This window comes from Streptococcus acidominimus (assembly GCF_001921825.1).
Lineage (GTDB): Bacteria > Bacillota > Bacilli > Lactobacillales > Streptococcaceae > Streptococcus > Streptococcus acidominimus.
In genome coordinates, this window is the sequence record NZ_MSJL01000020.1 from 1 (window position 1) to 41,926 (window position 41,926).

40 protein-coding genes and 2 pseudogenes are annotated in these 41,926 nt (G+C 43.0%); 28 read left to right on the top strand and 14 right to left on the bottom strand.

Annotated elements, in window-relative coordinates:
* Positions 1–244: 244 nt before the first annotated feature.
* The 3 genes from dhaM to dhaK are packed head-to-tail and all read right to left on the bottom strand — an operon-like array spanning position 245 to position 2,197.
* Positions 245–622 carry a dihydroxyacetone kinase phosphoryl donor subunit DhaM gene (dhaM, locus tag BU200_RS05345; RefSeq protein WP_075099193.1) on the bottom strand — a complete coding sequence of 126 codons (378 nt, stop codon included), beginning with the start codon at positions 620–622 and terminating at the stop codon, positions 245–247.
* Positions 619–1,197 (bottom strand): dihydroxyacetone kinase subunit DhaL, encoded by a 579-nt coding sequence (gene dhaL / locus BU200_RS05350; RefSeq protein WP_075099194.1) that lies wholly within the window; start codon positions 1,195–1,197, stop codon positions 619–621. The genes dhaM and dhaL overlap by 4 nt, the downstream gene beginning before the upstream one ends.
* A 10-nt stretch (positions 1,198–1,207) precedes the next feature.
* On the bottom strand, positions 1,208–2,197 hold the full coding sequence (gene dhaK / locus BU200_RS05355) for a dihydroxyacetone kinase subunit DhaK (RefSeq protein ID WP_075099195.1): 990 nt from the start codon (positions 2,195–2,197) through the stop codon (positions 1,208–1,210).
* A 256-nt stretch (positions 2,198–2,453) separates the two neighbouring features.
* On the opposite strand from dhaK, the gene dhaS reads away from it, so the two are divergent.
* From dhaS to BU200_RS05380, 4 genes are all read left to right on the top strand, one after another.
* Positions 2,454–3,008 (top strand): dihydroxyacetone kinase transcriptional activator DhaS, encoded by a 555-nt coding sequence (gene dhaS / locus BU200_RS05360; protein WP_075099196.1) that lies wholly within the window; start codon positions 2,454–2,456, stop codon positions 3,006–3,008.
* Complete coding sequence (gene dhaQ / locus BU200_RS05365; RefSeq protein ID WP_075099197.1) at positions 3,009–3,998, top strand: DhaKLM operon coactivator DhaQ; 990 nt, start codon at positions 3,009–3,011, stop codon at positions 3,996–3,998.
* 1,162 nt (positions 3,999–5,160) lie between these two features.
* Entirely contained in the window at positions 5,161–5,511 is a 351-nt protein-coding gene (locus BU200_RS05370) for a hypothetical protein (RefSeq protein WP_075099198.1), read from the top strand.
* An 846-nt stretch (positions 5,512–6,357) separates the two neighbouring features.
* Positions 6,358–10,752, top strand: a complete 4,395-nt coding sequence (locus BU200_RS05380) for a PolC-type DNA polymerase III (protein WP_075099200.1) — start codon at positions 6,358–6,360, stop codon at positions 10,750–10,752.
* 263 nt (positions 10,753–11,015) lie between these two features.
* Here the strand turns inward: BU200_RS05380 and BU200_RS05385 are convergent, their stop codons facing one another.
* From BU200_RS05385 to BU200_RS05395, 3 genes are all read right to left on the bottom strand, one after another.
* Positions 11,016–12,530 carry an ABC transporter permease/substrate-binding protein gene (locus BU200_RS05385; protein ID WP_075099201.1) on the bottom strand — a complete coding sequence of 505 codons (1,515 nt, stop codon included), beginning with the start codon at positions 12,528–12,530 and terminating at the stop codon, positions 11,016–11,018.
* 14 nt (positions 12,531–12,544) lie between these two features.
* Entirely contained in the window at positions 12,545–13,261 is a 717-nt protein-coding gene (locus BU200_RS05390; RefSeq protein WP_075099202.1) for an ABC transporter ATP-binding protein, read from the bottom strand.
* Positions 13,262–13,449: 188 nt separating this feature from the next.
* Entirely contained in the window at positions 13,450–13,899 is a 450-nt protein-coding gene (locus BU200_RS05395) for a MarR family winged helix-turn-helix transcriptional regulator (protein WP_158015107.1), read from the bottom strand.
* A 178-nt stretch (positions 13,900–14,077) separates the two neighbouring features.
* Between BU200_RS05395 and BU200_RS05400 the strand changes: the two genes are divergently transcribed.
* Together BU200_RS05400 and BU200_RS05405 are read left to right on the top strand one after the other, a co-directional pair.
* Positions 14,078–15,319, top strand: a complete 1,242-nt coding sequence (locus tag BU200_RS05400; protein ID WP_075099203.1) for an aminopeptidase — start codon at positions 14,078–14,080, stop codon at positions 15,317–15,319.
* 144 nt (positions 15,320–15,463) lie between these two features.
* Positions 15,464–15,694, top strand: a complete 231-nt coding sequence (locus tag BU200_RS05405; RefSeq protein ID WP_075099204.1) for a GlsB/YeaQ/YmgE family stress response membrane protein — start codon at positions 15,464–15,466, stop codon at positions 15,692–15,694.
* 285 nt (positions 15,695–15,979) lie between these two features.
* Here the strand turns inward: BU200_RS05405 and def are convergent, their stop codons facing one another.
* Positions 15,980–16,594 (bottom strand): peptide deformylase, encoded by a 615-nt coding sequence (gene def, locus BU200_RS05410; RefSeq protein ID WP_075099205.1) that lies wholly within the window; start codon positions 16,592–16,594, stop codon positions 15,980–15,982.
* A 361-nt stretch (positions 16,595–16,955) separates the two neighbouring features.
* Between def and BU200_RS05415 the strand changes: the two genes are divergently transcribed.
* The 9 genes from BU200_RS05415 to BU200_RS05455 all read left to right on the top strand — a co-directional run bounded on the left by BU200_RS05415 (position 16,956) and on the right by BU200_RS05455 (position 27,545).
* Positions 16,956–17,684 carry a pseudouridine synthase gene (locus BU200_RS05415; RefSeq protein ID WP_075099206.1) on the top strand — a complete coding sequence of 243 codons (729 nt, stop codon included), beginning with the start codon at positions 16,956–16,958 and terminating at the stop codon, positions 17,682–17,684.
* Between the two features lie 561 nt (positions 17,685–18,245).
* Positions 18,246–19,520 carry a uracil-xanthine permease family protein gene (locus BU200_RS05420; RefSeq protein WP_075099207.1) on the top strand — a complete coding sequence of 425 codons (1,275 nt, stop codon included), beginning with the start codon at positions 18,246–18,248 and terminating at the stop codon, positions 19,518–19,520.
* Positions 19,521–19,641: 121 nt separating this feature from the next.
* Positions 19,642–19,911, top strand: coding sequence for a 30S ribosomal protein S15 (rpsO, locus tag BU200_RS05425; RefSeq protein ID WP_075099208.1), 270 nt, complete (start codon positions 19,642–19,644; stop codon positions 19,909–19,911).
* A gap of 502 nt (positions 19,912–20,413) precedes the next feature.
* Complete coding sequence (gene pnp / locus BU200_RS05430) at positions 20,414–22,624, top strand: polyribonucleotide nucleotidyltransferase (RefSeq protein WP_075099209.1); 2,211 nt, start codon at positions 20,414–20,416, stop codon at positions 22,622–22,624.
* A gap of 314 nt (positions 22,625–22,938) precedes the next feature.
* A complete protein-coding gene (cysE, locus tag BU200_RS05435; RefSeq protein WP_075099210.1) occupies positions 22,939–23,523 on the top strand; it encodes a serine O-acetyltransferase in 585 nt (194 codons plus the stop codon).
* Between the two features lie 91 nt (positions 23,524–23,614).
* Complete coding sequence (cysS, locus tag BU200_RS05440) at positions 23,615–24,958, top strand: cysteine--tRNA ligase (RefSeq protein ID WP_075099211.1); 1,344 nt, start codon at positions 23,615–23,617, stop codon at positions 24,956–24,958.
* Positions 24,951–25,331 (top strand): Mini-ribonuclease 3, encoded by a 381-nt coding sequence (locus BU200_RS05445; protein WP_075099212.1) that lies wholly within the window; start codon positions 24,951–24,953, stop codon positions 25,329–25,331. The genes cysS and BU200_RS05445 overlap by 8 nt, the downstream gene beginning before the upstream one ends.
* Before the next feature lie 8 nt (positions 25,332–25,339).
* Complete coding sequence (locus BU200_RS05450) at positions 25,340–26,281, top strand: helix-turn-helix domain-containing protein (RefSeq protein ID WP_083609365.1); 942 nt, start codon at positions 25,340–25,342, stop codon at positions 26,279–26,281.
* 130 nt (positions 26,282–26,411) lie between these two features.
* On the top strand, positions 26,412–27,545 hold the full coding sequence (locus BU200_RS05455; protein WP_075099213.1) for an ABC transporter ATP-binding protein: 1,134 nt from the start codon (positions 26,412–26,414) through the stop codon (positions 27,543–27,545).
* 576 nt (positions 27,546–28,121) lie between these two features.
* On the opposite strand, the gene BU200_RS05460 is transcribed toward BU200_RS05455, so the two are convergent.
* Positions 28,122–29,084, bottom strand: a complete 963-nt coding sequence (locus tag BU200_RS05460; protein WP_075099214.1) for an aromatic acid exporter family protein — start codon at positions 29,082–29,084, stop codon at positions 28,122–28,124.
* 294 nt (positions 29,085–29,378) lie between these two features.
* Between BU200_RS05460 and rlmB the strand changes: the two genes are divergently transcribed.
* The 5 genes from rlmB (at position 29,379) to rpsI (ending at position 32,827) form a co-directional block, all read left to right on the top strand.
* Positions 29,379–30,116, top strand: a complete 738-nt coding sequence (rlmB, locus tag BU200_RS05465) for a 23S rRNA (guanosine(2251)-2'-O)-methyltransferase RlmB (protein WP_075099215.1) — start codon at positions 29,379–29,381, stop codon at positions 30,114–30,116.
* Between the two features lie 30 nt (positions 30,117–30,146).
* Entirely contained in the window at positions 30,147–31,010 is an 864-nt protein-coding gene (locus tag BU200_RS05470; protein ID WP_075099216.1) for a DegV family protein, read from the top strand.
* A gap of 87 nt (positions 31,011–31,097) precedes the next feature.
* A complete protein-coding gene (locus BU200_RS05475; protein WP_075099217.1) occupies positions 31,098–31,670 on the top strand; it encodes a hypothetical protein in 573 nt (190 codons plus the stop codon).
* Positions 31,671–31,968: 298 nt separating this feature from the next.
* Positions 31,969–32,415, top strand: a complete 447-nt coding sequence (rplM, locus tag BU200_RS05480; RefSeq protein ID WP_067086679.1) for a 50S ribosomal protein L13 — start codon at positions 31,969–31,971, stop codon at positions 32,413–32,415.
* A gap of 19 nt (positions 32,416–32,434) precedes the next feature.
* Positions 32,435–32,827, top strand: a complete 393-nt coding sequence (rpsI, locus tag BU200_RS05485; RefSeq protein ID WP_075099218.1) for a 30S ribosomal protein S9 — start codon at positions 32,435–32,437, stop codon at positions 32,825–32,827.
* Positions 32,828–32,954: 127 nt separating this feature from the next.
* On the opposite strand, the gene BU200_RS05490 is transcribed toward rpsI, so the two are convergent.
* Positions 32,955–34,109: a site-specific integrase gene (locus BU200_RS05490; RefSeq protein ID WP_075099219.1), complete on the bottom strand. Its 1,155-nt coding sequence runs from the start codon at positions 34,107–34,109 to the stop codon at positions 32,955–32,957.
* A 66-nt stretch (positions 34,110–34,175) separates the two neighbouring features.
* The gene (locus BU200_RS10680) at positions 34,176–34,730 is read right to left on the bottom strand and encodes a helix-turn-helix domain-containing protein (protein ID WP_083609366.1); all 555 of its coding nucleotides are present in this window, start codon (positions 34,728–34,730) and stop codon (positions 34,176–34,178) included.
* 150 nt (positions 34,731–34,880) lie between these two features.
* Between BU200_RS10680 and BU200_RS05500 the strand changes: the two genes are divergently transcribed.
* The 7 genes from BU200_RS05500 (at position 34,881) to BU200_RS05535 (ending at position 39,934) form a co-directional block, all read left to right on the top strand.
* Entirely contained in the window at positions 34,881–35,180 is a 300-nt protein-coding gene (locus tag BU200_RS05500; RefSeq protein WP_075099220.1) for a hypothetical protein, read from the top strand.
* Positions 35,181–35,309: 129 nt separating this feature from the next.
* Positions 35,310–35,588 (top strand): DNA-binding protein, encoded by a 279-nt coding sequence (locus BU200_RS05505; RefSeq protein ID WP_075099221.1) that lies wholly within the window; start codon positions 35,310–35,312, stop codon positions 35,586–35,588.
* Between the two features lie 5 nt (positions 35,589–35,593).
* Positions 35,594–35,926 (top strand): replication initiator protein A, encoded by a 333-nt coding sequence (locus BU200_RS05510; protein ID WP_075099222.1) that lies wholly within the window; start codon positions 35,594–35,596, stop codon positions 35,924–35,926.
* Between the two features lies 1 nt (position 35,927).
* Positions 35,928–36,569, top strand: a complete 642-nt coding sequence (locus tag BU200_RS05515; protein WP_075099223.1) for a hypothetical protein — start codon at positions 35,928–35,930, stop codon at positions 36,567–36,569.
* Between the two features lie 293 nt (positions 36,570–36,862).
* Positions 36,863–37,708 (top strand): replication initiation protein, encoded by an 846-nt coding sequence (locus tag BU200_RS05525; protein WP_075099225.1) that lies wholly within the window; start codon positions 36,863–36,865, stop codon positions 37,706–37,708.
* Positions 37,709–38,019: 311 nt separating this feature from the next.
* Positions 38,020–39,324 carry a MobV family relaxase gene (gene mobV / locus BU200_RS05530; RefSeq protein WP_075099226.1) on the top strand — a complete coding sequence of 435 codons (1,305 nt, stop codon included), beginning with the start codon at positions 38,020–38,022 and terminating at the stop codon, positions 39,322–39,324.
* Between the two features lie 139 nt (positions 39,325–39,463).
* A complete protein-coding gene (locus BU200_RS05535) occupies positions 39,464–39,934 on the top strand; it encodes a hypothetical protein (RefSeq protein ID WP_075099227.1) in 471 nt (156 codons plus the stop codon).
* A 182-nt stretch (positions 39,935–40,116) separates the two neighbouring features.
* On the opposite strand, the gene BU200_RS05540 is transcribed toward BU200_RS05535, so the two are convergent.
* The 4 genes and pseudogenes from BU200_RS05540 to BU200_RS11795 all read right to left on the bottom strand — a co-directional run bounded on the left by BU200_RS05540 (position 40,117) and on the right by BU200_RS11795 (position 41,579).
* Entirely contained in the window at positions 40,117–40,452 is a 336-nt protein-coding gene (locus tag BU200_RS05540; RefSeq protein WP_075099228.1) for a type II toxin-antitoxin system RelE/ParE family toxin, read from the bottom strand.
* On the bottom strand, positions 40,442–40,729 hold the full coding sequence (gene relB, locus BU200_RS05545) for a type II toxin-antitoxin system RelB/ParD family antitoxin (protein ID WP_017648215.1): 288 nt from the start codon (positions 40,727–40,729) through the stop codon (positions 40,442–40,444). The genes BU200_RS05540 and relB overlap by 11 nt, the downstream gene beginning before the upstream one ends.
* Positions 40,730–41,073: 344 nt before the next feature.
* Positions 41,074–41,412 (bottom strand): annotated as a pseudogene (locus BU200_RS05550) (tyrosine-type recombinase/integrase); the annotation flags it as partial.
* On the bottom strand, positions 41,310–41,579 hold the full coding sequence (locus tag BU200_RS11795; protein ID WP_483409484.1) for an Arm DNA-binding domain-containing protein: 270 nt from the start codon (positions 41,577–41,579) through the stop codon (positions 41,310–41,312). The gene BU200_RS11795 and the pseudogene BU200_RS05550, both read right to left, overlap by 103 nt.
* Positions 41,580–41,751: 172 nt before the next feature.
* Between BU200_RS11795 and BU200_RS10925 the strand changes: the two are divergent.
* Positions 41,752–41,926, top strand: a pseudogene (locus BU200_RS10925) (IS5/IS1182 family transposase); the annotation flags it as partial.

Sequence of the window (41,926 nt, forward strand, 5' to 3'; positions counted from 1 at the left end):
TTTCCATTCCTTAAGGGAGGTCATGGATAGACTTCAGGACACGATTCACTCATTGACGAAAGAAAAGGTCAAATCGATTTGTCATAGAGAGTGGATTTCAAGTGCTTTTAATTTTTAAACAGTATTAATTTGAAGAAAATAGCATTCTACCTCTGCCTTCGAGGAGCTTTGTTCGCTAACTTTATTTCCCAGCTTTCACAACTCACAAGTATGATCGCTCATCTTTTTTGATTTTCATTGGGTTTTATTTATTGATTGCTAATGCTGCCAGTTGTTCCAAGATAGCTGTAAGGGGGGCGCCAGCTTGGAGAAGTGCCGCCGCAGTGTAGCTACCTTCGACAACAGAGACGGATTGGATATGGATATCCTTGTCTGTGAAATCTGCCACCATTTCCATATTCATGCGGGCGCTACCGAGGTCGAAAAAGGCGAGAATAGTATCGGCAGGGTTGCTGTTTACCGCTTCTTCTACTCGGGAAAATTCTGTGCCGATACTACCATCTTTCAGTCCGCCACAATAGGTGATAGGAACATCTTTTGCGACCTCTGAAATAAGATCAATGATCCCTTGGGCTAGGTGATGGGAGTGGGAGACGATTACGATACCGATTGTTTGTGTCATACCAGTCCTGCCTCCATCAATGCTTCAAAGAGTAGACCAGAGGAATAAGAACCTGGGTCAATGTGACCGACAGAGCGCTCCCCGAGGTAGGAAGCCCGACCTTTGGTCGCTTGTAGATCCTTGGTCTGGTCAACAGCTTGGCGAATTGCTTCAAGGGTGAGTTGTCCTGCTCTTAAAGCTGCGATGACAGGTGTCCAGACATCGACCATGGTCTTTTCACCGACTGCTGCCTTGCCTCGCTTTTGAATCATATCAAGCCCTGCCTGAAGACTATCGACTAAGGAAGCTCCAGTCTGGGCACTCTTGGTTAGTCCCATAAATGCTGATCCGTACAGGGGACCAGAAGCCCCGCCGACCTTGCTGAGCAGCTGCATGGAAACGATTTTGAAAATTTCGTCAGGGCTATTCCATTCCTTGCCCTCTAATTGCTCCATAACTGCGGTCATACCGCGTGCCATATTGCCTCCGTGATCGCCATCTCCAATCGGCGTATCCAGCTCACTTAGCAAGTCTTTGTTATCTTGAATTTTTTGTGCAAATAACTGCATCCATTTGAGTACTGCTTGTGTCTCCATGTATTCTCCTTTACCAAGCTGGGGTTTCGACAGGGGCTACTAAGGCTTCCAGCCAGCTCGAGTCTGCTAGTTTGATGAAGGTAAGAGAAAGTCCTGCCATATCAATAGAGGTCATATAGTTGCCAATTTTATGGTAGGCAACCTTGATTTGCTTGTCAGCAAGGAGTTGGGCTACGTCATTTGCAAAGACATACTGTTCCATGAGCGGGGTAGCGCCAAGCCCGTTGATGAGTACGCCGTAACTCTCATTTGCTTGAGGCTCGAAGTCTTGGAGTAATTTGGAAACCAGTTCTTGGGCTAAGATTTTAGAAGGCTGAAGTGTTTCTTTTTTGTATCCCGGCTCCCCATGGATTCCAACCCCGTATTCAAATTCATCTTCTTCAAGGACAAAGCCGGGTTTTCCAACTTCAGGGACGGTAGCGCCTGAAAGGGCAAGTCCGATCGTCTTGATTTGGGGCACGATTTTGTCGGCTAAAGCCTTGATTTCAGCAAGAGATTTGCCGGTTTCAGCAGCATGACCGAGAATTTTGTGGACGAGAATGGTTCCTGCTACACCACGACGCCCTTGGGTGTAGAGGCTGTTTTCCACGGCAATGTCATCATCAACGACCACACTTGCGACTTCAATTCCCTCCATTTCCGCCAATTCTTGCGCCATTTCGAAATTCATGATGTCACCAGAGTAGTTTTTGATGACCATAAATACGCCAGCTCCTTCATCAGCAGCCTTAATGGCTTCTAAAATTTGGTCTGGGGTTGGGGAAGTAAAGACAGCTCCGCAAACAGCAGCAGACAGCATTCCCTTACCAACAAATCCAGCGTGAGATGGCTCGTGACCAGAACCACCTCCTGAGATGAGTCCGACCTTGCCGCGCTTTTCAGCTTTTCTGACAATCACATCATAGCCGTCCAGTCGGTCAACTAGGTTCCCATGCATAAAGACAAGACCTTGGAGCATTTCATTGACAACATGCTCGGGCTGGTTGATAATTTTTTTCATGTGTATTCCTCCTAGGAAGTAGTGGGCATGTGCTAGAGCTTGGTATTGAAAGTGTTGTATACAGCTCCCTATCCCATGCCAGCTTAAATGATTACGCTTTCAGTATACTGGAATTTGGGGCAAAAAGAAAGGGACAGATGAAGAGGTCTGTCCCTTTGGATTTCAGGCAAAGTGTGGTAAGGTAGAAGGAGTAGAGCCCCTTTATACATTTTGACAATCATCATCATTAGGAAAACAAGGGAGAAGTGACGACTGAATGGGAACATCTCTGATAACAAAAAAGCGGATCGCAAAGTCCTTCAAGCGGCAATTAGCCAGCAAAAGTTTTGATAAGGTATCGGTTGTAGATATTATGCAGGAAGCTAATATGCGCCGCCAGACCTTCTACAATTATTTTGTAGATAAGTATGAATTGCTGGACTGGATTTTTGAGACGGAACTGCAGGAGCAGGTCACGGATAATCTAAATTATATTAGTGGGCTATCCTTGCTAGATGAGCTCCTATACTATATTGAAAGCAATCAGCATTTTTATGTTCAACTGTTTGAAATTAAGGGACAAAATGATTTTGTATCCTACCTAGCGGGCTACTGTCAGGTTTTAATGGATAAAATGCTGCACGAGTTGCAAGGGCAGGAGGGGGTAGAGTTAGACGGAGACTACCTGTCATTTCTAATTGCCTATCATGCAAGAGCACTGCTTGCCCTGATTGAGAAAGAAATTAGGCAAAGTCCTTGCCAGCTGTGCGTCCACTATCCATGGTTAGTAAGGGTATTGACAGGATCAGTGAGAGAAAGAAGAGGAGAATAAATGGTCGCCATTATCAATCAAGCTCATCAAGTGGTTTCCCAATATATGGACGGTTTTTTATTGACACATCCCGAACTCAAGCGCCTAGAACAGGCACCGATTATCACAGTAAAAGAACAAAGTGCTAACTGTGTCCCCTTGATTTCGGGAGGCGGGTCTGGTCATGAACCAATGCACGTTGGCTTTGTCGGCAAGGGTATGCTGACAGCGGCGGTCTATGGTGAGGTCTTTCTACCCCCTACTGCTGAGGAGGTCTTATGCGCTATTCGGTATGTGGATAAAGGCGAGGGTGTCTTTGTCATTGTGAAAAATTTTGAGGCAGACTTACTCTCCTTTCAAAGGGCAATCCACCAAGCAAGGGCTGAAGGTATCCGGGTCAAATACATTGTTTCTCATGATGATATTTCGGTAGATACGAAAAAGAATTTTCAAAAGCGCCACCGAGGTCTTGCAGGCACGATCCTACTCCATAAGATTTTGGGAGCAGCCGCCCAGTCGGGTCTCTCCTTGGACGACTTAGAGCAACTGGCGCTAAGCCTGTCAACCGAAATGGCAACCATTGGCTTTGCGACGAGTTCGGCGCACTTTCCCCAGCTAGCATCGCCCTTCTTTGAGTTAAACGAAGACCAAATTTCCTACGGCATAGGGATTCATGGGGAAGAAGGGTACAGAACGGTGTCCTTTGAATCGTCGGAGCAACTAGCCAATGAGATTGTCAACAAATTAAAACTACGTTTTCGCTGGCAGGAGGGCGAAGAATTTATTCTTTTAGTCAACAATCTAGGAACAATGTCAGAATTGGAACAAGGCGTCTTTCTCAATGATATTTGCCAACTATTGGATGTAGAAGGGCTACGACTTCCTTTTATCAAGACAGGACGTTTTGCGACCAGTTTAGACATGGCAGGACTATCTGTGACCCTCTGTCGCATCAAAGACCGCACCTGGCTAAACTATCTCCAAGCAAACACAACAGCGCCAGCGTGGTAATAGAAGATACGAGAGCGTCAAGCAACTCCTAGACAAAATAGGAAATCGAAGCAGGTTGTCTTGCAACCAATGAGATTTATCTTTTTGTCAGAGAGTTGTAGCTCGAGTTCAATTACATTAAGATGTGAAGCCGTTAAAAAACCGACTGAAAATTAGGAAACATGACGCAGAAGCTAGAGAGAGTTTGCTTTGCAAACTTCTATTACCAGCTCTAAAGGTATACTATATCTTTAGAGCTAGGAATGTTTATCCCTAAAGGGCGCCACACTTGACACGAGCTTCACTCGTTCTATCTCCCACCTTCCCCAGTCTATTCCCAGACTGTGGAAGCAACTCCTAGACAAAATAGGCGGCCGAACAGAAGCGGTTCGCTTCGTCGTGAGACCCCCACAAAGGCAACTAGATTGTAGTGATAGCTACAATCAGATGCCTACTGTGTCTTATCTAGGGTTACTCAATCTTTTGATTAGGCTTTGTCAGAGAGTTGTAGCTCGAATTCAATTATAAGATACAAAGGGCGTAAAAAGCGAATGAAAAATAGGAAATACGACGAAGAAGTCTCTGCTTCTAGGAGTATTTATCTTTTTTCCGAGCTTTTAGCCCGAGTTCAATTCTAAGATACAAAGCCCGTTAAAAACTCAAAGCGAAAATAGGAAATCTGACGCAGAGTCATTAGACTCTAGGAAGATTTATACCTAAAGGTAGCCATACCTGTAATCAGCTAAAGCTGAAACAGTTATGTCTCTTTTTCGCACAGAGTTTAGGGCATGTTCAGTTAAACAAGATACGAGAGCGTTCGACACGAGCTTCACTCGTTCTATCTCCAACCTTCCACAGTCTATCTCTAGACTGTGGAAGCAATTAAAGTTGAACAGTTGCGTCTCTTTTTTTCCGAGCTTTTAGCCCGTGTTCAATTATAAAAGACAAATGAAATGACTATATGATTCAGAAATAGCTGTTTCATGCCTATGGCGAGGGAAACTCTACTATATCTTTTGACAGCGTTTTCAAACTGTGTTATAATATTCTCATAGATAATCTTCCAAGTAATTAAAAAGTAATAATATAGTCTATTTTTCGATTAATTTGTTAGAAAGGAGTTCAAATTATAAATCAAATTACCATTTTTAGAAATATACTAAAGAAGTCAGAGGTGAAGGTTATGAAATTTAAAAATATTGTTGTTTTATTATCATCAATTGTCTCTCTGATAGGATTTATTTCTCCACTTACTGAAGTGAAAGCAAATAGTGTTGATGTTAGTATGCAAGAAACGAATAGCAACCAATTTGAAGTTATTGAAGTATCTAAGGAAGAAGTTATTACCAACTATGCTGATTTAAACAATATCAGTTTTGAAGAAGCCTCCAATATCTTATTTCCAGCTGAATCAATGATGAGAAGTAGCAAGTTCAGAAGCGCTGCTAATAGCGATGATACTTCGTATGTCATGTTCCGAGCTGCTGCCCAATACACTACACGTACACAAAATTTACCTAATGGTGCAGGTTAAGTTTATTTCTACTGTCAAGTAAGTACCGGTGGTAGTTTCAGAGGGATACACAGGATTATTTATGCAGGATATAACTCAGGGAATCTAGTATTCAATGGTCAATTTCAGTATCATTTGTCAGATCCCAATAGAATACATTATACTTTAAGTGGAGGTCTGTATTCGAATGTTGCCTATACTGTTACGGGGGGTGGTAGCATCGGAATTGGCGAATATGGAAGTGCAAATATTTCAATTTCAGGAACATCTAATTTTGTGAGAGGTCTGTATCACCACGGTGATGTAGGGTATTAAAATGATGGGTAAAAACAGTATCACCATAGTACAAATAATTCTATATTTACTATCACCATTTATATCTTATTCTTTAGCTCTAAAGACAAATGCTATTGACCTCATGTTTCTCGCTATGTTTATTATTATCAGCATCTCCCAATGGTTAGCAATAAAACAGTTGGATCAATTAAGTAAGAAATAGATAAGCATTAGCTTACCATAACTGACGGGTATGATCATTTTGTTGGAGTTTTTGCTGCAAGTTAATATGCGAAGAAACTAGGCAAGCTATTCTATATTTATAATTTCAAAGGGCTATTCCGTGGTTGAATAGCCCTTTTTTATCGGTATTGAGCATTATAAAAATTACAGACGATCAGCTAGTGCGTCCTTGTCTGAAATATTATTTTTTAACAAAGTAGAAAGTTTTTAAAATAGTTGAGAATGCATGTGTTACAAGGTGTTGCATGCATTTTCTTTATGATTTCAATCTACCCACCCCAAGGCAGGATCGAAAAATAGGGAGATTTGTGGTAAAATAAAGAGAATAGAAAGACAAGGGATACGAGAATGACAGATACCTTTCAATTACTATTGAATCAAATTGGTCTGCCGCTTGAATTGAAAGAATCAAGCGCATTTTCAGGTGTCAAGATTGAGCAGGTCTTGGTGCATAAAAAGAGTAGGGTATGGGACTTTACCTTTCGGTTTGAACGACCCTTGCCCTTGCCCTATTATCAATTATTTAAGGCCAAGCTCCTCAATGAATTTCAAAAGACGGGGAATCAGGCTCGTTTCCGCTTGGTAACGAGCCCAGAGACGATCGATCCAGCCTTGGTACAGGCCTACTATCCAGAAGCCTTTACAGAAGAATTGTGCCAGAGTGCAGGTTTTCGGTCAGTCTTTCAGTTCTTGCCAGTTGAGTTTCGTGACGGTGTTCTGTGGATAAAAGGCCCAGCTTCTGTCGATACACCGCATTTCAGAAAGAATCATTTGCCCAATCTGATCGAGCAGTTTGCCCGTTTTGGCTTTGCCAATCTAGCAGTCGACATTGAGGTTTGCGAGGCAATGACCAAGGCTCAAGTCGAGGAATTTCATGCTCAAAATGAAGAACTCCTCCAAAAAGCCAATCAGGAAACCTTAGAGGCAATGGAGCAATTAGCCCAGATGGCACCGCCACCAGAAACTAGTCCACAGCCAAGTTTTCAAGAATTTAAAAAGCAGGCACCACGCAAGGTCAGTCTTGAAAAGGCAGAGATCACACAGATGATTGAGATCGAGACGGAAGAAAACCGGATCGTCTTTGAGGGCTTGGTTTTTGATGTCGAACAGCGGACAACACGGACAGGGCGGGTCATTATCAATTTCAAAATGACCGACTATACCTCTTCTTTTTCGATGCAAAAATGGGCTAAAAATGAAGAAGAAGCGCAGAAATTCGACATGGTGAAAAAGGGCAATTGGCTTCGCGTTCGAGGCAATATCGAGACCAATAATTTCACACGCGACTTGACCATGAATGTTCAGGAAATCCAAGAAGTCAAGCGCGATATCCGCAAGGATTTGATGCCGGATGACCAGAAGCGGGTTGAATTTCATGCCCACACCAACATGTCGACCATGGATGCCCTATCACCGGTCGAGGACTTGGTTGCCCGAGCTGCGAAGTGGGGGCACAAGGCGATTGCCATTACCGATCATGGTAATGTGCAGTCCTTCCCGCATGGTTACCATGCTGCCCGCAAGGCAGGTATTAAAGCGCTCTTTGGTATGGAGGCAAATATCGTAGAAGACAGCGTGCCGATTGTTTACAACGAAGTCGACCTTTCCTTATCTGATGCGACCTATGTGGTCTTTGACGTGGAGACGACGGGACTGTCTGCCGTTTACAACAACCTAATCCAGATTGCGGCATCTAAGATGCACAAGGGAAATGTTATCGCTGAATTTGATGAATTTATCAATCCAGGTCATCCCTTGAGCCAGTTTACGACCGATTTGACAGGGATTACAGATGAGCATGTCAGAAATGCCAAGCCGCTCGAGCAGGTCTTACAGGAATTTCAAGCTTTCTGTGAGGGTACTGTCCTCGTTGCCCATAATGCGACCTTTGACGTCGGCTTTATGGATGTCAATTATGAGCGAGCAGGTATGCCGACGATTACCCAGCCTGTTATCGACACCTTGGAGTTTGCCCGCAATCTTTATCCAGAATACAAGCGGCATGGTTTGGGTCCCTTGACCAAGCGCTTCGGTGTAGCCCTTGAACATCACCACATGGCCAATTATGATGCGGAAGCAACAGGGCGCCTCCTCTTTATCTTCTTAAAAGATGCCCTTGAAAAGCATGGAATCAGTCAACTAAGCCAACTAAATACAGAGTTGATTGCGGAAGATTCTTATAAGAAAGCCCGTGTCAAACATGCCACCCTGTACGTCACTAATCAAGTGGGCTTGAAAAATATCTTCAGGTTGGTTTCCCTATCCAATACCAAGTATTTTGAAGGAGTGCCGCGGATTCCACGGACGGTCTTAAATGAGCACCGTGAGGGCTTGTTGCTGGGGACAGCATGTCAAGAGGGTGAGGTCTTTGATGAATTGCTCTCAAAAGGAATTGATGAAGCCGTCAAGGTAGCCAGCTACTACGATTTTATCGAAGTTATGCCCCCAGCTCTTTATGCTCCTATGATTGCCAAGGAGCAGTTCAAGAATATGGCAGAAATCGAAGCCATGATTCAGAACTTGATCGAGGTTGGGCGCAGGGCGAATTTACCGGTCCTTGCGACAGGAAATGTCCACTATATGGATCCAGAAGAAGAGATTTATCGCGAGATTATCGTGCGTTCCTTGGGACAAGGGGCTATGATTAACCGAACCATTGGACATGGGGAGAATGCCCAGCCAGCTCCTCTGCCAAAAGCCCATTTTCGCACGACCAATGAGATGCTGGATGAATTTGCTTTCCTAGGAGACCAGCTAGCGCGGGAAATTGTGATTACAAACCCGAATGCCCTGCTGGAGCGGTTTGAGGATGTCGAGGTAGTCAAAAAAGACCTCTATACTCCTTATCTGGAAAAAGCCGAAGAGCGAGTGGCAGAATTGACCTACAAAAAAGCCTTTGAAGTCTACGGGAATCCGCTGCCAGATATTATCGACCTGCGGATTGAAAAAGAATTGACCTCGATTTTGGGGAATGGCTTTGCCGTGATCTACCTAGCCTCGCAGATGCTGGTAACACGCTCGAACGAGCGGGGGTATCTGGTAGGGTCTCGGGGTTCTGTCGGCTCTAGCTTTGTTGCGACCATGATTGGGATTACCGAGGTCAATCCCATGCCACCCCACTATGTCTGTCCCAAGTGCCAGCATAGCGAGTTTATAACAGATGGTTCTTACGGGTCTGGCTTTGATATGCCAGACAAGGACTGTCCAGAATGTGGTCACAAATATGCCAAGGATGGGCAGGATATTCCCTTTGAGACCTTCTTGGGATTTGATGGGGACAAGGTACCCGATATCGATTTGAACTTCTCAGGAGATGACCAGCCAGATGCCCACCTAGACGTTCGGAAAATCTTTGGAGACCAATATGCTTTCCGGGCTGGAACAGTAGGTACGGTGGCTGCGAAAACAGCCTATGGCTATGTGCGTGGCTATGAGCGGGACTACGGCAAATTTTATCGGGATGTAGAAGTAGAACGCTTGGCAGCAGGTGCTGCTGGGGTTAAACGGACAACCGGTCAGCACCCGGGTGGGATCGTTGTTATTCCAAACTATATGGATGTCTATGATTTTACCCCCGTTCAATACCCGGCAGATGATTTGACAGCTAGTTGGCAGACGACCCACTTCAACTTCCACGATATTGACGAGAACGTCTTGAAGCTCGATGTACTGGGACACGATGATCCGACCATGATTCGCAAACTCCAAGATTTATCAGGGATTGATCCGCAAACTATTCCCGCAGATGACAAGGGAGTTATGGCTCTCTTTTCAGGAACAGAGGTGCTGGGAGTAACACCAGAGCAGATCGGGACACCGACTGGTATGCTGGGGATCCCCGAGTTTGGAACCAATTTTGTCCGTGGAATGGTGGAAGAAACGCATCCAACGACATTCTCTGAACTCCTCCAATTATCAGGACTATCGCATGGAACCGACGTGTGGTTGGGCAATGCCCAAGATTTGATTAAGGCAGGAATTGCAGACCTGTCTACAGTTATCGGCTGTCGGGACGACATCATGGTCTATCTCATGCACGCGGGGCTTCCGCCTAAGATGGCATTTAACATCATGGAGCGGGTGCGTAAGGGAGCTTGGCTCAAGATTTCTGAAGAAGAACGTAAAGGTTATATTCAGGCTATGAAAGACAATAATGTACCTGATTGGTATATTGAATCCTGTGGAAAAATTAAGTACATGTTCCCCAAAGCCCATGCGGCAGCCTATGTTATGATGGCATTGCGTGTTGCCTACTTTAAGGTGCACCACCCCATCTATTATTACTGCGCCTACTTCTCGATTCGTGCCAAGGCCTTTGATTTGGCGACGATGTCTGGTGGTTTAGACCGAGTGAAAGCTAAAATGGAAGAAATCACGATCAAAAAGAAGAATAATGAGGCCAGCAATGTAGAGCAGGACCTCTTTACCACGCTTGAAATCGTCAATGAAATGCTGGAACGTGGCTTTAAATTTGGTAAATTAGACTTGTATCGTTCTGATGCGACCGAATTCCAAATCGAAGGCGATACCTTAATTCCACCATTTGTGGTGATGGATGGTCTGGGCGAGAATGTCGCCCGGCAAGTGGTCAAGGCGCGTGAAGAGGGAGAATTTCTTTCTAAGACTGAATTGCGCAAACGCGGAGGACTTTCTGCAACCCTTGTAGACAAGCTCGATGAAATGGGCATCTTAGGCAATATGCCAGAGGATAATCAGTTGAGCCTGTTTGATGAGTTGTTTTAAACAGGACTAAATCATACAATCAAAAACAAGCAAAGAGTGATGACTGAAAACAGAACATCACTCTTTGCTTGTTTTGTATAGGTTTTGTGAGAAAGTTGTAGCGCGAATGAAAATATAAATCTCATAAAAACTCACAGCGCAAATTTGTCCTAAAGCAACCTAAAGCTAGACCAGCTGCGTCTTTTTTTACGTTCATGGTGTATCGCTGTTCAACTCTTATTTATAAGTATGTAGTGCAGCTTTCTAAGGATAGCCTTGTTTGCTTAGTCTGCAATCAGTCGGTGCTCTTTGAGGTAGGCTTTGGCGACCTTGCTCGGAGACTTGCCCTCAACATTCACCTGATAATTCATGTCCTGCATCTCTTTTTCCGTAATCTTCCCAGCCAACTGATTGAGGACGTTCTCGAGTTGCGGGTATTTTTTGAGCGTTTCTTCTCGTAGGAGGGGCGCTCCTTGATAGGGCGGGAAGAGTTGTAGGTCATCTTTGAGCGTTTTGAGCTGGTATTGTCGTAGTTCACTATCGGTTGAGTAGGCATCAATGATTTGGACATTCCCCTGTTCAATCGCCTTGTAACGCAGGGCTGGCTCTAGCGTCTTGACTTGGAGCTTGAGCTGATAGCGGTCTTTCAAGCCTTTCCCGCCGTCGTCCCGATCATTAAATTCCAAGCTGAATCCAGCGGTTGCGCTGGTCTGAATCTTAGCCAGATCGGAAATTGTTTCTAGACCCTGTTCTTTGGCGTAGTCTTCTTTGACAGCAAGAGCATACGTATTTTGATAGAGCATGGGCTTGAGGTAGATGAGCTTGTCCTGCTCGAAAATCCCCTTGCGGGCTACCTGATAGACTTGATCTGGATCAGTTGAGCTGCTGGGTGGCTGCTTCAAGAGGGTTGAGGTCACCGTTCCTGTAAATTCGGGGTAAAGGTCAATTTGCCCTGCTTTTAAGGCTTCATAGACAAAGGTCGTTTTGCCAAAGTTTGGCTTTAATTCCACCCGAATATCCGTCTGTTCTTCAATCAATTCCTTGTATAGATGGAGCAAAATTTCAGGTTCAGATCCTATTTTTCCAGCGATCACAATCTTATCCTGCATCATCATGGATATGGGAAAGAGGGAAAATCCGCTGATACAAAAGAGAGCAATAAAGGAGACGAACATCGTTTTGAGGCTGCGTTTATCAATTAGACCGATTAAATAGTGAAAGAGGAGGGCTAAAATAGCAGAACTCATTGCTCCGATCAGAATGAGAGAGCTGTTGTTGCGGTCGATTCCTAGGAGAATGAAAGAGCCAAGGCCTCCTGCTCCGATAAGGGCAGCCAGGGTTGCTGTTCCGATCACGAGGACAGTTGCTGTCCGAACGCCAGAGAGGATGACGGGTGCTGCAAGGGCAATCTCGAATTTTTTTAATTTTTCCCAGCGGTTCATTCCAAAGGCGGTCGCAGCTTCTTGGAGGGAGGGATCGATTTCCTGTAAGCCTGTCACTGTATTTTGCAGAATCGGGAAAAGGGCATAAACAACTAAGGTTAAAATAGCAGGGACTTTCCCGATACCAAAAATCGGAATGAGCAGTCCTAGAATAGCAAGTGAGGGAATGGTCTGGAGTATGCCTGTTAATTGCAGCAGGAGGTTTGCCAAGCGCTCGCGTTTAGAGACTAAGACAGCTAGGGGGATGGCAAGTAAAGTGGCACAAGCCAGCGCGACAAAGGAGATTTGCAGGTGTTCTCCAAGTGCTAAGAGCCAGTCCTCTTTTCTGTCTAAAAAGGTTTGAATCAAGTCGTTCATAATGGTAGTGTCTCCTATACGTGAAAGAAATCAGCGACAAACTGGGTTGCAGGGGCTTCTTGGATGCGTTCGGGGGTATCCAGTTGTAGGATTTTCCCTTGATCCATAATGGCAATGCGGTCTCCTAGTTTTACGGCTTCTGCCATGTCATGGGTGACAAAAATCATAGTCATCTGAAATTCCTTTTGGATCTCCTTGACCAAGTCCTGTAATTGCTCACGAGAAATCGGGTCAAGGGCGCTAAAGGGCTCATCTAGCAGTAGGACCTTGGGACGGGCAATAATGGCGCGTAAAATTCCAATCCGCTGTTGCTCCCCACCCGAGAGTTCACTCGGCATGCGGTGGAGATAGCGACTGGCAGGAAGTCCGACCAATTCTAGTAATTCCTTGGTACAGGTCTCGATTTCCTTTTTCTGCCATTTTTTCATCTCGGGAATGAGGGCAATATTTTCTGCTACGCTGAGATTAGGGAAAAGGGCGATTTGTTGCAGGACATAGCCCGTTGCGAGACGCAATTCCCGCAGTTGGTAGTCTTGGAGGCACTTACTGTCCAGATAAATCCCTCCCTCATCTGGCTCAATCAAGCGGTTGAGCATTTTGAGCGTGCTTGTTTTTCCGCTACCGCTCGTTCCGACTAGGACAAAAAATTCACCGTCTCGAATGGTAAAGGTCTGGTCTTTTAGCACGTATTTGCCGTTGAAGTGCTTGCTCACGTGTTTAAATTCAATCATGGAAAGTTTCCTCTTTCTAACTAAGGGATCAGAAGCATGCTGCCATGTGAGAACAAAGTGATCGTACAGTCATTTGCTCCCTTGTCATTTTAAATCTGCTCTATGAAAGTGCTGTCTGGGTCACAGTTCCTTGTCTTAAAGCAGATTCATTCAATCTAGCCATAGGAGGCTTAGACGAAGCTCTCTTCTTAATGACGCAACAGCTGACTTTCTAGTTGTTGTTGCAAGGCTTTATTAAAAGAGGCATAGAGTTGAAGGAGCTGTTTTCCATCCTCCTCGCTCATTTGAGACATGGCATGGCTTTCAGCCTCCTCCAGCGGATCCAAAATGGAGGCTGCATAGTCCCTCCCCTTACCAGTGAGATGGATAAATTTCTGGCGTTTGTCGTGTTCATTTTGCACAAAAGAGACCAGTTTTTCCTGCTCAAAGAGCTTGATAGTGGCATTGATGACCTGCTTACTGCTTCCTAATTTGTGGCTTAGGCAGGCTTGGGACAAGGGACTTTGAGCATAGTAGAGCCAGAGAAGAATGAAAAAGGATGTCCGTTGTAAGCCGCATTTTTTGGCATATTGATCATACAGAAGATCCTGCTCATATTTCAAACGAGCAAAGGTCTTTGCTTGCTGTTTTATCTGCATTATCATAAAGCTACCGCCTTTTGAATCAATGAAATCGTTAAAAATATAGACTGTTAGTATACCATGTCCTATCTAAATAGTCAAAAATATGGACTAATCCAATCATTATAGCAGAAAATGCCTTTCTAGGGTAAAATATGGTACAATAAAAAGGATCGAATGAAAAAAGGAGTAAACCATGGTATTACCAAACTTTAAAGAAAACTTGGCAAAATATGCGAAGCTACTCGTCTCAACAGGTATCAATGTACAACCGGGTCATACGGTTTCCTTGACCATTAGTGTTGATCAGGCTGAATTAGCCCGCTTGATTGTCAAAGAAGCATACGCAAAAGGGGCTGTCGAAGTACTGGTCAACTGGCAAGATGATGTAATCTTGCGCGAGCGTTACTTGAATGTGCCGATCGAACGTTTGGAAACCATTTCGGAGCAACGAATTGCAGAGATGAACTACATCTTGGAGCATAAAGCTAGCCGTTTGGTGGTTCTGTCTGATGATCCAGGTGCTTTGGATGGTATCGACCCAGAAAAACTATCCCGTGCTACACGCGCAGCAAGCATTGCCTTAAATCCAATGCGACAGGCGACCCAAGCCAACAAAATTAGCTGGACCTTGGGAGCGGCAGCAGGGCTAGAATGGGCGAAAAAGGTCTTCCCAGATGCAACAAGTGACGAGGAAGCGGTTGATTTGCTTTGGGATCAGATCTTCAAGACCTGCCGTGTCTATGCTGATGATCCAGTAGCAGCTTGGAAAGAGCATGAAGAACGCCTCGTTGCTAAGGCTGCACTATTGAATAAGGAACAGTTTGTCAAACTCCACTATACTGCACCGGGGACAGACTTGACGCTCGGTATGCCACAAAACCACTTGTGGGAAGCAGCAGGCTCTATCAATGCTCAAGGGGAGCATTTTATTGCCAATATGCCGACAGAAGAAGTCTTTACAGCGCCTGACTACCGTGTAGCAGATGGATATGTGACATCAACCAAACCGCTCAGCTACAATGGCAATATCATTGAGGGAATCAAAGTGACCTTTAAGGACGGAGAAATTGTTGATATTACCGCTGAAAAAGGTGATGAGGTCATGAAGAAATTGGTCTTTGATAATGCTGGTGCTCGCGGTCTCGGTGAGGTTGCCCTCGTACCAGACCAAAGTCCAATCTCTCAATCAGGTGTGACCTTCTTCAACACCCTCTTTGACGAAAATGCCTCAAATCACTTGGCGATCGGTTCAGCCTATGCTTTTAGCATTGAAGGTGGTGTCGATATGACCAATGATGAATTGAAAGCGGCAGGTCTCAACCGTTCAGATGTTCACGTAGACTTCATGATTGGTTCAAATAAAATGAATATTGATGGTATCCGTGAAGACGGAACAGTTGTGCCAATCTTCCGTGATGGTGAGTGGGCGATTTAGTAGTCGTCCCCTCTCAAACGCTTCATGCTTGTTGAATGCAAGTTTATACTTATTTGAAAAGGATAAGATATGCCATTTCAATGTTTAAAAGTAGTACTTGCCCTATTAGCACCTGTTTTAGAGAGTAAAGGAGGATAGAAAGATATGTTTGGAAGTCTACTGGTTGGTTTTCTTGTAGCCATTATTGCCGCAGCCATTACCAACCGTGGTGAAAAAATGGGCTGTATCGGTAAGATTCTATTAGGACTTGCCGGCGCCTGGGTTGGTCAGCTCCTCTTTGGTGCCTGGGGACCCCAGATTGCAGGTACAGCTATCGTTCCCTCCGTTCTAGGAGCTGTGATTCTCCTAGCCATTTTTTGGGAGCGGGGCAGTTAATCATAAAACTCCCAGACTAAGATGAACTGATATACTCCCCTTATAGTGTCTAGTGAATTTTTGTTTTCACTGTCCACTATATGGGGAGTATATCATAAGATGCTAGTCTGGGAGTTTTATATTTCGCACTGAATTCAATTCGCTTGCTTTTTGTTGAGTCTTATCATTGTTTTGTTAGTATAACGGTATCGTTTAAGAGTTTGGTCTCTATCATACTCAAGTGTTGGCTTACATGGCAAGATTTTTGCCCATGAAAAAGGGTATTCCAATTTCTACGCCCAACAATTATTCAATCACGAGCATACCCTCTTTGATCGCAAATGGATGTTCTGGATTGATACGGTCGTAGAACATGATTCCGTTGATATGATCAATCTCGTGTTGGACGACAATGGCATTAAAGCCCTTGAGTTTGATGCGGTGTTTTTCCCCTGTCTTATCAAAATATTCCACCGTTACACGAGCGTGGCGGACTACGTATCCAGGGACTTCACGGTCAACAGATAGACACCCTTCTCCGCCCTCCATAGCAGCTTCTTGAATGGAGTGAGAGACGATTTTCGGGTTGTACATGACCTCTTGGAGGGCGTATGCCTCGGCTGGTGGATTGCCTTCTTCGTCCTCTGGATTTGGGACAAGAACCGCAATGATCCTTTTTGAAATATCAATCTGTGGTGCAGCAAGACCGACCCCACCCCGCAGCTTCATTTTTTCCGCCATGACAGGATCCTGTGAGTGTTTAAGGAACTGGAGCATTTTTTCTCCCAAGATGACCTCCTCATCAGACAGTGGAAGTTGGATTTCTGTTGCGACCTTACGCAGGGTTGGGTGTCCTTCACGGATAATGTCGTCCATATCAATCAAGTGACTAGCTTTTGTTAAACGTTCAATTACAGACATAGTATTCTCCTTCTAGTTTCTATTAGTCTAGTATAGCACGAAACCAGAGAGAAGAAAAGAAGGGTGCAAGATGAAGGGGAATTTGCTATACTGATACTCTATAAAAATCAAAATCTGGAACTGACTAAAGCTGAAACAGTTATGTCCCAAAGGGGGGGCACACTTGACACGAGTTTTACTTGTTCTATCTCCTACCTTCAACAGTCTAAAACCTCCACTGGAGCTTTTTACTCAGCAAGACGAGTTAACGACGTTAGATTTTGATTTTTGACGAGTATGATGACAGAAATGAAAGGTAGTTCCTGATAGTGAGGCTATCAGCTGAAAGATATATTATAAAGTATAAAAATGAGGAAATCAGATGCGTTTGGATAAATTTTTAGTGGAAGCTGGTCTTGGCTCGCGGACAGAAGTCAAGAAAATGTTGAAATCGGGCAAGGTGACGGTCAATCAGGTGGTGGAAAAATCCGCCAAAACCCATATTGACGAAAGGAAAGACCAGATTGCCTATCAGGGCGAGGTCTTGTCCTATGAGAAATTTGTTTACTATCTTTTGAACAAGCCCAAGGGAGTGATTTCAGCGACAGAAGATAGTAAGCACCGGACAGTCTTAGAATTGCTGGACGAGACGGCGAGACAAAAGGAGGTTTTTCCCGTTGGACGGCTAGATATTGATACGCACGGGCTTCTGCTCTTGACCAATAATGGAGCATTGGCTCACGAAATACTATCGCCTAAGAAGCATGTAGATAAGGTCTATCGGGCAGAGGTTGCGGGGATCATGACTAGGGAAGATGTCAGCCGCTTTGCCAGTGGCATTGAGCTGAAAGACTTTACCTGCCAGCCTGCTGATTTGGAAGTTTTAGAAGTGAATGAAACAGCCCAGACCTCGCGCGTGCAGATTCGGATTGCGGAAGGGAAATTTCACCAAGTCAAACGCATGGTGGCAGCCTGTGGCAAACAAGTGACAGATCTGCAACGCTTCAGCATGGGTCCGTTGGTCCTAGATACTGATCTCGCCTTAGGCGCCTACCGCAGATTAACCGCCCATGAATTGGAAACCCTAGCCACATTCGGAGTGGAAGTATAAGATACGAGGACGTTAAAAAAGCGACTGAAAAATAGGAGACTGCCACTGTGTTCGATGAACACAAGGTAGTCTATCCCTAAAGGTAGCCACAGCTGTAAGTAACTAAAGTTACAATATCTGCGTCTCTTTTTTTCGAGGTTTTAGGCTGAACTCAATTCCACAAGATACGAGAGTGTTTGACACGAGTTTCACTCGTTTTATTTCCAACTTTCCACAGTTAAATTAGGAAATACGACGAGTGAAAAGCTCCAGTGGAGGTTTTTAGCCTATCCTTAAAGGTAGCTGTATCTGTAACCAATTAAAATTGGAACAGCTACGAAAAATTAGGCAATCTGACATCAATTAAAAGTAACAAATTGTATTGATCCATCTTGATAGGTGCCGATAATCTATGCGTAGACCGTTGGTGCTAGCCAAAAAAATCATTTTGTGGTAGACTGGTACAAGCATAGGTTTTTAAACTCATCCTGTGAGGTGAGAAAGACAAATACGGAGTAGACTAACAAAGGCCTATGACTATCGAAAAGAGACATGGGCTTTTTGTGTGCCCAGAGGAGGATTATGAAAGAATCAGTTCGTTTATTACTGGATGTGGATGAAAAACCGTCATTCGGTCAAGGGATACTCTTGAGTTTTCAGCACGTCTTTGCCATGTTTGGTGCAACCATTTTGGTGCCGTTGATTTTGGGAATGCCTGTATCTGTTGCCCTCTTTGCTTCGGGAGTAGGAACCCTAATCTACCAGCTTGCAACCCAGTTTAAAGTACCTGTCTACTTGGGGTCATCTTTTGCCTATATTTCAGCCATGGCGCTCGCCATTAAGGAGATGAATGGTGATGTCTCGGCTGCCCAGACCGGGGTACTTTTTGTCGGCTTTATCTATGTCTTGATTGCAGGCTTAGTTAAGGTAATCGGAACCAAGTGGATTGATACCCTCTTGCCACCGATTGTTATCGGTCCGATGATTATCGTTATCGGTCTTGGCTTGGCTAATTCGGCTGTGACCAATGCTGGGTTTATCGCAGATGGGGACTGGCGCAATGTTGTTGCGGCGATTGCGACTTTCCTGATTGCAGCCTTTGTGAATACCAAGGGAAAAGGTTTCGTGAAGATTGTCCCATTCTTGATTGCTATTATCGGTGGGTATGTGATCGCTCTGGCGCTTGGTCTGGTTAACTTTACACCGGTTATAGAGGCTCCTTGGCTCGAGTTGCCACGCTTCTACCTGCCATTTAAGTCAGGCGTTTTTGAGCAGTACAAGCTCTACTTTGGACCAGAAATGCTTGCGATTTTACCGATTGCAGTAGTAACGGTAGCAGAGCATATCGGTGATCATACCGTTTTGAGCCAGATTTGTGGCCGTCCATTCTTGAAAAATCCGGGCTTGAACCGTACCTTGATTGGAGACGGGGTAGCGACTGCGGTATCTGCCTTTATCGGTGGTCCTGCCAATACGACCTATGGAGAAAATACAGGAGTGATCGGAATGACACGGATCGCCTCTGTATCAGTTATCCGCAATGCTGCCCTCATTGCTATTGCTTTTAGCTTCCTTGGAAAATTCACAGCGCTGATCTCTACGATTCCAAGCGCCGTTCTAGGAGGGATGTCTATCTTGCTGTATGGTGTCATTGCAAGTAACGGTTTGAAAGTCTTGATTGAAAGTCGGGTAGACTTTGGGCAGGTTCGCAACCTGATCATTGCCAGCTCCATGTTGGTCTTGGGTCTTGGAGGAGCTGTCTTGAATATCGGAGCGGTCACCCTCTCAGGAACAGCCCTCAGTGCGATTGTGGGAATCATTCTGAACTTGATTTTGCCACGTCAAGCGCAGAAATAGTTGACAAAGAGAGAAAAGATTGATAGAATAGTTGGGTCTTAGGGACACAAATTAGCCTTTCTTGGTCACGGGTTGCCAGCCTGTTACTCGGATTTGGCTCAAATACAAAGGAGAAATACTCATGGCAATCTCAAAAGAGAAAAAAAATGAAATCATGGCGCAATATGCTCGTCATGAAGGTGATACTGGTTCAGTTGAGGTACAAGTAGCAGTGCTTACTTGGGAAATCAACCACTTGAATGAGCACATCAAACAACATAAAAAAGACCACGCAACTTACCGTGGATTGATGAAAAAAATCGGTCGTCGTCGTAACTTGTTGGCTTACTTGCGTAGAACAGACGTTAACCGTTACCGCGAGTTGATTCATTCATTGGGTCTTCGTCGTTAATCTGGCGAACATGAAAAGAAGGGACTTTGTTTCCTTCTTTTTTGGTTTAGTACCAAGATACGAGAGCGTTTGACACGAGTTTCACTCGTTTTATTTCCAACCTTCCACAGTCTATTCCTAGACTGTGGAAGCGCACAGTGAAATAGGAAATACGACGAAGAGATTAGAGAGAGTTTGCTTCGCAAACTTCTATTTCCCACCTCTAAAGGTATACTATACCTTTAGAGCTAGGAGTATTTATCTTTTTCACACAGTGCTTAGCTCGAGTTCAATTTATAAAAGTTAAACGAAACGGCTATAAATTTGTTTTTCCTTCTTTTGTTTTTTACCTAAAGTATGATAAAATAAACAGGATACGTGGTTTTGTGCAAAGTTGAGTTTGGGACTTTCCTAGGCTGACCTTTGTAGAAAACACGATATCCTCTTTGAACGTAAAAGAACGAACCTTGTTTGTCTGCTTTTGTGTTTTGAAGAAAGAATGATTTAAATTTAGGAGATACAAATGGGAAAACAGACATTTGAAATGACCTTTGCGGGTCGCCCTCTAGTTGTTGAGGTTGGGCAGGTCGCAAAACAAGCAAACGGAAGCGTCGTTGTGCGCTACGGTGAGAGTACCGTTCTGACGGCGGCTGTCATGTCGAAAAAAATGGCAACAGGAGACTTCTTCCCTCTTCAGGTCAACTACGAAGAAAAGATGTATGCAGCTGGGAAATATCCCGGAGGCTTTAACAAGCGTGAGGGTCGTCCATCAACAGATGCAACCTTGACCGCTCGTTTGATCGACCGCCCGATTCGTCCAATGTTTGCGGAAGGTTTCCGCAATGAAGTACAGGTGATTAACACCGTCTTGTCTTATGATGAAAATGCGAGCGCACCGATGGCAGCTATGTTTGGTAGCTCACTTGCCTTATCCATCTCTGACATTCCATTCAACGGACCAATCGCTGGTGTTCAAGTCGGCTATGTAGACGGTGAATTGGTTATCAATCCAAGCAAGGAGGTGGCAGAAAGATCCCTGCTTGAATTGACAGTGGCAGGGACAAAAGATGCGATTAACATGGTAGAATCTGGGGCAAAAGAATTGTCCGAAGAAGTCATGTTAGAAGCCTTGCTCAAGGGTCACGAAGCTGTTAAAGAATTGATTGCCTTCCAAGAAGAAATCGTAGCCCAAGTCGGCAAGGAAAAAGCAGATGTTGAGCTACTCCATGTGGATGAGGACTTGCAGGCAGAAATCATTGTAGCCTATAACAGTGACTTGCAAAAAGCAGTTCAGGTAGAAGAAAAATTAGCCCGTGAAGCGGCAACGACTGCTGTGAGAGAACAAGTAACAGCTGCCTATGCAGAAAAATACGCAGACCATGAAGAATATGACCGTATCATGCGTGATGTGGCAGAGATTTTAGAGCAAATGGAGCATGCAGAAGTGCGCCGCTTGATCACAGAAGATAAGATTCGTCCTGACGGTCGCCGTGTGGATGAGATCCGTCCGTTAGAGGCGGCGGTAGACTTCTTGCCACGCGTGCATGGTTCAGGTCTCTTTACCCGCGGGCAAACCCAAGCCTTGTCTGTCTTGACCTTGGCGCCAATGGGGGAAACCCAGATTGTGGACGGTTTGGATCCTGAGTATAAAAAACGCTTCTTGCACCACTACAACTTCCCTCAATATTCAGTAGGAGAAACAGGTCGCTACGGTGCTCCGGGCCGTCGTGAAATTGGTCACGGTGCCTTGGGAGAGCGTGCCCTTGAGCAAGTATTGCCAAGCCTTGAAGAGTTTCCGTATGCGATTCGTTTGGTCGCAGAAGTGCTGGAATCAAATGGTTCTTCCTCACAGGCTTCGATCTGTGCTGGTACTCTTGCCTTGATGGCTGGTGGTGTGCCGATTAAGGCACCGGTCGCAGGGATTGCGATGGGCTTGATTTCAGACGGGACAAATTACACGGTCTTGACAGATATTCAAGGTCTGGAAGATCACTTTGGTGATATGGACTTCAAGGTGGCAGGAACGCGTGACGGGATTACTGCCCTCCAAATGGACATTAAGATTGAGGGGATCACGGCAGAAATCTTGCAAGAAGCCCTTGCCCAAGCTAAGAAAGCCCGCTTTGAAATCTTGAATGTGATTGAAGAAGCCATTCCAGCTGTTCGTCCTGATTTGGCACCGACTGCACCGAAGATTGATACGATCAAGATTGATGTTGACAAGATTAAGATTGTCATCGGTAAGGGTGGTGAAACCATCGATAAGATTATCGCAGAAACAGGTGTCAAGATTGACATTGATGAAGAAGGAAATGTAGCCATTTACTCAAGTGACCGCGCTGCCATTGATCGTGCTAAAGAAATCATTGCAGGCTTGGTGCGTGAAGCCAAGGTTGACGAAGTCTATCGTGCCAAGGTTGTACGGATTGAGAAATTCGGTGCTTTCGTTAACCTCTTTGACAAGACAGATGCCCTTGTCCATGTATCTGAAATGGCTTGGACACGTGTCAACCGAGTAGAGGATTTGGTACAAATCGGTGATGAAGTTGATGTCAAGGTCATCAAGATTGATGAAAAAGGTCGTGTGGATGCCTCTATGAAAGTCCTCTTGCCTCGTCCTGAAAAAGTAGAGCAAGGTGAATCGAGAGAAAGATCAGACCGTCCTCGCCGTCCGAGAGAAAAGAAAGAGAAGACAAGCCTCGGAGAATTTAAGTTTCATAAGGTGGAAAAGTAAGGAATGAGAGAGAAATCGAGGCCTTGTCTACCGATTTCTCTCCCACCCCTATAACTAAATAAGTACTGAAGATATGGTCTTTTCATCAAACCAGTCTGGGGAGAGACTGGTTGAGCTGGGAAATGAAGAAAACCAAGTTTTCGTTAACAGTCGCAAGTAGCTGCTCCTCTTTAAGAATCAAAAAAGATGCTTTGTCGACTGATCTTGGTGAATGGAATTTGAGCTAAGCGCTGTGTGAAAAAGATAAACTAAATGACGATAATGGTTAGGCTGAGCACGGATTGCCCAGCCTTATCATGAATAAAGGAGAAAAAATGGGTTGGTGGACAGACACCGTTGAGATTGTAAAAGAAAAAGATCCAGCAGCACGCTCATCGCTGGAGGTGATTTTGACCTATCCAGGGGTGAAAGCCTTGGCTGCGCATCGCCTGTCCCATTTTTTGTGGCAGCATGGTTTTAAATTGCTCGCTCGCATGCATAGTCAATTCTGGCGTTTTTGGACTCAGATTGAAATTCATCCAGGCGCTAAGATTGCAAGTGGTGTCTTTATTGACCACGGTGCAGGCTTGGTGATCGGAGAAACGGCAGAGATTGAGTCGGGCGTTATGCTCTACCATGGAGTAACTCTTGGTGGAACAGGAAAAGACTGTGGCAAACGGCATCCGACTGTTCGCAAGGGCGCCCTCATTTCTGCCCATTCCCAGATAATTGGGCCGATTGAAATCGGTGAAAATGCCAAGGTTGGAGCGGCAGCGGTTGTTCTATCAGATGTGCCAGCAGATGTGACGGTCGTGGGCATGCCTGCAAAAATCGTCCGCATTCATGGGAAAAAAGATGAGCAGGCCATTCGTCCCCTACAAGAAGCCAGAGAAGCCAGCTATTATTCAGCCAAGTTGTAGACGAAAAAGAGCAGTAAGCACCTTGTGATGCTAGGACTTCCATTAGAAAGGAAAGGTGTGGATAAGCAGATCTATCCACAGTGCCAATAGTATGATTACAATTTACGATACCATGACACGGAGCCTCCGCGAGTTTGTCCCCTTGGAGGCTGGAAAGGTCAAGATGTATGTCTGTGGCCCGACAGTCTATAATTATATCCATGTCGGAAATGCGCGTTCAACCGTGGCTTTTGATACCATTCGACGCTATTTTGAATACCGCGGATTTGAGGTGAATTATATTTCCAATTTCACGGATGTAGATGACAAGATTATCAACCGTGCGAAAGAAGAGGGAGTTAGTCCGCAAGAAATCGCCGAAAAGTATATTGCAGCTTTTACTGCTGATGTGGCGAAACTCGGTGTGAAGCCAGCTGTCCAGCACCCTCGGGTCATGCATTTCATGGATGAGATTGTGGCCTTTATTGAAGAATTGATCGCAAAAGGCTACGCCTACGAAGCAGGAGGTGATGTCTATTTCCGAGTGGAGAAGTCTGAAAACTATGCGGCCTTGGCCAACAAGACCTTGGAAGACTTGGTGCTTGGTGCTAGCGGTCGAACGGATGAGGAGACTGCCCGTAAGGAAAATCCTGTCGACTTTGCCCTCTGGAAATCAGCCAAAGCAGGTGAAATTTCTTGGGAGAGCCCTTGGGGAGCAGGTCGTCCGGGCTGGCATATTGAGTGTTCTGTCATGGCGACAGAAATCTTAGGTGACACCATCGACATTCATGGAGGTGGGGCAGATCTAGAATTTCCACACCATACCAACGAAATTGCCCAGTCAGAGGCAAAGACGGGGCAGACCTTTGCCAACTACTGGATGCACAATGGCTTTGTCAATATTGACAATGTCAAGATGTCCAAGTCTTTGGGCAACTTTATCACCGTTCACGACGCCCTTGAAACGGTGGACGGTCAGGTCTTGCGTTTCTTCTTTGCGACCCAGCATTACAGAAAGCCGATCAACTTTACTGAAAAAGGGGTCGCAGATGCAGCAGTCAATCTCAAGTATTTAAAAAATACCCACAAGCAGCCCTTTACAGACAATGTCGATCTCGAACGCTTGGTGGAGTTTGAGAGCAAATTCTGTCAAGCCATGGATGAAGATTTTAATACGGCAAATGGGATTACCGTTGTTTTTGAATTGGCCAAGTGGATTAACTCTGGCAACTACAACCTTGAAGTCAAGGTAGCTCTTGAGCAGATTTTGGCAGTCTTTGGGATTGTCTTTGAAGAAGAAGTGCTAGATAGCGAGATTGAGGCCTTGATTGAGCGACGCCAAGCAGCGCGAGTAGCGCGGGATTTTGCGACCGCAGACGCTATCCGAGATCAATTGGCAGCGCAGGGTATCAAACTCCTTGACACCAAGGACGGAGTGAGGTGGACACGTGATTGATGTGACCCTCATCAATGGCATTGCTCTAGCCTTTGAAGGAGATGCGGTTTATTCTATGTATATTCGCAGGCACTTGATTTTTAAAGGCTTGACCAAGCCCAATCAATTGCACCGAGAAGCCAACCGTTATGTATCGGCAAAGGCGCAAGCTAGCCTCATTTCCAAGATGTTAGACATGGATTTTCTGACAGAAAAAGAAGTGGAGATTTACAAACGTGGACGCAATACCAATAGCCATACGAAGGCAAAAAATGCAGATGTCGTGACCTATCGGATGTCGACAGGCTTTGAGGCAGTTCTGGGCTATCTCCACATGACAGGACAAATCGAGCGCCTTGAGGAAATAGTGAAGTGGTGTATTGAAAATGGATAGGAGGTTCTATGCGAGCGGAACAGTTTTTTTCCAAGCAGAGCAAAACGCGAAGAACAAAGGTCGCAAGCCATTTGCTAGATAGTCAAGAGGCGCTAGTATTTTTTCCGGCTGGGACTATTGTTGATGCGCCTATCCATCATTCTCACCAGCTCGCCCTCCCTCTATCCAATGGTCGTTGGCTTCAGATTGACCAAGATACCTTGACAGAGCGGGAGCGTTACTTACTAGCCCTAGTTTCTGATGATGATGAGGTCGATACCAGTCATCCTTGGTACCGATTTTTAGTCAAGGGAACGGGATCAATGCCCCAAGAGATTAGTCCCATGCAGTGGATTCATGTGCATCATTCCCTGTCGGCACTTGAGGAAAAGGAGGAATTTCAAGCCTGGCTTGAAGTCATGCGCTCCCTATTGCCCAACCGTGTCGCTGATTTTCAGCTGACAGCTCATGATAGGGTTTTTGTACTGGTGCAAAGCACCTTTATCCCGATTCAGGAGGTATTAGAAGATACCTTGTCAACTATGGAATTTGACTTTGGTCTAAAACTAACTATTCTAGTTGGGCAAATGTGGTCGCAAGTAGCAGAGGGGAATTGGACGAGGCTCTTTCAGGCAGAGCACCAAATCTTTAGCGCTTGGCAGCAACGTTTTCAATCTTCCCGCGTTCTTTCTTTTGGGCAGGTCTTTTTATGGGGGCAAGGGCAGGAAATCTCGCTCCGTCCCCTGCGAGATCAATTGGGACAGATGATTAGCCAGCAAGATCAGTTGGCAGATAGTATTCTTGCCCTATGGGAGGAGGCGGCTGTGGTAACCAAGGCGGCTCAACGCCTCTATGTTCACCGTAATACCTTGCAATACCGCCTCGAAAAATGGCTAGATGTCAGTGGTCTTCAGCTCCGCAACTTGACCGATTTGGCGGTCTGTTACCAGATTGTACTGGAGGACGGCTAGGAGACCTGATACAGATAAGGGGCTTTTGTGCAACTTGTACAAATCGTCTTTTTCTTTTTGTTCAGATTGACAAGGAAAAATAAAGCGTTTTCATATATACTAAAAGAGTAAAAGAAAGCGAGGTTTGAACATGGTTCAATTAAATCTGAAAAATATCTACAAAAAATATCCAAACAGCGAACATTACTCTGTTGAAGATTTCAATCTAGACATCAAAGACAAGGAGTTTATCGTATTCGTTGGGCCTTCAGGATGTGGTAAATCAACCACGCTTCGTATGATTGCAGGTCTCGAAGATATTACAGAGGGTGAAGCCTATATTGATGACGTATTGATGAATGACGTGGCACCAAAAGACCGTGATATTGCCATGGTATTCCAAAACTACGCCCTCTACCCACACATGACAGTATTTGACAACATGGCTTTCGGCTTGAAATTGCGCAAATACAGCAAGGATGAAATCAAAAAACGGGTAGAAGAAGCAGCTACTATCCTTGGCTTGACAGAATTTTTGCAACGCAAACCAGCAGACCTTTCTGGTGGACAACGCCAGCGTGTTGCCATGGGGCGTGCCATTGTCCGTGATGCTAAGGTATTCTTGATGGATGAGCCTTTGTCAAACTTGGATGCCAAACTTCGTGTATCCATGCGGACAGAAATTGCGAAAATCCACCGCCGTATCGGTGCGACAACTATCTATGTAACCCATGACCAGACAGAAGCTATGACCCTGGCTGACCGTATCGTTATCATGAGCGCAACCAAGAATGAAGCAGGTACAGGCACGATCGGACGGATCGAGCAAATCGGTACACCAGAAGAATTGTACAATGCTCCTGTCAACAAGTTTGTGGCAAGCTTTATCGGAAGTCCAGCAATGAACTTCTTCAATGTGAGCTTGAAAGATGGTGTCCTATCAGACGGTGAAAACTTCTCAATTCGCTTGCCAGAAGGTCGCAGAAAGCATTTGGAAGAAAAGGGATACGATGGAAAACAACTCACACTAGGGATCCGTCCAGAAGACATCAAGGCTTCTCAATTGGAATTGGATGCCTATCCTGAAAGTATCGTGACATCAGAAGTAGTGGTTTCTGAATTGCTTGGTGCAGAGTCTATGCTTTATAGCCGTGTCGGCTCTACCGAGTTTGTATCGCGGGTAGATGCGCGTGATTTCCACAAACCGGGTGAAAAAGTACGCCTAGCCTTCAACTTGAACAAGGCACACTTCTTTGATAACGACACAAACAAGGCTATCGTCTAATAGGCAAAAACGATCCTCTCCATCTCTAGTTATTTAGTTTACTTTTAGTACAAGGCTATAACTATATTTTGTTATAGCCGTTTAGTTTATTTTTAGTACTAGCTCAAACAGTCTGGGGAGAGACTGTTGGAGGTAGGAAATAAAGAAAACGAAGTTTTCGTCAAAACAGTCTGGGGAGAGACTGTTTGAGGTGGGAAATGAAGAAAAGGAAGTTTTCGTTAAAAGTCGCAGGTAGTTGTCTAGTTGATAACTAGACAAGTTATAGATAAGAAAAGTGTAACTTTTCTCAATAGTACAACTCAAGATACAAGGGCGTTAAACGAGCAAAGCAAAAATAGGAGTTTTGACGAGTGAAAAGCTCCAGTGGAGGTTTTCAGCCTATTTCCTAAAGAACCATCATCAGCTAAAACTGAAACAGTTATCGCTCTTTTTTGCACAGCTCGTAGCCCGAGTTCAATTATACAAGACGAGTTAACGAAGTAATAAAAATATAAACTAAATGACTATAAAAGACTAGACACCCTCCCCACCAAATGGTGGGGAGGGGGCTGTGTTCTAGGATAAAAGGTTTCTACTCTAGGAATGCTCCTCGGCATACTGCTCGTAGAAGTCGACCTTGAGCTGGATAAAGACCTCTATATCATGGAGAAGCTGGAAGAGGGTAGCCCGTGCTTCAAATTCTTCCCGGGTCTGAGGGAGCGGACGTTCACGGAAGGTCTGGTGAAAGAGCTCAATATCGTTGAGGAGTTCATGTCCGGGATTTTGCCGACTGAGCTGGAGGGCTGTCCGTTCAAAGAGGCTGGCTAGGATAACGGCTTCGCGGCTCTCGAGCGAAAATTTGTTGATATTGTTTGCCATAGTGCGTAAAATCTTATTTTGCGCCAGCCGCATTTCAAAGTAGTGAACTTGGTAGTTGGTACGGTGAAAGACCTGATTGTGGCGGTCAAGATAGACGACATCAAGCGCTCTTTTGAGGGTTTGATCCAACTGGCTGATCAATTGCGCCTCATTGCGCCCATCTCCTGTCAGTAAAAATTCCTGAAAACGCAGGAGAATTGACTTTAGCGTCTGTTCGACCTCTTCGTGGTAGAGCAGGATCTGCTTGTCCTGTGAAGGCATGTAGAGATTGGCGATAAGGGCAATCCCGGCGCCGATCAGAAAGAGGGCAAGCTCATTTCCTAAAAGAATTAGCGAGGTGGATTTTTCGAGGAAGAGGTGGGTTACAAGGACTGTACAGGGCGCAATCCCTGCAGTCAGATTTGCCTTGTAGGCAAGCGGGACATAGAGGCAGAGGTAGAGCCCCAAGGTCAGCAGGTGAAACCCTAGAAATGAAAAGGCAAGTGTCGCAAGGGCAAGGGCTAAAAGCGTTGACCACAGCCTAGCCCAAGCCGTCTTGAGCGAAGCCCGTCTCGTATCCAGAACACTTAAAATAGCAATAATGCCTGCGGAGGTAGCGTAAGATAGTTGTAAAAAATCAGCCAAGCTAATCGCGATACAGGTCGCAAGAACCAGCTTAATCGTTCGATGAAGTAAGGGCATGGTCGTCTCCTATCGTAATGGAAAGCTATGTTTTATTATACCATACCATCATCTATTATCCCCATTCCTTGACCAGACAGCCAGCAAAACCTCCATGTTTGAATAGGTCATTAGGCAGGGGAGCTTCTGGGGTGATAAGATGTAGGAAACACGAATAAAGCTATAATTGGTTATTTGTTGTAAACCGAGCTTGATTTGGGAAACTTGGCTCTATTTACCAAGCTGTGTTAATCAGTTGTCTCTCGAATTTAATGAGTTCTTCCCCACTCCCTGTTTTCGTGTTATAATAGGGACATGAAACAAGTAGAAACAAATGATATCGTTTATGGCGTGCATGCGGTGGTAGAAAGTTTAGAAGCCAATGTCGGCAATAAGCTCTACCTTCAGGATGATTTGCGCGGAAAAAATGTGGATAAGATCAAGGCTCTTGCGACTGACAAAAAGGTGTCCATTTCATGGACCTCTAAGAAAAGTTTATCTGACATGACGTCAGGCGCTGTTCACCAAGGATTTGTCCTACGGGTGTCGGCATTTGCCTATACAGAGTTGACCGACATCTTGGACAGGGCAGGGCAAGAAGAAAATCCCTTGATTCTGATTCTGGACGGCTTGACAGATCCCCATAATTTTGGCTCAATTTTACGAACGGCAGACGCGACTCAGGTCGCAGGAATTATCATTCCCAAACACCGCGCGGTCGGTGTGACCCCCGTTGTCGCAAAGACCTCAACAGGTGCGGTCGCCCATGTTCCCATTGCTCGAGTGACAAACCTAAGCCAGACCTTGGAGACATTAAAGGCGGCAGGCTTCTGGATTTTTGGGACAGATATGAACGGAACCCCTAGCCACAAGTGGGATACAAGAGGCAAGATGGCGCTCATCATCGGAAGCGAGGGCAAGGGGATTTCTGCCAATATCAAAAAGCAGGTTGATGAGATGGTTACCATTCCCATGAAAGGGCATGTGCAGAGTTTAAATGCTAGCGTAGCAGCAGCAGTGCTAATGTATGAAGTTTTTCGGAAGAAAGTGTGAGACTGCAAGGAGCAGTTTAGAAGGAGAGATATGACCCCATTTAAGATCGTGACCGATTCCACAGCGGATCTACCAGTAGAATGGCTTGAACAATACGACCTAACCGTCATGGGCTTGACCGTGGAGTTAGACGGCGTCGTCTATGAAACAGTTGGTGAGAACCGCCTGACCAGTGATGTCCTGCTAGAAAAAATGCTGGCGGGTGGACAACCGACAACGAGCCAGGTCAATGTCGGACAGTTTGAAGCCCTGTTTAGGGAAGCCGCAAAGGCTAGCCAAGCAGTCCTCTATCTGGCTTTTTCTGCCGCCTTATCAGGTACCTATCAAAGTGCAGTCATGGCGCGGGAAATGGTCATGGAAGACTATCCAGAAGCAGTGATTGAGATTATCGATACCAAGGCTGCCACCTTGGGTGAGGCTTACTTGGTCTTAAAAGCTGCCCAAGCCAGGGAAGCAGGTGCTTCACTCGCTGAAACGCTTGCTATTATTGAGGATGTAATCCCCCGTATTCGAACCTATCTCTTGGTTGATGATTTGCAACACTTAGTGCGTGGTGGTCGCCTGTCAAAGGCAGCAGCTCTCATCGGTGGCTTGGTCAATATCAAACCTCTGATTTCGATTGATCGGGACGGAAAACTTGTCTCGATTGCCAAACTTCGTGGTAAGAAAAAAGGGATAAAGGAAATGCTTGCTCTAACGCTGGGGCAACTGGATGAATCCTGTGTCATGGTGGCATATACTGGAGATGTGGAGGCGGCAGAACAGTTGCGCGCTACCTTGCTAGCAGATCCACAGGTAGAGCAAGTCATTATGGCGCCTCTGGGACCGATTATCGCTAGCCACACAGGAACAGGCTCTCTGGCTATTTTATCCATTGGAAGAGATCAGCGATAATTCTTAGTTGACGAATGCTTTGATTAGGAGCTTTGTAGTGCTCTGGAGATAAACGATAGTAGAACTATTTATAAATGAGGAGAAGACATGGGATTTTTTGACCGATTATTTAAAAAGGTGGAGCAAGTCAACACGGGACAGGCTAGTCCAGAAAGTCTGGCAGAAGAAATGTATATAGAAGAAACCGTCTCAGCAGAAGCCGCTCTGGACTATTGGTATAGTATGCAGCAAAGGTTGCTGGTGAATGCTGTAAAGGCGGCTAGTCAAGAGGTGGAGCGAGCTTTTATTCTCGCTAATTTTAAGGAAGATGAGGAATGCTTTGATTTCTTCTATCAAATTGAAGGACATCTACTTCATTGGCAAGAACTGGGGGAAGAAGCGCGTTATAAAATTGAAAGTCAGTTCCTCCCTCAGGCACAAGAAGTTGCTTGCTCTCTTCATACAGATTTTGATGCGGCAGGTTTGCCTCGGATTGCTTATGCGATGTTACAGTTTGAACAGGCGACTATGGCGTGGTTTGGTAGACGATTAGAGCAGACTACCCCTGAAGCTAGCCTCTCCTTTGAAGTATTTTCAAAACAATGGTTTAATCTAGTAGAAAAAAGCATAGAGGAGCACCCCTTAGATAGTGACCGCCCCTTGCCTTACTTAGAGTTATAGTAGGGATAGGAGTAAGTTGTTCGTCTATTTCTGAAAAAAGTTTCCTAGTTTATTTGAGTAGACAAGGAGACTTGGACCAATCCCTAATTTTGAGCAGAAACAGGAACTTTATTTTGGAAATTTACCAGAGTAAAAAATTAAGAAAAAAGAGTAGTAAGGCTTGACTTTCTCTCTTTTCTTTTGATATAATGGAAAACGGTATTGTTTACCCCATTTGAAAGGCCCCGGAACCTTCAAATAACTTGCGGACTGGAACATCCGCCCTGTAAACAAAAACGATATTCATATAGGAGAAATCATGAACAAGACAACATACATGGCTAAGCCAGGTGAAGTTGAACGCAAATGGTACGTAGTGGACGCAACTGATGTGCCTCTTGGACGCCTTTCAGCAGTTGTAGCAAGCGTTCTTCGTGGAAAAAACAAACCAACATTCACACCGCACACTGATACAGGTGACTTCGTGATCGTTATCAATGCTGAAAAAGTAAAATTGACTGGTAAAAAAGCAACTGATAAAGTTTACTACACTCACTCAATGTACCCAGGTGGATTGAAATCAATCACTGCTGGTGAACTTCGTTCAAAAAATGCAGTTCGCTTGATTGAAAAATCAGTTAAAGGAATGCTTCCACACAACACTCTTGGACGCGCTCAAGGGATGAAATTGAAAGTATTCGTTGGTTCTGAACACAACCACGCTGCACAACAACCAGAAGTTCTTGATATTTCAGGACTTATCTAAGGAAAGGAACAAATAAAGTATGTCACAAGCACAATATGCAGGTACTGGACGTCGTAAAAACGCTGTTGCACGCGTTCGCCTTGTTCCAGGAACTGGTAAAATCACTGTTAACAAAAAAGATGTAGAAGAGTACATCCCACACGCTGACCTTCGTTTGGTCATCAACCAACCATTTGCTGTTACCTCAACAGTCGGTAGCTATGATGTTTTTGTAAACGTTGTAGGTGGTGGTTATGCCGGGCAAGCAGGAGCTATCCGCCACGGTATCGCTCGCGCCCTTCTTCAAGTAGACCCAGACTTCCGCGACTCATTGAAACGCGCAGGACTTCTTACACGTGACGCTCGTATGGTAGAACGTAAGAAACCAGGTCTTAAGAAAGCTCGTAAAGCTTCACAATTCTCAAAACGTTAAGAATTGCTTTATATCAACGATTACAAGCATTTTGCAAGTCTCTTGCAAGGTGCTTTTTTTGTTATTTTTTGCTTTTGATACCTTTTTTGATACCGTTTTGGAAAAACTTCTACATCTTTTTTGACTGTTATTTTGCTTTGAGATAGTCTGCAAATTGCTTGATGGACTTATCTTCTCCATTAGCTGTTGAATGGCTATAGGTGTCTAAAGTCATTTGACTACTTGCATGACCTAGCCTTTTTGCTGTATTGACTGGGTCAACTCCAATTTCAATCATCAAGGTTGCATGGGTATGCCTGAAACCATGAGGACTGATTTTCCTTAAGCCATGCTTTCTGATAATCCGTGATAGTACATTGTTGATATAGTCTGCATGAAGTGGCTCTATTGAGCCTGACCGTGTGCAGTAAGTAAAGATAAAATCTTGCCCGATAGAAAGGGGTGCAACTGCTAGTTGTGCCTTTTCTTTTTGACAATTTGCCTTCCATTCCTGCAGAATAGAGACCGTCTCGCTGTCTAGCTTTATCCTTCGAACTGAAAAATCGTTTTTAGTGCCTTTTTCGATTGCCTGTCCGTCTAATCGTCCTAAGCTTTTATTGACGCTTAGTGTCTCACTCTGAAAGTCTATATCAGACCATTTAAGAGCGTATAGCTCGCCTTTCCTTAAGCCACTGTAAGCTAATAGTCTAAAGAGTGCGTAGTGCTTATAAGGCTCTTCTTGAATAACAATAGCAAGGAATTCTTGTAATTCCTGAACTGTCCAATAGTTTTCTATCCGTGCCTTTTTCCGCTTTGGCATGATGATTTCAGCCATAGGGTTATGCTTAAGCAGTTTCATCTTGATTGCAAAGTCAAAGACTTTCCTAGTATACGACTTGATTTGCTTGATATTTTTAAATGTCTTAGCTTTTTCGGTGATGAAGTTCTGGCAGTCTAAAGGGGAGATTTTGCTGATAGGCAGTTCTCCCATAACTGGCAGAATGTGAAGCCTAAACATATCAAGAGTACGTGAAGCCGTTGTTGGCTCTACCGTATCTTGATAGGCTTGATACCATTTCTCGAATATTTCGTTATAAGTTTTATGAGTTGGCTTGATGAACTCTTCCAACTTTCCTGAAGCCTTAAGGTAGATTAGCCTAGCTTCGTAATCTTTGGCTTCCTTTCGAGTACGAAAGCCACGTTTGATATGGTCTGCACGTTGACCGTCTCTTCTCATATAGACCTTGACTAAATACAAATAGCCATTTTTGGCTTTTTTGCTTGGGTATTTGTGAATGGACATTGTAATTTCTCCTTTATTTTTTATGTTTCGAAGCTTATAAAATAAAGAAATTATGACCAATTCAGATTATTTATTTAGTAATTGTTTTAAGTCATGTAAGGAAAGTTCAATTTCTCCTTTTTCATTAGAGATTTTATTAAATATTTCAGTTGTTTGTACTTTGAATTTGTCTTGTAAGGTCTCTTCTTCCGCTTCTAACTTGAATAAGCAGTTCTGTAAGTCCTTTAGTTTATCTAAGGTCTTTTTCTTTTCTTCATGGATAGATTGTAATTTTTGAATATCCTCGTTATTTAGGATGTTCAAATTTTTACTAGACTGCGCTAAATACACCAAATGAAGATAGGCAACTTTGGCATCTTCAGTAAGATTTTTCAATGTGTTTTCTTTTTCATCTTGAATACTATCTCTTCCTAACAAAAATGGAACTGATACACCAAAATAATTAGCTAGTTTTATAGCATTTTCTTTTTTAGGTGTCCTAATACCTTGATTGTAAGAACTTAAAGCACCATAAGGAATGTCAGCTTCTTTACTAATCTCTTTTAATTTTTTTCCAGATTTTATAATTAGCTCTCGTATTCTTGTTGGTGGTTTTTCAAAAATATCATCAATATTAGACATATAAAACTCCTTTCAAAGCATTATTTTATCATTTTTAAACAAATAAGTATAATTTTAGTTGACAAAAACAAAAATGTTTTATAAAATCTAATTATTAAACAAATATGTTTAATTTTTTCGAAGCTTATACAATAAAGAAAGAGGCAAATTATGGCTTATACACTAGAAGAACAAGAAACGTTTGTCCGATTTGATGCACTGGATAAACAGTGGACGATTGAAACTAATTATTACCCGCACATTCAAAAGGTGTTAAAACTTCCTGAAGCTTATGAAGTGTTAAACACTGAGGAAGAAGAAGGTAGAACGATTTGGCTTAATGCAGTCATGAAAATTGGTGAAGATTTTGGAATCAACGTATTTCCTAAGAAAAAACGCAAGATGACAGAAGAACAACGTCAAGAACTTGCTGAACGTATGAAACAAGCAAGAACCAGCCTTGAAAAATAGGAGTGTCTCTCTGTCTGAAAAACTATACAGGTATATTTACCCTATGGAACTATTTTAGATTGAGCCGTTCCCAGAAAATAGGTAGTGGAAACAGCTATAAAACGATTTTAACAAAAAGGAGAACTCAAAATGACAGAAGGATTTACTATACAGCTTCCAAAAGTAACCGAAAAGAAGTTACTGGCTCGCTATGATAACATGCTCCAAAAGGCAATAGAAAAAGCCCTTGAGGACAAGGAACTCTATAAGCCTATGGTTCGAATGGCTGGCTTATGCCGTTGGCTAGATGTCTCAACGACAACCGTTGCTAAATGGCAGAAGGAAGGAATGCCCCACATGGTGATTGATGGGGTGACCTTGTACGATAAGCACAAGGTCGCTCAATGGCTACAACAATTTGAGAGGTGAGAATTATGGACTACGATAAAGATTATTATCTTATCCCGAAAGTACTTTTTCGAGATGATTTTTACAGTAGTCTATCTGCTAGTGATATCTTAGTCTACACTGTCTTGAAAGGTAAACAGACAGAAGCTATTGAAAAAGGTTGGATAGATGCTGAGGGAAGTATTTACTTAAATTATAAAATTTCTGAGTTGGCAAAAATGTTTTCGTGTGGCAATAAAACTATGATTCATATATTGCAAAGGCTAGAAGAGGTTAACTTGATTGAACGTGAGAGACAAATGGCTGGATACTATTACAATCGCAGTTTACCTTATAGAACGTACATTAACGAGGTGTAACATGATAACTATTTATTTTGGAAATGATAATACTCTTAATGAATCTATTAGAACTCGCCTAGAGATTTATCAAATTGATTATCAGGAATATACAAGTGCCGATATTTATTTTTCTATATTGATGAGTTTATTCTCAAAAATGACTGATATGTTTGACTTACTAAATCCTCGATTGATAAGTTACAAGCTAGATAACAAATTGACTATGAGTCAGTTTATCCAAAAGGTACTATCAGACCGAGATAATCGCTTGAAGTTACCGATAGCTGTTACAGAAAAAGGAGTCTTCCCTTGTTTCACTCCTGAAGAAGTCTCCATGTTTCGTTCTAAAGAATTTAGAAAAGCTGAAAAACTTCATTTGTTCAAGGAGTTAGAGAAAATTGATAATGGTCGTTTATTTTGGCGAAACTTTGAACGCTTTCGCATGCAATCTGAGCTACGTTGGTTTGAACTGAATGAATTACTATTTACTGATGTGTCTAATGATTTGGGAGAAATCAAAAAAGCCAAAGATCGTTTCTTTAGCTACAAGAAAAATAAGGAAGTTCCACCAGATGAAATTGTTGAAAAAATCTGCAAAATATTTTTAGTTGACCGAGAAGAGTTTTTCAAAAAATCTATTTCGAATTTACAAAATTTCTAGTTAAAAACATTTATGAAAACAGTTATGAAAATATTTTGAAAACATAGTTTTGAGGTCAGATTTTTAGGGGTTACGAAAAAATTATAACTGGGCGCCCTCTAACAGCCCGCTATGTGCACATCTGATGTGCATTTACTACACCCGTTTTTTGGCAAGTTTGGCTGGAGCAAAATGAAAATGGTCCGACGAAGTCGGATCGGGGTTGCTCCCCCGAGAATGTCATTTTACGTAGGCCTTTACGCAGTCAAAAAAATTGGCGCCGATAGGCGACCAAGAAAAGAAAGGAGTCTTGTTTGGAATTAAAAGTTAGCTTAGACAATATTACGATAACAGCTTACATCAAATCATACAAGCTCCTAGGCTTAAAAAGATTGGTTGAAGGTCATACAGCTATTATTATTCAAACTGCTATGACTGATATGTTCAGAGCTTACACAAAGGATGGAGGTCAAGTTGTGCTCCACATGGAATATGACAAAATAAAAGGACAAGCCTTTAATGCTCGCCCTTTCCGTTTGGAGTTCAACCCTAATAAACTCCGTTCAGTAGATACTGAAATTATAGACACTATTATACCATATCTTGAAGATATTTCAATATCTCGTGCTGACTTAGCTTTTGATTTGTTTGAGGTTGATTGTAGTGAGTTTGTGCTAGAGAAAAAAGGGCGCCCCACTGCGACCAAAGAATTTCGTTCAGATACTGGAAAACTAGAAACGAAGTATTTAGGTGCTTCTCGCTCGGAAAAACAGGTTAGGCTGTATAACAAGAAAAAAGAGCAACTAGAAAATGGGACTGACAAAGAAAAGGAATTTGCAAGTCAATTTAAGCATTGGTGGCGATTGGAATTTCAGTTAAGAAGTCGTTCAGTTGAGGAGATATTCGAGGTTATCAATACTGTTGTTTTTAAACCATTCAAATTTGAAGGTTTACCTGTTGAAACTCAGATCTATCTTGTAGCTCTTACACGAGATAAAAATATCTGGAAGCAACTACACAGAAACACACGAGCAAAATACAAAAAGATTTTAGAAACCTATCAAACATCAGATATTGATTATTTAGGTTTGCTAAAAGACTTGTTGAAATATGAGCGACCAAGACTTGAAAAACAATTAGCCTATTATGGTGGTCGGTAGATTGTCGGACAATGCGAAGCGTACGACCTTTGGCACTGATTAAGTGCCTTACTCGCTTCGGCGAGTATAATCGAAACTCCTCTTGTGGCTCGAGAGGTGGTTCGAAGTCGCTCCCGTATTCGGAGCGAAAAGCTGTCTGCAAGACCCTTCGGAGAACGCACATTTACGGAGTAAAGTGTAGTGCGTTACACTTTACATGGAAGTAGTGCCGACCCTTCAGGAAAAAATCTTGCCTATGGGTTGCTTATTTCTGGTGGCAATTATCCGCCACCAGCTCGGCGACCTTTTGAGCCGAGAAAGGAGAAAAATCAATGAGTTATGCAGTAGCTAGAATGGTCAAATACAAATCTGGTAATCTCGGTGGTGCTTATCGCCATAATGAACGTGTTTTTGAAAATCATTCAAACAAGGATATTGACCCCGAACGAAGTCATCTAAATTATGAGTTAACAGACCGTGACCGCTCTATTCCCTACGACAAACAAATAAAAAAGTATGTCAATGACAATAAACTATCTAAACGTGCTATTCGGAAAGATGCTGTATTGTGCAATGAATGGATTATCACATCTGATAAGGCATTTTTTGAGGATATGAGCCAGGAGCAGACGAAAGAATTTTTTGAGACTGCTAAAAATTTCTTTGCAGAAAGATACGGAGAACAGAATATAGCTTATGCCATGGTACATCTTGACGAAAGTACCCCACACATGCACCTTGGACTTGTACCACTGAAAGATGGGAAGCTTAGCTCAAAAGCTTTATTTGGTCATAAGGAACAGCTTAAGGAAATCCAGGAGGAGTTTCCAAAATACCTGAATGATAAAGGGTACACTTTACAACGTGGAGAGGTTGATAGTGAGAAAAAACATCTTGATACTGCTGAATATAAGGAGAAGCAACGATTGCTTGATGATGTCGAGCAACGACTATCTGAAAAACAAGATAAGTTAGAGCAGATAAGCCAGAAAATAAACCAGCTAGAGTTGACTGTTTCAGAAAAAGAGCAACTGCTCCGGCATTTGGAGCAGAAGGAGTGGCATACTCTCGAAGAGTTGAAGCAATACGAAAAAGAAATAGAGACCTTAGCTGAAAGTTTAACTGATTTGAAAGAGGTTGAGCCTTTAGGATTTAGGGAGCTACACGCAGAAGGACTAGCAAAGCGTACACTTGACGGCAAACTAAAGATGAATAGAGAAACCTATAATAGGCTATATCAGACTGCTTCTAAAAATGCGACAAATAACGTTAGACTGAGGCAGGACAGGAATGCTTTAGAGCATAAACTGAATAAGTCTCTAAAAGACCAGAACAATCTAGCTAAATCATTGATAAAAAGTGAAAAGTTACTAACAGAAAACAAGGAATTGAAGTCTGAAGTTGATAGGCTCCAGCATGAAAATAAGGGGCTTAAACAACAGATGGACCGCTTGACTGATAGGCTTAAAGCTGTGAATCAAAAGTTGGCTCTTTGGCGTAAGAATGCTAAAAAGTATTTGCCAGAAAAAGAATTCCGCTCTACTATGAGACTAGCTAATCAAATACGACCGCCTAAACTAAATATAGTGACGGCAGTCAAAACGATAAAAAATATAATTGAGAAAAACTTATTTTAAGCACTTTATGCCGTGAAAGTCTCTTGACAATAAGCTAGTCGGCAGGCTGAAAAGCTGACGACCGATCGCCGTAGGCTAAAAAAGACTAGGTTTCTTGTTGTCAAGAGAACCATGGAATAAATAAACAAGGAGAAAGAAGATGACTAATACTAACAAACCACTCGTTTATAAAATCCCACAGCCTAGCCCCTTTTCTGGTAAAGAATTAATAGGGTTCTTACAAGTTGCCCATAAAGCAGCAACTGGAGATTGTTTAGCTTCTGCCTACCCCTTTAATATCATTGAATCGTTGATTTTAGAGGATGAACAAGGTCAGGAATTTTGGACGAAAGACTTGTCTATCAATGTTTTAGAGATACATCTTAAGGATAATTACAATATTCGTTTCCTTCGAAAAGATTCCGACCTTTATATCATCATTGAAGACCTTGATACCTTCAAAGTAGGGTTCAATAAGCTTGTAGAGGATTTAACTAATCCTGATAAGAAATACTTGATTTATCATGATTTTATTAAGACTTACCGCAATATGCTTCCTCATGAAAAAATAGAATTTTATCAGAAAAAAATGCGTGAGGAAATCGCCCGCAAAAAGTCTAGTAAGAAGTAACCTGTGGTATAATATTTAGTGAGGAGATAACGCTATGAGAAAAACGCTATTTGGTTGGATGATTGCATTTTCTGTATTACGCTTTTTTGGCCGTTCTGTGAGACAGTCGAATAAGGCGTTGCGTCGCTTATTGCGATAACGACACTTTAAAAGCCTTGGCAATATGCTAAGGCTTTTGATTGTTATTTAAACAATTTCATATAGTCGCTTCGAGTAGGAAGCAAGTAATCAATAACGACCCTATTCTCTTCCTCCTCAATGTGATAAAGGACAATATAATCTTTACTTAGGGTATAGCCTCTAGTGCTGTGGTACTTACTGATTTTTGAACCATATTTTTCATCGGCATCAAAACCAACTTCAGGGAAAACCTCGAGTTTTTCTATGTCGCTAATGATTTGCTCCATTTTACGCTGACCTGATGTCGAGGAATAGTTTTGAGAAATATAATCACGAATTTCCTTTAACTTCTCTAAAACATCAGGAGCATAGATAATCTGATATTTCTTATAGTCCAAGTTCAGACCTCACTTCTTCAGAGGTATAAAACTTTCCTTGACGAACATCTTCAATATTTTTGTTGATTTCAGCTTGAAATTGCTTGAAAAGTTTTTCTTTCTCTAGCTCCTCCTCTGTCAATAAGTCAACCTCATTTGTGACAACGACATTTTGAAGGAATAATCTTAAAGCAGATGATAAGGTTAAATTTTTTTTGTTTAATACTGTCATTGCTTCGCTTACCAATTCTTTGTTAGCTTGGAATGTGACAGCTCTATTTTTTTCTACTGTAACCATATTATGTACCTCTTTATGTAATTTATTTAATTATATCATATACATAAAAAAGGTCAATAAAAAATCCCAACTGATTGAGATAGCTTTCGTTTATTTTATAAGCTCCGAAACTACAGAAAATTGATACCTTTTTGATACCGTTTAGGTTTAAATATTTGTCTATAAATAAGAATTTTAGTGATTTTTCATTTTAGAAACGTTGATTTTAAAGGGTTTTGGATTTAAATAACAGAATGAGCCAAAAACCAGGTCTTAAGAAAGCTCGTAAAGCTAGCCAGTTCTCAAAACGTTAATACAAACGTTACTGTGTCAATCTTCAGCGGAGCTTTTTGGTTCAAGTTGGTTCAAATTGTTTCGCTGCTTAGAGAAGATAATAAATTTAAGGCATCGGCATCTTGCTGGTGCTTTTTTTCTGGCATTAGCTCTAAGTAATAGTTTTGTGTAGTTTGAATATTGCAGTGTCCAAGTCGTTTGGATACATAAACAATATCAATTCCTTTTGAGAACAAAAATGATGCATGAGTGTCTCGTAAACCATGAAAGGTTGTTTCAGGTATATCTAATTGCTTGAGTAGATGTTTCAAGCGATAAGCCTGTTTGAAGTTATCGGTATCAAAAATATATCCATTAGATTTGACAGGAATTTTTTGTAACAGCTTATAGATTTCTGGGTTGATACTTCTCTGTTTGAGAGTTGCTTTCCTTTTCCTTTCTCTAATTCCATTTCTAAAGCCCATAACTCTGCTTCTGATTTTGTTTTAAAAGTTTGGATTAACTTTTTATGTTGTCCATATTTGTATAGTGAAATTTGTACTTTATATTTTTTACCTACCTTTGTAATACTAGCCATTGTTCAATCCTTCTTTCTAAAAAAGATTGATAAACTACATCTGAATACAAATATATTATACATAGTTTTTTAGTAGTTATCAATTCTTTTCTTTTAAGGGGACCTCTAAAAACTTCCTAAATTTCCCCAAAATGAGATAATTGGGGAATAAAAAGTAATGAGGAGATCTGTCATGCATTTATTCACAGACGATGAAAAAATCTTGTCAAAACTATCAGAAAAAGGCAATCCCTTAGAACGTTTGGATGCCGTTATGGATTGGAATATCTTTCTTCCTTTGTTGTCAGAGTTATTCAGTCGTAAAGATAAAGTCATCAGTCGTGGCGGTCGTCCTCACCTAGACTATC

Excerpts from the sequence above, each read along its gene's own strand:
- BU200_RS10680 (WP_083609366.1), bottom strand. The coding sequence starts at position 34,730 with ATGTCTAATATTGATGATATTTTTGAAAAACCACCAACAAGAATACGA.
- BU200_RS05415 (WP_075099206.1), top strand. The coding sequence starts at position 16,956 with ATGCGTTTGGATAAATTTTTAGTGGAAGCTGGTCTTGGCTCGCGGACA.
- dhaL (WP_075099194.1), bottom strand. The coding sequence starts at position 1,197 with ATGGAGACACAAGCAGTACTCAAATGGATGCAGTTATTTGCACAAAAA.
- dhaQ (WP_075099197.1), top strand. The coding sequence starts at position 3,009 with ATGGTCGCCATTATCAATCAAGCTCATCAAGTGGTTTCCCAATATATG.
- BU200_RS05400 (WP_075099203.1), top strand. The coding sequence starts at position 14,078 with ATGGTATTACCAAACTTTAAAGAAAACTTGGCAAAATATGCGAAGCTA.
- rpsO (WP_075099208.1), top strand. The coding sequence starts at position 19,642 with ATGGCAATCTCAAAAGAGAAAAAAAATGAAATCATGGCGCAATATGCT.
- cysS (WP_075099211.1), top strand. The coding sequence starts at position 23,615 with ATGATTACAATTTACGATACCATGACACGGAGCCTCCGCGAGTTTGTC.
- BU200_RS05395 (WP_158015107.1), bottom strand. The coding sequence starts at position 13,899 with ATGCAGATAAAACAGCAAGCAAAGACCTTTGCTCGTTTGAAATATGAG.
- dhaS (WP_075099196.1), top strand. The coding sequence starts at position 2,454 with ATGGGAACATCTCTGATAACAAAAAAGCGGATCGCAAAGTCCTTCAAG.
- BU200_RS11795 (WP_483409484.1), bottom strand. The coding sequence starts at position 41,579 with ATGGCTAGTATTACAAAGGTAGGTAAAAAATATAAAGTACAAATTTCA.
- BU200_RS05500 (WP_075099220.1), top strand. The coding sequence starts at position 34,881 with ATGGCTTATACACTAGAAGAACAAGAAACGTTTGTCCGATTTGATGCA.
- BU200_RS05475 (WP_075099217.1), top strand. The coding sequence starts at position 31,098 with ATGGGATTTTTTGACCGATTATTTAAAAAGGTGGAGCAAGTCAACACG.
- BU200_RS05535 (WP_075099227.1), top strand. The coding sequence starts at position 39,464 with ATGACTAATACTAACAAACCACTCGTTTATAAAATCCCACAGCCTAGC.
- rlmB (WP_075099215.1), top strand. The coding sequence starts at position 29,379 with ATGAAACAAGTAGAAACAAATGATATCGTTTATGGCGTGCATGCGGTG.
- BU200_RS05490 (WP_075099219.1), bottom strand. The coding sequence starts at position 34,109 with ATGTCCATTCACAAATACCCAAGCAAAAAAGCCAAAAATGGCTATTTG.
- BU200_RS05510 (WP_075099222.1), top strand. The coding sequence starts at position 35,594 with ATGGACTACGATAAAGATTATTATCTTATCCCGAAAGTACTTTTTCGA.
- def (WP_075099205.1), bottom strand. The coding sequence starts at position 16,594 with ATGTCTGTAATTGAACGTTTAACAAAAGCTAGTCACTTGATTGATATG.
- BU200_RS05385 (WP_075099201.1), bottom strand. The coding sequence starts at position 12,530 with ATGAACGACTTGATTCAAACCTTTTTAGACAGAAAAGAGGACTGGCTC.
- rplM (WP_067086679.1), top strand. The coding sequence starts at position 31,969 with ATGAACAAGACAACATACATGGCTAAGCCAGGTGAAGTTGAACGCAAA.
- relB (WP_017648215.1), bottom strand. The coding sequence starts at position 40,729 with ATGGTTACAGTAGAAAAAAATAGAGCTGTCACATTCCAAGCTAACAAA.
- cysE (WP_075099210.1), top strand. The coding sequence starts at position 22,939 with ATGGGTTGGTGGACAGACACCGTTGAGATTGTAAAAGAAAAAGATCCA.
- dhaM (WP_075099193.1), bottom strand. The coding sequence starts at position 622 with ATGACACAAACAATCGGTATCGTAATCGTCTCCCACTCCCATCACCTA.
- BU200_RS05515 (WP_075099223.1), top strand. The coding sequence starts at position 35,928 with ATGATAACTATTTATTTTGGAAATGATAATACTCTTAATGAATCTATT.
- BU200_RS05420 (WP_075099207.1), top strand. The coding sequence starts at position 18,246 with ATGAAAGAATCAGTTCGTTTATTACTGGATGTGGATGAAAAACCGTCA.
- dhaK (WP_075099195.1), bottom strand. The coding sequence starts at position 2,197 with ATGAAAAAAATTATCAACCAGCCCGAGCATGTTGTCAATGAAATGCTC.
- pnp (WP_075099209.1), top strand. The coding sequence starts at position 20,414 with ATGGGAAAACAGACATTTGAAATGACCTTTGCGGGTCGCCCTCTAGTT.
- BU200_RS05450 (WP_083609365.1), top strand. The coding sequence starts at position 25,340 with ATGCGAGCGGAACAGTTTTTTTCCAAGCAGAGCAAAACGCGAAGAACA.
- rpsI (WP_075099218.1), top strand. The coding sequence starts at position 32,435 with ATGTCACAAGCACAATATGCAGGTACTGGACGTCGTAAAAACGCTGTT.
- mobV (WP_075099226.1), top strand. The coding sequence starts at position 38,020 with ATGAGTTATGCAGTAGCTAGAATGGTCAAATACAAATCTGGTAATCTC.
- BU200_RS05460 (WP_075099214.1), bottom strand. The coding sequence starts at position 29,084 with ATGCCCTTACTTCATCGAACGATTAAGCTGGTTCTTGCGACCTGTATC.
- BU200_RS05505 (WP_075099221.1), top strand. The coding sequence starts at position 35,310 with ATGACAGAAGGATTTACTATACAGCTTCCAAAAGTAACCGAAAAGAAG.
- BU200_RS05455 (WP_075099213.1), top strand. The coding sequence starts at position 26,412 with ATGGTTCAATTAAATCTGAAAAATATCTACAAAAAATATCCAAACAGC.
- BU200_RS05390 (WP_075099202.1), bottom strand. The coding sequence starts at position 13,261 with ATGATTGAATTTAAACACGTGAGCAAGCACTTCAACGGCAAATACGTG.
- BU200_RS05405 (WP_075099204.1), top strand. The coding sequence starts at position 15,464 with ATGTTTGGAAGTCTACTGGTTGGTTTTCTTGTAGCCATTATTGCCGCA.
- BU200_RS05380 (WP_075099200.1), top strand. The coding sequence starts at position 6,358 with ATGACAGATACCTTTCAATTACTATTGAATCAAATTGGTCTGCCGCTT.
- BU200_RS05370 (WP_075099198.1), top strand. The coding sequence starts at position 5,161 with ATGAAATTTAAAAATATTGTTGTTTTATTATCATCAATTGTCTCTCTG.
- BU200_RS05470 (WP_075099216.1), top strand. The coding sequence starts at position 30,147 with ATGACCCCATTTAAGATCGTGACCGATTCCACAGCGGATCTACCAGTA.